This window comes from Yinghuangia aomiensis, assembly GCF_039542225.1.
Lineage (GTDB): Bacteria > Actinomycetota > Actinomycetes > Streptomycetales > Streptomycetaceae > Yinghuangia > Yinghuangia aomiensis.
The window spans coordinates 173015-230385 of sequence record NZ_BAABHS010000001.1; the positions used below are offsets into that span (position 1 = coordinate 173015).

Here is a 57371-nt window from a genome sequence, read left to right on the forward strand (position 1 = left end):
CCGCCGACACCAAGGCGGAGATGAAGAAGGTCCTCGCGGAGATCCAGGACGGCTCCTTCGCCGCCACCTGGATGGCCGAGTACAAGGCCGGCCTGCCGAAGTACAAGGAGTACGTGAAGGCCGACTCCGAGCACAAGCTCGAGGTCACCGGAAAGCAGCTCCGCAAGATGATGAGCTGGGTCAACGACGAGCGCTGAACCGTGCTCTGACGGACCGTCGACAGCGCCCCCGGCCCAACGGGCCGGGGGCGCTGCGTCGTTCGGCCTGGACACGCCCTGGTTCGATATCCGCGGAACGGCCCGATCCCGTCCCGGTTCGGTGATGTTGTGGCCGGTCGCCGCACGGCGCGGGTGCGCTTGCGGAACAATCGGAGTCGGTGGACCGGTGCCGTGGGACACCCGAAGGCGCGATGCTGGTGGGATCGTTGCGACGGCGCACCGGATCGCAGTTCCGGACCGACCTCGTGGAGCGTGAGGCAGATGAGGGGCAGAGGGGACTCCATCCGCCGGGAGGGGGCCGTGCCGGCCCGCGGCGGTTTGCTGCCGTCCGGCGAACGCGCGCCGGGCGGCGACCCGGGCGCGCCCGGCGAGCTGCGGCCGCCCGCCGGATTCGAACGCACGTTGCGGCAGGACGAGTTGCGCGCCGACCGGGCCGACGCCCCGGGCGCGGACGACGCCGCCGCGGACGACATGTACGGCGACCTGTACCTCGACGTCGGCCCGGGCCTGCCGGACCCGCCGCCGGCCCCCGCCCGCCCCGCGCAGGCCGTGCCCGACGACCCGGCCCGGCCGGCGCGGCCCGGCGGCGCGGACACCACGGTCCCGTCGCTGCGCGCGCTGCCCGCGGACCCGCCCGTCGTGCCGCCGCCGCCCGGCCCGGACGCCGCGCCGCCCGCGCAGCGCGCCGCCACCGCGCGGCCCCAGCCCGTACCGCGGGCCGTACCCCAGCCCGTTTCCCCGCCCCCTGCCGCACCCGCCCCGGAGGTCGACGACGACGTGGAGGCAACCTCGCGCACCGACAGCGTCGCGCGCCGCCGCGAACAGGACGCCAAGCCCGCCGCCCCGGACGTCGAAGTCCAGGCGTCCGCCTGGTCCGCCGCGTCCCACCCCGGCCGCCGCCGCGCCGCCCGCCGCGAACGCCTGGGTCTCGGCCCGGAGTTGACCGCCCGCGACAACGACGACCGGTACGCCGCCACGGGCAGCGTCTTCGTCGTCGCCGACGGCCTCGGCGGCCACCCCTCCGGCTGGTACGCCGCCGACGTCGCCTGCCGCACCCTGGTCGCCGACCTCGCCGCCGCCGACCTGTCCGCGGGCTGGAGCGACCGGCTGCGCGCCGCGATCGCCCTCGCCGACCTGGCGGTGCGCCGGCACGGCCACGGCCAGACGTACGAAGGCATGCGCACCACCGTGGTCGCCGCGGTCGTCCAGGACGGCCGCCTGCACCTGGCCGGCTGCGGCGACAGCGTCTGCTGGCTCGTCCGCGGCGGTGCCGCGTTCCGGCTCACCGAGCAGGGCAACGCGGCCGACCTGGGCCGCCCGTGGCTGCTCACGTCGACCCCGCTGGGCGGCTCCCAGCAGCCCGACCCGGAACTCCAGCGCATCGAACTCCACCCGGGCGACCGGGTGGTGCTCGCCACCGACGGGGTGGGGCACCTGGCCGACGAGACCGTCGCGGACCTGATCCACGGCGACCCGTTCCACGCCGCCACGACCCTCACCGTCACCGCCGTGCAGAGCGGCGACGACGACGCCACCGCGGTGGTCATCGAATGCGAAGCGCTGCCGACTCCCCAGTCGGTCGCGCCCCGTCCCCGGCCCCAGGAGGGACCCGAGGATTCCCCGGCAGGCGGGTAGGCCTTACGGTCGACTCGCGACCATGGTGCACCAGGAGGAACCCCCCACAAGGGGACAGAGACCGGACGGATGGCGATGCTCGAACTGATCCTCACTGCGGCGACGTCGGACGACGCTGACCTGCGCGACCAGGAACTACCGCGGTCCCGCACGGTGAAGATGCCCAGTGAGCCGGGCCAGCGGCTCGCCGTGGGCCGCGATCCGTCGCGCTGCCGCCTGGACACCCCCAAGGACTGGCGCTTCGTCTCGCGCACGCACCTGGAGTTCGTGTTCACCGACGAGAAACGGTGGACCGTCGAATGGATCCAGGGCTCGCACACCCGGCCGGTCGCCCTCGTGCAGATCGACCGCGAAGGCGTGTCGGAGCCCGTGCCGTACGGGGCCACCCTCCCGCTCGGCGCCCAGCGCTCCGGCCGCATCGTCATCAGCGACCTGGCGCGCAGACGCCGCGTCGTCGTCGAATGGCGGCTGTCCCTGCCGCAGCTGGCCGGTGACGAACCCACCGAAGGCGACATCGGCGTCCCGGAGACCCAGGACGTCGCGCCCTACGTGCTGCAGAACCGTTTGTCGGACACCGAGATCGAGGTCCTGACCGCGATGTCCTGCGACTGGATCCACGGCCGCCAGGTCAAACGCGCCAAATCCACCCGCGAACTGTGCGACCTGCTGCACCTGTCCGCGGCCACCGTCGAACGGTGCAAGACGAAGCTGCGCCGCGAGTTCTACAGTTCGGGTCTGTGCCCCGAGCTGAACGAGCTGCTCGGCCCGAACTACCTGGACACCGTGCGCCACGTGCACGGCGGCTGGGACCTGATCGCGCAGACCGCGGTCACGCACGGCATAGCGGGGCGCGGCCCGTGTCCGTGCGGCGCACAATCGCCGCGGCGGTCGAGCGGCGCCTGACCGCACGGGACGCAGGGTTTCCGGGGGCAAGGTTTTCGGGAGGGGAAGAACCGGTGCTCGAACTCAACATGGCCTCGACGTCGGGCGCCGACGACGCGGCGACCGTGGCGATGCTGATGGCCAGCGCGCCCACCGATCCGGGCGCCCGGATGTCGGTCGGCCGCGACGCGTCGCGCTGCCACCTGGTGACGCCCGCGGACTGGCTGTTCGTGTCGCGGGTGCACCTGGAGTTCGCCTGCGACACCGCGGGCGCGTGGTGGGTCACCTGGGTCCGCGGGTCGCAGGACGCGCCGGTGTCCGAGGTGTGGCTGGAGAACGGCGAGCGTGTCGCGCTGCCGTACGGCGGCAGCCACCGGCTGAACAGCCGCGGCTCGGGCGAGGTCGTGATCGCCGACCGCGGCGGGCAGCGGCGCGTCACGGTGGGCTGGTTCGTCGCTCCGTAACGGGCGGTCCGCAGGCTCGGCGCGCCGTGCGGCGGCGATCTTGCCCCGTCCAGCTTCCGGACTCCGGCAATCCGCGCACAAGTCCGGCACTAGAATCGGCAGCGCGTCAGACCCACCCGCCTCCGCGCGCAGCGTCGCCGTGCGCCGAGGAGCGCCGTCATCGCTGCCGAGGAAAAGCAAAGGATCGCAGTGAGCAAGCCCGTCGTCCTCATCGCTGAAGAACTGTCGCCGGCCACGGTCGACGCACTCGGTCCGGACTTCGAGATCCGGCACTGCGACGGCGCGAACCGCGCCGAGCTGCTGCCCGCGATCGCCGACGTCGACGCGATCCTCGTGCGCAGCGCCACCAAAGTCGACGCCGAGGCGATCGCCGCCGCCGGCCGCCTCAAGGTGGTCGCCCGCGCCGGCGTCGGCCTCGACAACGTCGACGTGCCCGCCGCCACCAAGGCCGGCGTCATGGTCGTCAACGCGCCGACCTCGAACATCGTCACCGCCGCCGAACTCGCGTGCGGCCTGATCGTCGCCGTCGCGCGGAACATCCCGCAGGCGAGCGCCGCGCTCAAGAACGGCGAGTGGAAGCGCAGCAAGTACACCGGTGTGGAACTCGCCGAGAAGACCCTCGGCGTGGTCGGCTTCGGCCGCATCGGCGTGCTCGTCGCGCAGCGCATGTCGGCGTTCGGCATGAACGTCATCGCGTACGACCCCTACGTGCAGCCCGCCCGCGCCGCCCAGGTCGGCGTGCGGATCCTGCCGCTGGACGAGGTCCTCGCGCAGGCCGACTTCCTCACCGTGCACCTGCCCAAGACGCCGGAGACCCTCGGCCTCATCGGCGATGAGGCGCTGCACAAGGTCAAGCCGACCGTCCGCATCGTCAACGCCGCCCGCGGCGGCATCGTCGACGAGCAGGCGCTCGCCGCCGCGCTCAAGGAAGGCCGCGTCGCGGGCGCCGGCCTGGACGTGTTCAGCAAGGAGCCGTGCACGGACAGCCCGCTGTTCGAGTTCGACAACGTGGTCGTCACCCCGCACCTCGGCGCGAGCACCGACGAGGCGCAGGAGAAGGCGGGCATCGCGGTCGCCAAGTCGGTGCGCCTCGCGCTGGCCGGCGAGCTGGTGCCGGACGCGGTCAACGTGCAGGGCGGCGAGATCGCCCCGGACGTCCGCCCGGGCCTGCCGCTCGCCGAGAAGCTCGGCCGCATCTTCACCGCGCTGGCCGGCGGTGTCGCGCAGCGCCTGGACGTCGAGGTCCGCGGCGAGATCACCCAGTACGACGTCAAGGTCCTGGAACTGGCGGCGCTCAAGGGCGTGTTCTCCGACGTCGTCGAAGAGGCCGTGTCCTACGTCAACGCGCCGCTGCTCGCCCAGGAGCGCGGCGTCGAGGTCAGCCTGGTCACCAGCTCGGAGAGCCCGGACCACCGCAACCTGGTCACGGTGCGCGGCACGCTCAACGACGGCACCGCGATCTCGGTGTCCGGCACCCTGGCCGGCCCGAAGCGCATCGAGAAGGTCGTCGAGGTGCACGGCTTCGACGTCGACCTGCAGCTCACCGAGCACATGGTGTTCCTGCGCTACGGCGACCGCCCGGGCGTGGTCGGCATCATCGGCAAGCTGCTCGGCGACGCCGGCGTCAACATCGCGGGCATGCAGGTCAGCCGGGACGCCAAGGGCGGCCGCGCGCTGGTCGCGCTGACCGTCGACTCGGCGGTGCCGGCCGACGTGCTCAACGGCATCGCCGCGGAGATCGGCGCCGACATCGTGCGCCCGGTCAACCTGGTCGACTGACGCACGGCACACCCGCAGGTTCCGCACGGCCCCGGAGGCATCCGCCTCCGGGGCCGTGCGCGTGTTCGGGCGACTCCGCTGGAGTAGTCGGCGTCTCGGATAGTAGGAACTCCGAGTAAATTGCGGACAGCACCCCACCCGGTCGCTTACCGTACAACTACTAGAACGTCCTACCTTGCCGAAACTCCCGGTTTGGGTGGGATCTTCAGGACATCACGCCCACGAGGCCGGTCCACGTTCTGGGTGTTCTCACGACCCGTGACCCCGCCTGATCCGCGCCGGGGACGCGTCGTTCCGCCCGCTCTCGCCTCGTGGAGTGCACCATGGATGAAACTGCCCGCAAGAACGCCGCCCAGGCCCTGCAGCGCGCCCTCGACCGCCGCGACAACGGCGGCGACATGGCCGGAGAGCGCCGCTAGAACCGCGACGGCCCGTCATCCCTCGGGGAGGGCGACGGGCCGCGGAGTGCTCGGGCGGATCAGCGGTGCAGCGCACCGCCGAGGAATTCCGCCCACGCGTCGACAGGGAACCCCAGCCGTGGACCGGCGGGGTTCTTGGAGTCGCGGACGCGCATGCCTTGAGGCTGTACGGCGACCTCGACGCACTCCCCACCGGTATCGCCGCTGTAGCTGCTCTTGCGCCATACGCCAGTCGATGCCTCGCTCATGAAGCCTCCAGCATCCCTTCGATCAGGGCCAAGGTCTCACGCGGCGTCATCGCCGCCGCCCGAAGGCTGCCATATTTGGCGGCAAGTGCCCTGACCTCACGGGGGTCGCTGATAATCCGGCTGACGTGCTGCACCTCGACATAGGCGATCTGGGTGCGCTCCGGCGGAGTGAGCAGGGTGAACGGGCCGCTCATTCCGGCGTGCCCGGTGCTGTTGTTCGGCATCACCTGCAACTCGACGTTTCGCAGCTCGGCGATCTCCAGCAGCCGAGCGAGCTGCCGCTTCTGCACCGTGCGTCCGCCAAAAGGCTGCCGCAGCACCCACTCGTGCACTACCGCCGTGATAATCGTCGGGGGGCGCCGCTTCAGGATCTCTTGACGCGCGAGACGCGCAGCCACGCGCTCGTCGATCTCCTCGGGCTCCAGCAGCGGTTGGCTGCTCTCGAAGATCTCGCGTGCGTAGGCCTCGGTTTGCATGAGCCCCGGGATGGCCATCGTGCTGTAGAAGTGCAGCTCGACCGCTTGCGCCTCCAGTCGCGCGTAATCCCGGAACCACGCCGGATGCCGCACCTTCACCCGGGCCTTCGCCCGCGCGACGTCCTCCGTCGTCGCCTTCAGTACCCCGTCCGCGTCCAGCAGCTCGTCCGCGCTGTTCAGGAACTGTTCCTGCGGGATCCGTCTCCCCAGCTCCAGCGACGTGATCTGGTCCTCGCCGTAGCCGATCCGGCTGCCGAACTCCCGGCGCGACCAGCCCTTCCGCTCGCGCAGCACCCGCACTTGGCGGCCCAGCGCCCGGAAGAAGTCCGAGGCCGCGTCCCCGCCCTCGTGGGCCGCGTCCACGTCGGGGCGGCCGCCCGCCACGTCGAGGCCGTAGGAATCCGTCATCTCGAACCCCCGATGACAGCGGTCCGTGCCTATGTGAAAGCAGACCGTACTGATGCCGTTCCGGACACTTTACGGCCGCCGCGTCGGACCTACCGGGGCGAGCGCGATTTCTTCACAACCCGGCTACTAGCCGACTCGACGCTGGTCAGTCGAACCAGGGGATGACTCCGCTTACCCGACCGCCGCTCCGGCGTCAGCGTGGTCAGGTGGTTGTCCAGGGCAAGCGGCCCAGGCTGCTCGCCGCGGACGAAGACGGCCGTCGAGGCGTATGCGACTTCGACGCACCCGTTGGCGTGCTCACTCGCTGTTGCCTGGACCGCCGACTTCACCCTCTTCATAAGTGAACTCGTCACCAACTCGGTGACTCACGCCGCCGACGTCTACCTCACCTGCGGGATCCGCGCTGCGGACAATGGGCGGCTGTACTTGCGGGTCGACGACCACGACGCTGTTCTCCCTCTCCCGTGCCGCTCCGATGCATGCGAGGAGTCAGGCCGCGGCCTGCTCATCGTCGCTGTGCTCATCGGCGAGTGGGGCGTCGACCTGACTGGACCCGGCAAGTCCACATGGGCCCGCTACCCGAAGTGGCACCGGCTTTGTCGCCCGGCTCAGTTCAGCCAGGGGATGCCGCGGACCGCCGTGACGGTTAGATGACGACAGCGGATGCGCTCGTCAAGCCAGTCGGCGGTGGTCGGCGACCCGAGCACCCGCAGCAGCCGTTGGCTCTGCCGCAGGCCGGTCCCGGAGCGCCGCTTGGGGGCCAGGGTGATCAAGTGGTTGTCCACCGCCAGAGGTTCGTCGCCTAGAACCAGCACGCCGGCGCTACGTGGTTGCCCGGCGACGCCCTGCCCCGGCCGCGAGGTGCGGCGCATGACGACGAACGGCGGAGTGAGCAGCCGTCCTTTGTAGCGCCGGGTGTTCGCGGGCAGCCCCATCGCGTCGCCGGCCGGGATGTGGCGTGCGGTCAGATAGGGCACCCGTGGGCCCTCGTGCGGATCGCGGAAGTCCACGACCGGGCCGACGGACACGTCGAAGCGGTCGCCGATGGTGGTGAGGTGTCCGACAGGGTTGTCCGGGCCGGTCCACGGCGGGGGAGGGGCGGTCCGGGCAGGAGCTTGGCGGGTGCCGGTGAGCAGAAACACGTCAATGTCGGTGTGCTCGTCGAACTGGCCGTGCGGGCGGACCTCGTGGACGGACATGAGCGCCGCCAGCCGGTCCCGCCAGGCCCGGTAGCGGCTGCCGCTGCGCAGCACGTCCGGAAGGATCGCCGTCATGCGGCCGCCGCGCGGCAGCGCTTCGGCGGCTGCGGCGGTGAACAGCGCGGCGAGTGAGGTCTTGCCCGTCGACCAGGTGCAGTCGGCTGGTGCGGGGGCTGGCCCGAACGGGGGGTTCAGGAGAATGTGCGGTAGGGGCCTCCTGGCCTGGCGCGCTTGGCCGAGTTCGCTCAGGGCGGCGAGGCCGTCCTGCTGCCGCAGCCCCGGGAAGGCGCGCTCCGTCTGCGCCGCAGTCAGCCGTCCGGGGGTACCCGCATCGTGGTGGCGCCGCAGCACGAGCAGCAGCAACCGCAGCCGGGCCGCTTCGACAAACGGCTCTTGCAGGTCGGTGCCGGCCAGCTTGGTGCTCCAGCGGCGCAGCGTCTGAGGGGGGCTGCCGGCGAGCGGCAGACGTACGGCGGCGGACAGCAGGAGGTCGCCGGCTCCGCAGGCCGGGTCCAGGTAGCCGCCGGCCGGGCCACCGCTGTTGTCGAGATCCTGTCCGAGCAGGTCGGTGAATTCGGCGCGTACCGGACCCGACGTGAAAAAGGAGCCGATCGCCCGGCGTGTCGGACGGTCGACCAGGCGCCGCACGGCTGCTGCCGCTTCGCCGTTGAGGGCATGGTCGATGTCGCCTTCGATACGGGACCAGCGGTCGGCTGCTGCGTCGCCAACCAGCTGTGTGAGGCTCCGCACGTACGCCGCATAGCCCGTGGTCTGCACTTTCGGTCCCATCCGCCCGAGCCTTCCGAGAAGGCGATCTTCGTGGCTGACATTCTGCAGCACGAGGGCAGCGCGGTGACAGTGCAACGTGCGAAGTCGCGGGTGGGGGCCTGGAATACGGTCAACGCCGACCCCTGGGGCTATCCGCCCAGCGCCTCGCCGTCACGGGCGGCGGGGACGGCGGTCACGATCGCTGGTCGGCACAGCGGCGCCGCCACGTGCTGGTCGACGAACGACGCGTGCGCGGGCAGCGGGGGATCGATGACCAGGCCGTCGGCGCCGCTGGTGATGGCGAGGCTGCCAGCGCAGCAGCGTCCCCGCTCCCGTCCCGCAGCCGGGCCGATGGACAGGTGGCCGGCGGGCAGCGGCTCAAGGCGAGTGTGGCAGTGCCGGGAAACCTGGGTGCAGGCGATATGGGCGTCCGGAGCGGCGCGTCGCACTGCGGCCACCACGTCGGGATGCGGGTTGCTCGCACGTCCGCCGCCCTGGATGGAGAACACGATGAGTTTCGGGGCCACCAGTTGCGTCATGCGGTATGCGAACTCGCCGGGGTTGGCACGCCCTGGGCGGCCTCCGTGATGCGGGAAGACCAGGACCGGGGCGGTCAGATCGGCGTCGCGGCGTTCCAGTTCGGCCAAGGCGATGGCGTCGATGTCCGCGGTGAGCAGAGCCGCTGGCACGTCGTCCAGATGCACCTTGACGACGACGGACACAGTGTTGGCGGTGAGGGTTCCGGCCGTCGGGTGCCGACCGGTGGGACCTGTGCCGGCCATCACGACATCCGGGTGGACGCATTCGAGCCACGCCCGACCGTTGTGCAGCCGCCGCTTCATGCCGGAGTGGATGTTCTGCTGGTCGTCGAGTCCGCCGGTGCGCAGCCGGAACTCGACCGCACGCAGCATGCGCTGCCACGTCTCGGACCGCTTGTGGCCGTCGGCCGTGTACCAGATGGTGCCGATAGTCCGGGCGTCGTCGAGGAGCAGTCTGGCGGCGCCGCCCGCGTGGTCCTTGTCGGAGTGCGAGATCACCAGGTGTTCGATGCGCGTGCAACCGAGCCGTCGGAGCTCCTCGTTGACCAGGTCGCCGGGAGCCACATCCACCACTGAGCACACCGTGCCGTCCCAGACCACGGCGCTGTTGCCGTGGCCGACGTCCAGAAGCCGCACACCGAGGCCGTCGAGTGGGACGCGTGCGCCACTGGGAGAGGTCGTCACAGCTGGAACTCCGCAGGCATGTCCGGGGCAACGACGATGTCGGTGTAGTAGAGGTCGTCGGCTCGCGTGGCGTAGCAGTTGACTTTGGCCTCCAGCCAGCGACCGCGGAGCTCGTGCGGGCGTAACCCGGTGGCTTCGAGGACCGGGTCGAGTGGCATGTACACGCTCTTCGTAAGGTGCCAGCCCACGACGACGACGCGGGCCTGTCGTGGGCCGGGGCCGTCGAAGACGTCGAGGACCTCGATTGGAGTCGTGAACCGGCGTCGCTCCTCACGGAATTCACCCCGTAGTTCGCGGACGGTGTACTCCAAGGCCGGCACGATCTCCTCGGTGAGGTCCGGCTTGTCTACCACCACGGGAATGCCAGCGCGCCATCGGCTGATTGCACCGGTTTCGTCGGTATTGCGGTGGCTGGTCACCAGGACTGCGGGGAGAGGGCGGCCGGGCCGTGAGTTCGCCCGGCTCACAAGCTCCGCTCCGGCGAATCCGAACCAGGCACTGCTGTTGAGGACGTGGTCGCAAACCAAGGCGTCGAACTCGGCGCATTCGGTGGCGAGGAACTCGTCCACACCGACGCCGCGTTCGTTACGGCTAAGCGCGGTCGCGTCGAATTCGGCGTCCTCCAGCGCACATACCGCGGCTTCGGCGTCGTACTCGTCGTCGTCGAGGACGAGTACGCGCGCACCAGGCGCCAAGGTCGCCAGGGCCAAGTCTGATCCCCCGATCAGTGTCCGGCTGCCGCTTTGGAAGCGGGCAGCTCGATCACGATACTCGCTCCGCCCAACTCTCCGTTCTCTTTCGCCTCATGGCGGCCGCGCAAGTCCGCGACGATGTCCCGGACGATGGTCAGGCCGAGGCCGGTGCCGTTGTCGCGTGTGGTACGGCCGGGCTGCCAGATCTCGTGCGGTTTGAGGCCCGTGATGCCGGGGCCGCTGTCGTCCACGGCCAGGACCACCGTGGATTCGTTGCTCTGGGTGGAGATGCGGATGACGCGCGCACGTTGCTCGGAGGGGACCTGGGTCAGGGTGTGCGCTGCGTTCGCGAGCAGGTTCGAGACGATGGACTCCAGGTCGGCGATCGTGGTCCTTACGGTAGACGGCCGCGAATCCAAGTGCAGTTGCACTTCGATGTTGCGCAGATCTAGGTAGCGCTTGAACAGCTTCGCGGTCTCTTCGCAGGCGCTGTCGACGTCGACGTCCTCCGGGCGGCGCTTGCGTTTCGCCAGAAGATCGAGCGGCAGCCGGGCAAAGGTATGGACGGTGTCAGCGCTGCTGATCGAGGTTTCGAGTGGCCCCTCGAACTTGGTGACGAAGAGGGTTTCGTCGACTGCTTTCCGCAGCCGGGTCCGGACGGACTTGAGCAGGGTGGTGATGCGTGCGGCGGGCTGCATGGACTCGTGCGCGAACACTGCCGTGCTGGTCCCCACCGTCGCCAGAGTCCGGTACAGCAGCAGGTCCTCGCGCAGCGCCTCGATCTCCTCCTGCTTGCTGGCCACCACTTCGCGTGCCGCGAGCTTGATCCGTGCGACGTCCGAGGGCAGTGCGTCGCTCTCGAACAACGTCGGAGTGTGCTGCCCGGCGGCTTCTAGGGCCTGGTTCAGCTCGTCTTCGGCCGCCGCGGCGCGGTCCCGGGTCTTGCGTACCCGGCCGACGCGACGGGCCTCCCGCTTGTCCATGCGCATCTGGGCGGCCCAGTCCAGCGCGCAGCGGGCGAACGCCTGCAGCTCGAGGAAGGGGGTGTTGTCGGCGAAGCCGCTGCGATCGGTTTTGGGCAGTAGCAGGTCCTCCGGGTCGTCGACCCACAGGCAGCCGAAGGAGTTGTTGGTGGACGGCCGGACCTCGGGGCTCGCGGCGCGGCGCAGGTTGATGCCCAGCCAGTCGTCTCCACGGTCGCCGTACGGCTGTACCCGGAGTCCCCGGTGGAATAGATGCACTCCACCCAGTTCCCGCAGCCAATCGCGCAAGCCCGGAGTGTCCTGCTGGACGTGCCGGAGCTCTGCGGACGCGCCGGGGTTGAGGTTGAACATCCACACTTCCAGTCGTGCCGCAGGAGCGTGGAACTGCGTCACCGGCTGCCGCCATCGGGTGCGGGCCGTACGGTCGACCGCGACATCCCCGTGTTCTCCGGTGAACTCTCCCTCACCGGCCCAGTTGTGCAGGACCGCGCGGGCTTGGCCGTCGGCGTCCAGCTCGGCGACCAAGCGGTACTCGACGAAGGAAGTGAACTTCTCCCAAGGCCGCAGGACGTTGCGTTCCAGGGCCGCATATCCGGGGGCGTCGCACGTGACGACGAAGTCCCCCTGCGGATTGGGGGGTCCGCACAGCAGGACGAGCCCTCGGGCGAGGCGCTCTGCGTGCGCCTCGCCGAATCCATCCCGCAGGTCGCGCACCACGATCCGCGTTCCCGGCGGTTCCGCGGTCTGCCGTCGCCGGATGTCATGGGTGATGTCCTCTACGGCATGGGCGCTGTCGATGCGGTCCCAGTCGATGTCGAGGGTGTACTCGGTGCCCGGTTCCGAGGCAGGCCGGGTCTGCACGCACACCCGGCGCCCAAGGCGCAGCGCGGCGATCCGGCCGAGGCCCTTCTCGCCGACCTTCCGCCGTCCGGACTTGGAGTACCGATTGGTGCCGCTGGTCTTGCCGGAGCTGCCGATCAGCAGGAAGCCAGAGGCCAGTTGATCGACCGTCATCCCCTCGCCGTTGTCCGAGACCTCCATGCTGCCGCCGGGTTCGGCGGCATCGGACAGGGTGATGCGGCAGTGCCGTGCGTCGGCGTCGTAGGCGTTGCGTACCAACTCCATGATCCCGTAATCGGGATGCTGGACCAGTTCCTCGCCGATGCGCCGGAGTACATGCGGTGAGAAGCGCAGCGGATGTCCCATGGAACGCCTCCTTCCCCGCGCGCTTCCCGGTGCGAGCCGCGCCTGCGGAACAGGGATGGCGGCGGCTCGCGGCCGACCGGCGGCCGACTGGGCGCGGTCCAGGAATTGCAGCACATACCGACGTCGCTCCGCATCGGCCGCGCCTGCTACTCGGGGATGCTGCATGCCAGGGGGAGTTCACCGCCCGGCCCGGCGTGCGAGTACGGCGTCCCCTCGGCGACAGCAAGCGTCGCTGCCGCGAAGTTGTGAGAGGAGCCGGTAGGTTCCAGGACGAACCGCACCCAGTCGGGGACCAACTTCCGAGCTGTGTCCGTTCCGGGCCGGGGACCCATCCGGGCCGGGGACCCAGTCGTCCATGCTGCTGAGACACCGCGCCACGCGATGCGGTGACGCCATGAACAGGCCCCATGCCAGTCTTCGATGAGCCGGCGTGCCCCAGCGAGCCTGCCTCGTTGGGTGACGCAGCACCCCCAGCACCTGTGGGGCGCGCCAATCCACGAATGCGCGGATCGTGGCCTCAACGTCGGGCTCATATCGTCCCGCCGCATGCTGCAGGGCGACCCCAGGCTTGGCCAGGACAGCCTTAAGGTCGGACAGGCGGCGATGTTGCCGACTGAGGTTGCCGAGAACCGCGGCGGATTCGTCACCGAGCATGAAATCGATCGGCAGGCTTGTCGGGCAGGACGGCGACATCCACGACCGCCTCATGGTGCGCGCAGGTCGACGCCGAGCAGCAGGACGTGATGCCCGGTCACGCTGGCACGCGACTTCCCGGAGCGGACCGCGGCCGGGTACGGGCACTCCACCAGCAGGCCGACCCGGCTGCCGTATACGTCACAAAGCATCGCCGTTTCCAGGCAGCGACATATTGGGTCTGACCCAGCAGTTTGCGGACCCGGCGGTGCGGTTCGCCGGTCGTCGCGCCTTCCAGGGCACGAAGCAGGCGCTATGATGCCGGCTCGGCCGCCGTGACCAGCCCGCCGAGCCAGCCGGCGAAGCCGCGTTGGTGGCCGGGGGAGTCAGAATGCCGAGCATCCCGTGCCCACGACAAGGACGACCATTCCGCCTCCGTCGGCGCCCCCAGGGCCCTACGCAGCGAGGTGATGTCGGCGAAAGCTCCGGAGTATGTGCGGTTCGCCTCCTTGGCGGACGTCCACCAGGCACCGGAGCTGCTCTTACGCTTGCGTAGTACGGGCGATATACCCGCACAGTGGCGACCGCGAGCCCGGACGTCCAGATGGCGGACTTGCCGTGTCAGAAGCTGGGACCGGGAGTAAGGTCCGATTCATGTCTGCTAGCGCCAACAGCATCCGTCTCGCAGTGGTCCCCGGCGACGGGATCGGCCAGGAGGTCGTCGCCGAAGGACTCAAGGTCCTCGCCGCGGCCCTGCCGGCCGACGTCGCCCTGGAGACCGCCGAGTACGACCTCGGGGCCCGGCTGTACCACCGCACCGGGGAGACGCTGCCGGACAGCGTCCTCGACGAGCTGCGCGGCAAGGACGCCATTCTCCTCGGCGCCATCGGCGACCCGTCGGTGCCGTCCGGTGTGCTCGAGCGCGGGCTGCTGCTGAAGCTCCGCTTCGCGTTCGACCACCACGTGAACCTGCGCCCGGCGAAGCTCGGCCCCGGCGTCGCGTCGCCGCTCGGCCCGGACGCGCAGATCGACTTCGTCGTGGTCCGCGAAGGCACCGAAGGCCCGTACGTCGGCAACGGCGGCACGCTCCGCACCGGCACCCCGCACGAGGTCGCCACCGAGGTCAGCCTCAACACCGCGTTCGGCATCGAGCGCGTGGTCCGCGACGCCTTCGCCCGCGCCCAGGCGCGCCCGCGCAAGAAGCTCACGCTGGTCCACAAGAACAACGTCCTGGTGCACGCCGGCCACCTGTGGAGCCGCGTCTTCAACCAGGTCGCCGCCGAGTTCCCGGACGTCACCACCGACTACCTGCACGTGGACGCGGCGACCATCTTCATGGTCACGCAGCCCGAGCGCTTCGACGTGATCGTCACCGACAACCTGTTCGGCGACATCCTCACCGACCTCGCCGCCGCCATCGCGGGCGGCATCGGGCTGGCCGCGAGCGGCAACATCAACCCGTCCGGCGAGTTCCCGTCGATGTTCGAGCCGGTGCACGGCTCCGCGCCGGACATCGCCGGCCAGGGCAAGGCCGACCCGACCGCGACGATCCTCTCGGTCGCCATGCTGCTGGAGCACCTCGGCCACACCGACGCGGCCCGCGCCGTCGAGGCCGCCGTGGACGCCGACCTGGCCGAGCGCTCGTCGTCCGGCACCCGCTCCACCAGCGAGATCGGCGACGCGATCGCCAAGCGAGTAGCCGGCTGAGCAGCCGGTCGTAGGACACCCGCCGACACGGGACCGTCGGCGCGCGCCCGGAAGCCCCCGGCCGCTCAGTGAGCACCCCCGGCTTCTTCCGCCGTATCGGCACCGCCCCCGCCCGCCCCGGGGGCGGCGCCGCGACGGCCGCCCGCGCCTGTCCCGCCCCGGCGAACGTGCGTTAACGTCTGATCCGAGACGCGGCACCCCGGCCGAGGGCCAGGGGAGAAGCCGGGTATCCCGTAAGTGAAAGGCGCGCGCGGCCGCTCCGCGGCCGTGCGCCCGCACCACTCCGCGGTCCCGAGACTCGATGCCCCCTGTCAATCCCTCGGTGAAGGACACTGGTAGACATGACGACCCCCGCGACGATCGACCTCAAGCCGACCGCCACCCCGCTCTCCGACGACGAGCGCGCCGCCCGCATGGCGAACCCCGGCTTCGGCCGGATCTTCACCGAGCACATGGTGACGATCCGCTGGAGCGCCGGGCGCGGTTGGTACGACGCCCAGCTCGTGCCGTACGCGTCGCTGGAGATCGACCCGGCGAACATGACGCTGCACTACGCGCAGTCCATCTTCGAAGGGCTCAAGGCCTACCGTCAGCCCGACGGCGGCGTCGCGACCTTCCGCCCGCAGGCCAACGCCCAGCGCTTCCAGGCGTCCGCGCGCCGCCTCGCGATGCCCGAGCTGCCCGAGGAGCTTTTCGTCGCGGCCGTCGACGCGCTCGTCCGCCAGGACCAGGCGTGGGTGCCCGGTGCCGAGGAGCAGAGCCTCTACCTGCGCCCGTTCATGTTCGCCACCGAGGTCGGCCTCGGCGTGCGCCCGTCGAACGAGTTCCTCTTCATGGTCATCGCCTCCCCGGCCGGCGCCTACTTCGCCAACGGCGTCAAGCCGGTCTCGGTCTGGCTGTCCAAGGAGTACGTGCGCGCCGCCCCCGGCGGCACCGGCGCCGCCAAGTGCGCCGGCAACTACGCCGCCTCCCTCGTCGCCCAGGCCCAGGCCGCCGAGCAGGGCTGCGACCAGGTCGTCTGGCTGGACGCCACCGAGCGCCGCTGGATCGAGGAAATGGGCGGCATGAACCTGTACTTCGTGAAGGGCAGCGGCAAGGACGCGACCATCGTCACGCCGTCCCTCACGGGTTCGCTGCTCCCCGGCATCACCCGCGACTCGCTGCTGCAGCTCGCCGCCGACCGCGGCTACGCCGTCGAGGAAGGCCGCCTCTCGGTCGAGGACTGGCAGCAGGGCAACGCCGACGGCACCATCACCGAGGTCTTCGCGTGCGGCACCGCCGCGGTCATCACCCCGGTCGGCTCGGTCAAGTCCGCCGGCGCCGAATGGACCGTCGGCGACGGCGGCGCCGGGCCGATCACGATGGAGCTGCGCAAGGCCCTCCTCGACATCCAAACGGGTGCCGAAGCCGACACGCACGGGTGGCAGCACAAGATCGTCTGATCCCCGCCCCGGCAGGGATCCGCGCTGGTCACACCGGGCGGGAGCAACTGCTCCCGTCCGGTTGCCGCGGGTAGGCGGGACGCCCGAATGGTGAGACCTGGATACCGGCGTGCGGATCGTGTGGCAGACTGCCCAACGTGCATCAGTGGCTCATTATTAGCCGCAGCGTGCCGGCACCGGGCTGAACCCCCACCCAGGGGCAGCGTTTCCAGCCCACCGCCCGCACGCAGACCTCTCGCGACCGCGAGGGGTCTTTTGTTTTGGCCGGACACCCCCCGGCCGGCAGCGCGCGCGGGCCACGCCGCGGCCGCGGCACCCGTACCCGGGAACCCGCGGCCGGCCGGCGGCACACCGCAGCACCGGCAACCCCGCTCCACCCGGCACCGCACGCCATTCGGACCGCCACCCGACGTAACCTGAAATCTCAGGAGCCCACGGACATGACCGACGACAGTTTCCACGTCTTCGACACCACCCTGCGCGACGGCTCGCAGCGTGAGGGCATCAACCTCACCGTGGCCGACAAGCTCATCATCGCGCGGTACCTGGACGAGTTCGGCGTCGGCTTCATCGAGGGCGGCTGGCCGGGCGCCGTGCCCCGCGACACCGAGTTCTTCGAGCGCGCCAAGACCGAGCTCGACCTGCAGAACGCCCAGCTCGTGGCGTTCGGCGCGACCCGCAAGGCGGGCACCACCGCGGCCGCCGACCCGCAGGTGCAGGCGCTCCTCGACTCCGGCGCCCCGGTGGTGTGCCTGGTCGCCAAGTCGCACGACAAGCACGTCGACCTCGCGCTCCGCACCACCCTCGACGAGAACCTCGCGATGGTCCGCGACACCGTCACCCACCTCTGTGCCCAGGGCCGCCGGGTGTTCGTCGACTGCGAGCACTTCTTCGACGGCTACAAGGGCAACCCCGAGTACGCCACCCAGGTCGTCCGCACCGCGCACGAAGCCGGCGCCGACGTCGTCGTGCTGTGCGACACCAACGGCGGCATGCTGCCGAGCCAGGTCCAGTGGATCGTGGCCCGGGTCAAGGCCGAGACGGGCGCCCGCCTGGGCATGCACGCGCAGGACGACACCGGCTGCGCGGTCGCGAACTCGCTCGCCGCGGTCGAAGGCGGCGCCACGCACGTCCAGTGCACCGCGAACGGCTACGGCGAACGGGTCGGCAACGCCAACCTGTTCCCGATCGTCGCCGCGCTGGAGCTGAAGAAGGGCATGCAGGTGCTGCCCGAGGGCCGCCTGCGCGAGATGACCCGCATCTCGCACGCCATCGCCGAGGTGGTCAACCTCGCGCCGTCGACCCACCTGCCGTACGTGGGCATCTCCGCGTTCGCGCACAAGGCCGGCCTGCACGCGTCCGCCATCAAGGTCGACCCGGACCTGTACCAGCACATCGACCCGGCGCTCGTCGGCAACGACATGCGCATGCTGGTGTCCGACATGGCCGGCCGCGCGTCGATCGAGCTGAAAGGCAAGGAACTCGGCTACGACCTCTCCGGCGACCGCGAGCTGGTCGGCCGGGTCGTCGACCAGGTCAAGGCGCGCGAGGCCAACGGCTACACCTACGAGGCCGCCGACGCGTCGTTCGAACTCCTGCTGCGCGACGAGGTGATGGGCAAGCGCGAGCGCTTCTTCACCCTGGAGTCGTGGCGCGCGATCAGCGAACTGCGCGGTGGCGGCGGGCAGGTCAACGAGGCGACGGTGAAGCTGCACGCCAAGGGCGAGCGGATCGTCGCGACGGGGGAGGGCAACGGCCCCGTCAACGCCCTCGACCGCGCGCTGCGGCTCGCGCTGGAGCGGATCTTCCCCGAGCTGGCCTCGTTCGAACTGGTCGACTACAAGGTCCGGTTGCTGGAAGGCCGGCACGGCACCGACGCCATCACCCGGGTCCTCGTGGAGACCAGCGACGGCAAGACCGAGTGGAGCACGGTCGGCGTCGCGGAGAACGTCATCGGCGCCTCGTGGGCGGCCCTGGAGGACGCGTACACGTACGGTCTCCTCAAGGCCGGACTGACGCCCTCCACCGAAGCCTGACAGCCCGTCCAGAGCCGCGCAGCGCCCGCTGCGCGGCTCTCGGCTGCGCGCGGCGAATCGGCCCGTCGGCCCGTGAATGCAAAAATCCCCCACCGGACCGGTGAGGGATTGCTCTGGTAGCCCCGACGGGATTCGAACCCGCGCTACCGCCTTGAGAGGGCGGCGTGCTAGGCCGCTACACAACGGGGCCCTAGCCCGAAGCGGCCCTGGGACCGCTCCGGTTCGCGTAGCCCCGACGGGATTCGAACCCGCGCTACCGCCTTGAGAGGGCGGCGTGCTAGGCCGCTACACAACGGGGCCGCTACGCACATAACACACTCAGATAAACAACACTGTCGACCGTTTTCACGATCTCCAGCTGTGTCTTCCTTGCGGAGACACAGCTGGGGTACCAGGACTCGAACCTAGACTAACGGAGCCAGAATCCGTCGGGCTGCCAATTACCCCATACCCCAAAGCACGACCCCCTGTTTGGGGGGATCTCGCCGGTGTTCCGTTCGCCTCGGCGGCGGAACGAGTAGAACTTTACCCGATCAGGCGGTCGCCACCAAAACGGGTTCCGGAGCCGGGTGCGCACCGCCGCGGACGGCGGTGCGCACACCCGGCGGACCGGGCTTCCGGACCCTGCTCCGGGGCCGCCGGAGGCGGCTTTCCGGGGCGTCCGGAGGAGTGTCAGGCGCGGGTCGCGTCCAGCGCCGAGCGGAGCCGCTCCAGCGTGGTGTCGCGGCCCAGCAGTTCCATCGACTCGAACAGCGGCGGCGACACGCGGCGGCCGGTGACCGCGACGCGCAGCGGCGTGAACGCGTTCTTCGGCTTGATGCCGAGGCCCTCGACGAGCGCCTCGCGGAGCGCGGCCTGGATCGGGTCGGTCGCCCACTCGGCCTTCTCCAGCGCCGCGACGGACGCCTCGAGGACCGGCACGGCGTCCGCGGTGAGCACCTTGGCGGCGTCCGCCTCGTCGCGCGCGAAGTCCTCGGCGGAGACGAACAGGAAGCCGAGCATGCCGACGACCTCGCTCAGCACGACCATGCGCTCCTGGGTGAGCGGCGCGGCCTTGCCGAGGAGTTCGAGCTGCGCGGCGGTGGGCCGCGCGGGCAGCAGGCCGGCGCCCTGCAGGAACGGCACGAGCCGGTCGCGGAAGTCGTCCGGCGCCAGGTCGCGGATGTGCGCGGCGTTGACGGCTTCGCACTTCTTCAGGTCGAAGCGCGCCGGGTTGGCGTTCACGTCGGCGATGTCGAACGCGGCCACCATCTCTTCGACGGAGAAGTAGTCGCGGTCGGCCGCGAGCGACCAGCCCAGCAGCGACAGGTAGTTCAGCAGGCCCTCGGGGATGAACCCGCGCTCGCGGTACAGGTTGAGCGAGGACTGCGGGTCGCGCTTGGACAGCTTCTTGTTGCCCTCGCCCATGACGTAGGGCAGGTGGCCGAAGCGCGGCGTGGTCCCGTTGCCCACGCCGATCGCGGCGAGGGCTTCGTACAGCGCGACCTGACGCGGCGTCGAGGACAGCAGGTCCTCGCCGCGCAGCACGTGGGTGATCTCCATGAGCGCGTCGTCGACCGGGTTCACCAGCGTGTAGAGCGGCTTGCCGTTCGCGCGCACGATGCCGTAGTCCGGCACGTGCTCGGGCTCGAAGGAGAGTTCGCCGCGCACCAGGTCGGTGAAGGTGATGGTGCGGTCGGGCATCCGGAACCGCAGGATCGGCTCGCGGCCTTCCAGGCGGTACGCGTCGATCTCGGTCGCGGACAGGTCGCGGCAGTGGCCGTCGTAGCCGGACGGCTTGCCGGCCGCGCGGGCGGCCTCGCGGCGCTGCTCGAGTTCGTCGGCGGTGCAGAAGCACTCGTAGGCGTAGCCGCCCTCGTGCAGCCGCTTGGCGACGTCCGCGTAGATGTCCATGCGCTGCGACTGGCGGTACGGCTCGTGCGGGCCGCCGACCTCGGGGCCCTCGTCCCACGTGAAGCCGAGCCACTTGAGGGCTTCGAGGAGCTGCTCGTACGACTCCTCGGAGTCGCGCGCGGCGTCGGTGTCCTCGATACGGAAGACGAAGGTGCCGCCGTTGTGCCGGGCGAACGCCCAGTTGAACAACGCGGTCCGGACCAGGCCCACGTGCGGGTTGCCGGTCGGGGAGGGACAGAAACGGACGCGCACATCGGCGCCCTGGGGCTCGCTAGCCACGCTTGATCACCCTGTTGGTGAGAGTTCCGATGCCTTCGACGGTGACGGCGACTTCGTCGCCCACCTGGAGCGGGCCCACGCCCGCGGGGGTCCCGGTGAGGATCACGTCACCGGGGAGCAGCGTCATCGCGGCCGTCACGTGGACGATCAGGTCGGTGATGCTGCGGACCATCTCGGAGGTCCGGCCGGATTGCCGTGTTTCGCCGTTGACCGTGCAGGTCACGGCGAGGTTCGACGGGTCGAGCTCGGTCTCCACCCACGGTCCGAGCGGGCACGACGTGTCGAAGCCCTTGGCGCGGGCCCACTGGCCCTCGCTGCGCTGGAGGTCGCGGGCGGTGACGTCGTTGGCGCACGTGTAGCCGAACACGACCTCGGGGACGCGTTCGGCGGGCACGTCGCGGCACAGCCGGCCGATGACCACGGCGAGTTCGGCCTCGTGGTGGACCTCGGTGGAGATCTCCGGGTAGACGATCGGCGCGTCCGGGCCGACGACCGCGGTCGACGGCTTGAGGAAGACGATCGGCACCTCGGGGACCGTGCCGCCCATCTCGGCGGCGTGGTCGGCGTAGTTCTTGCCGATGCCGACGATCTTGCTGGGCAGCACGGGAGCGAGCAGCTGCACGTCGGCCAGGGGGAACGTCCGTCCGGTGAGCGAGATGCCGCCGTACGGGTGGCCGTCGAGTTCGGCGACCACCAGCTCGCCGGGTTGCTCGCGCGGGCTCCCCACCGCGCCGAAGGAGAAGGAGTCGCCGGTGGAGAACCTGACGATGCGCACGGGCCGCAACCTCGGTATGAGTCGGGGGCTGGTAGGTCGTCCCCAGGCTATCCCGGGCCGGCCGCGGGCCTCCGCCGCATTCCCGCCGCTGCCGCCCGTGCGGGTGTGCGCGGGGGGCGCGGGGGCGCGCTCAGTCCTGGAGCTCGACCAGGTTGGTGCGGCGCGGGTTGGCCGTCGGGCCGGCGGCCGGCGGCTGCACGGCGTCGTCGGCGGCGTCTTGGGGACGGACCGGCACGGTGTCGACCTGGGTACGGCGCGGGTTGGCGGTGTTGGTGCGGTGCGTGCTCAGGCCCATGGCGGAAAGATCCGTCCCTTCGATTTCGGCGGGTTCGGCGGAAGCCTCTGAATATCAAGGTTACTGTTGGTTACAGCAATCCGAGGCGGGCGAAAGCGATAGGGTAGCGGTCTGTGACCGCTTGCCTGCGATACGTGACGGAGTTCCTGGGTAAACCTGTGATTTTGACCTCCCGGTATTCGCGCCAAACCCGTGTCGATTTGTCCGAAAGCAGCCGGTAATAACGGGGCGGAATCGGACAAAGGTTTTGACTCGGCCACTTGTCCGGTGTCCGGATTTTTCCCGACCCCGCTATCTTGTTGCGGCCCTTGTGCTGTGCTGAAATGCGTGCGACCACGGGGGTGGTTCCCAAGCGCGGTCCCGTCCGGGATCTCCGCACACAAGCCTCGCCGATCCGGCGGGTCAACGACTGGTCACAAGAGGTTGCGAAGCTAGTGCAGGGACGTCGGAAGAGGCAGCAGGATTCCGCGGAAGCCCCGGCCGCTGCCGGGTCCGCAGACATGCGCCCGCCCCAAGAGCTAACCGCCAGTCGAGCCCCTGCGGCTCCTTCGCGGTTGAAGCTGCTTTTCTCCATCAAGAACTGGCGCATCCGCACGCGCATCACCGCGCTGCTGCTGCTGCCGGTCGTCGTCGCGGCCTTGCTCGGTGGCCTGCGCATCCAGTCTTCCGTGGACAAGACGCGTGAGATGGACGTCGTGCAGAAAGCCGGCGACGTCATCAACGAGTCCACGACGCTGGTCGCGGCACTGGAGGAGGAGCGCGACCAAAGCGCCCCGCTGATCATGGGCGGCGCAAGCGCCGAGACAAACCAGACGATCCAGGGTCTCTACAAGCAGACGAACGACCAGTACGACCGCCTGCAGGCGGCATTCGCCCGGCTGGACATGGACTCGCTGCCGCTGATCAAGGCGACGACCGCGACCATCCGCACCCAGATGGGCAACCTGGGCACGATCCGGAAGTCCGCGTACCAGAGCAGTACGCCGTTCATCACGATCCAGGACTACCAAAAGATCATCATCCAGCTGCTGGCCATCAACCAGCAGGCGCCGGAAATCACCCGCGACCCGGACCTGATCCAGGGCGCTCGCGCCCTGGGCCTGTTCGGCGAACTGAAGGCCTACGCCTCGGTGGAGCGCGCGATTCTGGCCGCGTACGGCGCCAAGCCGAACGAAGCCTTCGCGGACGCCCGCGAAGGCTTCCGCAGCATCATCCCGTCCGACGACGAGGCGGTCCGCAAGTTCAAGTCGATCGCCACGGACTCGTCGCGCAAGATGTACGACTCCGCGGCCGCCAGGGGCAAGGCCGGCGACGTCATGGCGTTGCTCGTCAACGTGAACGCCGCCATGAACCCGCCGAACCAGAACAGCAAGGGCATCGGCGCGACACCGGGCTTCTCCGCGGACAGCGCCTGGGCGCTGACCAACGGCAAGGTCACCGAGCTGATGAAGGTCGAGACGGTGATGGGCGACGAGCTGCTCACCCAGGCGGACAGCCTGCGTGACGACGCTCGCCAGGAAGCCCTCGTCAACACCGTGCTCGTCGTCGCGGCGCTGCTCATCACGATCATCCTCGGTGTGATCGTGGCGCGTTCGCTGGTCCGCTCGCTCAACACGCTGCGCCGCAGCGCGCTCGAGATCGCCGAACAGCGGCTGCCGGAAACGGTTCGCCGGCTGTCCGAGTCCGAGCCGGGCGACGTCGACCTCACGGTCGAACCGATCGGCGTCGCCACCCGCGACGAAGTCGGCCAGGTGGCCCGCGCCTTCGACGCGGTCCACGCCGAAGCGGTCCGCCTCGCGGCCGAACAGGCGCTCCTCCGCGGCAACGTCAACTCGATGTTCGTCAACCTGTCGCGCCGCAGCCAGAGCCTGATCCAGCGCCAGCTCGCGCTCATCTCCGACCTGGAGAACCGTGAGGCCGACCCGGACCAGCTCGCCAACCTGTTCAAGCTCGACCACCTCGCGACGCGTATGCGCCGCAACGGTGAAAACCTTCTGGTCCTCGCGGGTGAAGAGCCCGGCCGCCGGTGGACCCGCCCCGTCCCGCTGGTCGACGTGCTCCGTGCCGCGGCCTCCGAGGTGGAGCAGTACGAGCGCGTCGAACTCGGCGCGCTGCCGACCACCGACATCGCGGGCCGCGCGGTCAACGACCTCGTGCACCTGCTCGCCGAGCTGCTGGAGAACTCCACCACGTTCTCCAGCCCGCACACCAAGGTCCGCGTGACCGGCCACATCCTGCCGGACGGCCGCGCGCTGATCGAGATCCACGACAACGGCATCGGCCTCACCGGCGACGACCTGGCGGACGCGAACCAGCGCCTCGCCCGGCCGCCCGTGGTCGACGTCTCCATATCGCGGCGCATGGGCCTCTTCGTGGTCGGCCGCCTGTCGACCCGGCACGGCATCCGCGTCCAGCTGCGCCCCGGCGACGGCGGCGGCACCACCGCGCTGGTCATGCTCCCCATCGAGCTGATCCAGGGCGACCGCCCCGGCGGCACCTGGGACAAGAACGGCAACACCGGCGAGCGCCCCGCGGTGGAGAAGGGGTGGCAGCCCGACGCGCTCACCTCGTCGCAGGAAATGCCGGCGCTGCCCGCGTCGGCCGCGCCCGGCCCGCAGCGCCCCGGCCCGGAGGCCGGACGCAGCGAGCCGCCGCGCCTGCTGCCGCAGCGCGGTGGCACCGCCAACGGCCTGTCGGACACGTCCGCCATGCCGCAGGCGAACCCGGCGGCGCAGCCGTCGGGCTACGAGCCCGCGTCGATGTTCGGCGAGGGCCCGGCCACGCACGACACGCCGTTCCCCGGCACGCCGTTCACCCCCGCGGCCGACCCGGACAACCCGTTCGCCCCGGTGGCCCCGCAGGCGCCCCAGGCGCCTCAGCCGCCGCGTGCGGACGACCCGCGGACCGGCACCGCACAGTTCGCGTCCCCGTTCCGGGACGGCGAGCCGCTGCCGCAGCAGACGCAGCAGCAGCCCGCGTACGAACGCCCGCAGTACGACCGGACGCAGCAGCAGCCGGCCGTCGGGGACTTCGGCCAGGCGCCCGGCTACGGGCGCGGCGAGTACGACCAGCAGGCGTACCCGCAGCCCCAGTTCGACCAGGAGCCGGCCGAGCACAGCGGCAACGACCGGGCCGCCGGTCCGCCGCGCCGCGGTCCGGAGACCGGGGCCTACCCGGTGGCCGACCCGCAGCAGCAGCGCGCTTCCGCGTGGCAGACCCAGCAGACCCCGCAGGTCCAGCCGGGCCAGCCGGGTCAGCCGGGTCAGCAGGGGCAGGACTACGAGGGCCTCGCCCCCGTGGCCCCGCCCGCGCAGATGCCCGCCTACGAGGCGCCCCAGCGGCGTCCCGAGGGGACCCGCGCCCAGGCGCAGCCGACGGCAGGCGACGCGCTTCCCGCGCTGCGCCAGCCGGCGATGCCGGCCCGCCGTGAAGGCGAGCCGCGTGCGCTGCACCGCGGTGGCGAGGGCCAGCCGGCGCCGGGCCGTCCGCAGCAGGACGCGCCCGACCAGCGCGGCATGTTCCGCGACGGCTCGGGGATGCCCGGGCAGCCGCAGGACGGCCGCCACGATGCGGGCCACGGCCTCGCGGGCCGGCCGGAGCCGGTCCGGGCGCCGGGCGTCCCGCAGCCGGTCCCGATGCCGCAGCCCCAGCGCGAACTGCCCGCGCAGGAGCCGGTCAACGCGCTGGAAGCCCCGGCCGTGCCGATGACGGTCGAGGACGAGCGGTCCCCGATCTTCGACACGCTCGAGTCGGACTGGTTCCACCGCCGCACCGGCCGCGGCGGCCGCATGCGCGCCGCCCAGGTGCGCAGTGCGGGCCGCGGCGGAGTCGACGAGCCGGTCGACGAGGGGACGGACGAGCTGCTGCCGCAGCGCGGCACGGACCCCGACGGCCGGCTCCCGCGCCGCTCGCACGCGGGCCCCGCCGCTCCGGCGGAGGCGCCCGGGCAGTCGGTGCCCCGCCAGGCGGCGCACGCAGCGCCGGCCGAGCAGGCACCGGAAGCGGTGCAGTCCGGCTGGTATTCGGCCGGAGACGAGGGTTTCCGGGCGGCCGAGGCCGTCCGCGAGCCCGCCTCGGGCGGAACGACGACGGCCGGTCTGCCGCGCCGTGTTCCGCGCGCGAACCTGGTGCCCGGCGGAGTGGACGGTGCCGCCCCCGCGGCGCGTCCGTCGACGCCGGCCGCACCGAGTGTCCCGGGTACGCCGGCCGGTCCGGCGCCCGTCCCGCCGCAGAGTGGTCCGGGACTTTCGCGCAACCCCGACGACGTGCGGGGTCGCCTGACAAACTTCCGCCGAGGCATTCAGCAGGGTCGCACTGCCGGGGCCGGGGGATCGGCCCCGCAGCCTCGTGACCAGAACAACCAGGAGCAGGCATGACTGAGTTGAGCCAGGCCGCGCAGAACCTGAACTGGCTGATCACGAATTTCGTGGACAACACCCCCGGGGTGTCCCACACGGTCGTGGTCTCCGCGGACGGCCTGCTGCTCGCCCTGTCCGAGGGCTTCCCGCGGGACCGAGCGGACCAGCTCGCCGCCGTGGCATCCGGCCTGACCAGCCTGACCCAGGGTGCGTCGCGCATCTTCGAGGGCGGGCACGTCACGCAGACGGTGGTCGAGATGGAACGGGGTTTCCTGTTCATCATGTCGATCTCCGACGGGTCCTCGCTGGCCGTACTGGCCTCGCCGGAGTGCGACATCGGCCTCATCGGCTACGAGATGGCCCTGCTGGTGGACCGCGCCGGCACGGTCCTCACTCCGGCTCTTCGCGCAGAACTCCAAGGTGCCCTGCCGCGATGACTCATCCGGAGATGTCCGATCACGGGGACCAGGAGTTCCACGAGACCCTGGTCCGCCCGTACGCCATGACGGGTGGACGGACCAGGCCGCGCTACCAGCTCGCGCTGGAAGCGCTGGTCACGACCACACCCCAGGTGGCGAACCCGCCTGGCCTGCTGCCCGAGCACCAGCGCATTTGTGATCTGTGCCGGCAGGTCAAGTCGGTCGCCGAGATTTCGGCCCTGATCTCCATCCCGCTCGGCGTGGCCCGCGTGCTCGTCGCGGACCTTGCCGAGGCCGGACTCGTGGTCATCCATCAGCCGGGGAACGACCAGGGGCAGCCGGACGTGTCGCTGCTCGAAAGGGTGCTCAGTGGACTTCGCAAGCTCTAGCCCGGGCGGCGTCCCGGCACCGCGGTCCTCCACGACCTCCGCCAAGATCGTCGTCGCGGGCGGCTTCGGCGTGGGCAAGACGACCCTGGTCGGGGCCGTCTCGGAGATCGCTCCGCTGCGTACGGAGGCCGTGATGACCTCCGCAAGCGCGGGAATCGACGACATCGCCGCGACCCCGGACAAGGCGACGACGACCGTCGCGATGGACTTCGGGCGTATCACCCTGGACGAGGATCTGATCCTCTACCTGTTCGGCACCCCGGGGCAGCACCGGTTCTGGTTCATGTGGGACGACCTGGTGCGCGGCGCGATCGGCGCGGTCGTGATCGTGGACACCCGCCGTCTGGCGGACTGCTTCCCCGCGATCGACTACTTCGAGAACAGCGGGCTGCCGTTCATCATCGCGCTCAACTGCTGGGACGGTCTGCAGACCCACCACGCGGACGATGTGCGCGAGGCCCTGCAGATCGGCCCCGAGACGCCGATCGTCAGCTGCGACGCACGGCGCCGCGAGTCGGCGAAGTCGACGCTGATCACGCTGGTCGAGCACGCGCTGATGGCGCGGCTGCGCTAGTCGGGCACCGCGGCTCTGCCGCGGGCGCCCGCGGAAAACGCGGCTGATCGGGCGGACTCCCCAGCAGGGGAGTCCGCCCGATCGGCTTTTCCGGGGGTGGTTTCCGGCCATCGGTGGTTGCGCGTGCGGCGGTCCGATCGCGTGGAAGTTTCACAGAACTGTGACAACGTCAGAGATCGCGGACCCCGGAACCCCCACGTCATGTCGGGCGTTGCTACTGTCGAGGCAGCAATTTCCGTTGCCCAATCGATATGCAACTGATCATGGTGTGGATCGACGGCGGACGAACCGAGATGGGGGTTCGGTGGACGACAACAGCTGGCGCGCAGCTCTGGCAGCGCGTGAGCCGGTGGTGGAAGGCACGACGAACTCGGGACTGCCGCGGCGGCTGCCGCAGGCGAACCTGGTCCCGGGGGCGGCGGCCGACGTCGTGGCGGCGGTGATGCCCGCGATTCCGCTGGGCCTGTCCCGAGATCCGCAGGACGTGCGCAACCGGCTCGACAGCTTCGTCTCGGGCCGCGAACAGGCCCGGTCCGGAGCGGAAGCGCCGCTTCCGCTCGTGCCGCCGAACCCGATGAAGGCGCCCAGCCCGCTGCCGACGGCGCCGCTGTCCGGCAAGCCCGCGGCGCCGGCCGCCAAGCCGGCGGCGAAGCCCGCCGCGCCCGCCGCCAAGCCCGCGCGCAAGTCCGAGCCGCCCGCCGCGGCGGCCTTCCCGCCGGTGCGCAAGCCGGCCGCGGACAAGTCCCGCAAGGGGCAGTCGCCGGCCCCCGGCCACCCGCCGCTGGACGCCGCGGGAGGCCCGGCGGACGACCCGTGGGGCGACGGATGGAAGACCTTCGACCCGGACGCGTGAGAGTCGACTTGACCACACCGTAACCGTGCCGTGATCCGGTGCGCGCCTCACTCGGGGCGCGCACCGGACGTGTTTCCGGAGGCCTGTACGGCGCCCCGGCGGACGCGTGCGCGACGCCGCGGGCGCGTCCGGATTTCGCTGCTCGACGCCGGTTCGGCGGTCACGGACGTACAGTCGACGGAGGCCGGGTCGACAGGGGAGCGAACCGGCCCGCCCCGCCGGATCAGACGTCGACCTGCGCCTTGCGCAGCGCGTCCGACAGCTTCGCCGCGGCCTCCATGACCGCCTGCGCGTGCAGCCGGCCCGGGTGCCGGGTGAGGCGCTCGATCGGACCGGACACCGACACGGCCGCCACGACGCGGTTGCTGGGGCCGCGCACCGCCGCGGAGACCGAGGCGACGCCCGGTTCGCGCTCGCCGATGCTCTGTGCCCAGCCGCGCCGCCGCACGCCGGACAGCGTGGTCGCGGTGAACCGGGCGCCCTGCAGCCCGCGGTGCAGCCGCTCGGGCTCCTCCCATGCGAGCAGGCACTGGGCCGCCGAACCGGCCTTCATCGGCAGCGTGCTGCCCACCGGCACGGTGTCCCGGAGCCCGGACAGCCGCTCGGCCGCCGCCACGCAGACGCGCATGTCGCCCTGCCGCCGGTAGAGCTGCGCGCTCTCCCCGGTGACGTCGCGCAGGTGCGCGAGCACCGGGTGCGCCGCGGCCAGCAGCCGGTCCTCGCCGGCCGCCGCGGCCAGCTCCGCCAGGCGCGGGCCGAGCACGAAGCGCCCCTGCATGTCCCGGGCGACGAGACGGTGGTGTTCCAACGCCACCGCGAGGCGGTGGGCGGTGGGTCGGGCCAGTCCGGTCGTGGCGACCAGCCCCGCCAGCGTCGCGGGACCGGCTTCGAGCGCGGCCAGCACGACAGCGGCCTTGTCGAGCACGCCGACTCCGCTAGAGTTGTCCATGCTCTGATATTGCCGTCTCGAATGACGAGACGCAAGTCCCTATCGGACGGGCATGATGGCAGAGTGCGAAACGCAGGGACTGTGCGCCGCGGGTGGGTGGCGCGGAAGCGGGCCGTGCGCACCGCCGCCGGAACGATCCGGGCCGGCGGGACGCCGCCGGACGCGGGTCCCGGCACACACGACACAGGAAAGTCGGCAACGACGCCGACCGGAGGGACAGCGATGGGACGGACACTCGCGGAGAAGGTCTGGGACGCACACGTCGTGCGTCGTGCTGAAGGTGAGCCCGACCTGCTCTACATCGACCTGCACCTGCTGCACGAGGTGACCAGCCCGCAGGCCTTCGACGGCCTGCGCCAGGCCGGCCGCCCGGTCCGCCGGACCGATCTCACGATCGCGACCGAGGACCACAACACCCCCACCCTCGACATCGACAAGCCCATCGCCGACCCGGTGTCGCGGGTCCAGCTGGAGACGCTGCGCCGCAACGCCGCGGAATTCGGGGTCCGGATCCACTCGCTCGGCGACGTCGAGCAGGGCGTCGTGCACGTCGTCGGCCCGCAGCTGGGCCTGACCCAGCCGGGCATGACCGTCGTCTGCGGCGACAGCCACACCTCCACGCACGGCGCGTTCGGCGCGCTGGCGTTCGGCATCGGCACCAGCCAGGTCGAGCACGTGCTGGCCACCCAGACGCTGCCCATGGCGCCGTTCAAGACGATGGCCGTCACGGTCAACGGCGAACTGCCCGCCGGGGTCACGGCCAAGGACCTGATCCTCGCGGTCATCGCGCAGATCGGCACCGGCGGCGGCCAGGGCTACGTCATCGAATACCGCGGCGAGGCCATCCGGAACCTGTCCGTGGAAGGCCGGATGACGGTCTGCAACATGTCGATCGAAGCGGGTGCGCGCGCCGGCATGATCGCGCCGGACGCGACGACGTTCGCCTACCTCAAGGGCCGCGACCACGCCCCGCAGGGCGCCGACTGGGACGCCGCGGTGGAGTACTGGACGTCGCTGAAGACCGACGACGACGCCGAATTCGACCACGAGGTCGTCATCGACGCGGCCGACCTGGCGCCGTTCGTCACCTGGGGGACCAACCCGGGCCAGGGCGCGCCGCTGTCCGCGAACGTGCCCCAGCCGGACTCGTTCGTCGACCCGTCCGAGCGCCAGGCCGCCGAAAAGGCCCTGGAGTACATGGGTCTCACCGCCGGCCAGCCGCTGCGCGACATCAAGGTCGACACGGTGTTCGTCGGCTCGTGCACGAACGGCCGTATGGAAGACCTGCGCGCGGTCGCCGACATCCTGCGCGGCCGCAAGGTCGCCGACGGCGTGCGCATGCTCGTCGTCCCCGGCTCGGTGCGCGTCTCGCTGGAAGCCGTCACCGAGGGCCTGGACAAGGTCTTCACCGAAGCGGGCGCCGAATGGCGTTACGCGGGCTGCTCGATGTGCCTGGGCATGAACCCGGACCAGCTCGCCCCCGGCGAGCGCAGCGCGTCCACGTCCAACCGCAACTTCGAGGGACGCCAGGGCAAGGGCGGCCGCACGCACCTGGTCTCGCCCCAGGTCGCCGCCGCCACCGCCGTCCTGGGCCGCCTGGCCGCCCCCGCCGACCTGACCGCTGCTGGAGTCTGATCCCCATGGAACCGTTCGTCACGCACACCGGTACGGCGATGCCGCTGCGCCGCAGCAACGTCGACACCGACCAGATCATCCCGGCGCACTGGCTCAAGAAGGTCACCAAGACCGGCTTCGAGGACGGGCTGTTCGAGGCCTGGCGCAAGGACCCCGAGTTCGTCTTCAACCGGCCGGAGCGCGCGGGCTCCACGGTGCTGGTCGCCGGACCCGACTTCGGCACCGGCTCGTCGCGCGAGCACGCCGTCTGGGCGCTGCAGAACTACGGCTTCAAGGCCGTCATCTCCTCGCGCTTCGCGGACATCTTCCGCGGCAACTCGCTGAAGGGCGGCCTGCTGACGGTCGTCCTCCCGCAGGAGACCGTGGACCGCCTGTGGGCGCTGACCGAGGCCGACCCGACCGTCGAGATCACCGTCGACCTCGACACGCGGCAGGTCCGGGCCGGGGCGGGAGACGACGCGGTGGCCGCCGACTTCGAGATCGACGACTACACCCGCTGGCGGCTTATGGAGGGCCTGGACGACATCGGCCTGACCCTGCGGCACGAGGCCGACGTCACCGCTTTCGAGGCGACCCGGCCGAGTTGGCTGCCCCGGACGCAGACCGTCTGACCCCTCCCGCGGGGCCCCGTCCGGGTCCCGCGGCGCGCGGATTCCGGCCAGGTCAGGGCCAACCCTGAGGCAGGCCAACTCCCTTGCGGAAGCGGCGGAGTGCACACGCACTCCGCCGCTTCGGGCTTTTCCGGCCGGGCGTAAGGAGGTTCCGCCGATCCGGCTCAACAGGCCCATTGTCGGATGAGCTGTCACAATCACGGTGTGGACCAACCCGCGCATCCCGACAGCCCCGACGAAGTCCGGCTATACGCCGAACTCGCCACCCGGTTGAAGGATGCCCATGCGCGGGTGCGTAAGCTCGACATACCGGACGGCGCGAAAGTGGCGCTGGTTCGCCGCCTCCTTGTCGTCACCGATGCCGCAAAACACGATCTGGCGGACGCCGCACGGCGTCTCACCAAGCTCATGGACGAGCTGGACGAGGAGTCCGCGCGGGCTGCGGACACCGCCGAGGTCTGTAATCCGTTGCGACACAAGGGTGATTCGTCCGTTCGGTAATTGCTTCAGCACAATTGGGCGCTTAGCGTGCCCAATGCCGGACTATCTGATACGGCATCGGTTTTCGAAGGGGAAGACGTGAACAAGGCTCAGCTTGTCGAGGCGGTCCAGGACCGACTGGGTGGCCGCGCGGCCGCCGCAGACGCGGTGGACGCGATCCTCGACGCCATCATCCGCGCGGTCGCGGGCGGAGACCGCGTGTCCATCACCGGGTTCGGCTCGTTCGAGAAGGTGGACCGGGCGGCCCGCTACGCGCGCAACCCGCAGACCGGCGAGCGCGTCCGGGTCAAGAAGACCGCGATCCCGCGCTTCCGCCCGGGCCAGGGCTTCAAGGACATCACCTCGGGCGCGAAGAAGCTCCCGAAGTCCGGCAGCGCGGCGGCCAAGGCCAGCCCGACCCCGCGTCCGGGCACCTCGGCGGCCAAGAAGACCGCCGCCAAGAAGTCGGCCGCGAAGAAGGCCACCACCGCCCGCAAGACCACCGCCGCGAAGACCACCGCGCCCGCGACCCGCAAGACCGCGGCCGCGAAGCCGGCGGCGAAGAAGGCGACCGTCGCCAAGAAGGCGGCCACCGCCAAGAAGACGGCGACGAAGGCCACGGCGGCCAAGAAGACCGCGGCGAAGTCCACGGCCAAGAAGACCGCCTCCAAGCGGGCGAAGTAAGCGACACACCGGCGGCTCTGCGCCAGTCCTGACCGCAGAACCCGCCGTCTCCGGACGGCACCCCGGCCGAACTTTCCCGAGCACGGCCGGAACCCGAACCGGACAGCAGCACCCCTGTCGACAGGCCGGGCCCTTCTTCCCATAGGGCCCGGCCTGTCGTCGTTGTGCGAGGGGTGCCGACGGGCAAGTCCGGGGCGGGGCCAGGGCCTCGGCTGGCGGGGCCGCGGGCCGCAGGCCGAGGGCTGGGGTGCGTGAGGGCTGCGGCGCGGTGCGGTTCGGCGTGGGGCAAGTCGGGGGCGGGTTGGGCCGGGTGGGTGTGGGGCTGGGGCCGTGAGGCAGGGGTCGATCGGGGGCACGTGAGGGCTGTGGCCCGGGCCAGGCGCGGCGGGGGCAAGTCCGAGGTGGGCTGGCCGCGCAGGTGTGGGGTGAGGCGCAGGAAAAGGCGCCGGCTTGGGGGAGGGACCGGGAGCCGGTGGACTTGGGCGAGGTCGTTGTTCGCAGCCGGTCCCGGCGCCGGCCACCCACGCGCCACCGGGCGACGCGGACTTCCCGCCCGCGCAGCGCTGCCGAGGGCGGCCGACGCAGGCTGCGTCTCTCCCGAGGTCGGGCCGGGGCGTTCGGTTGCCGTGAAGGGCAAGGGGGTTCGCGCAGCGTCCCGGGAAGCGCGGGGTGGATAGGCCGAACGGGTGGCTCCGGAGCGGTCAGTCGGTGGTCCGGGCGGGCGGGGTGCCTGCGGCTGGTGTTGGGTGGGGTACTGCTTGGCCCGGTGCCTGCAGGACCTGGCGTTGTCGCCGAACTGGTGGCGGTTGGGGAGCGGTTGGCGGGGCGCGTGGAGCGGCGCCGATCGCCAACGGGCTCTGGCGGGGCGGGAATGCGGCCGTCGCGGGGTTGCCGGCACCGTCGATCCGGCCGACGGCCCGCGGCGTGCCCGCCGGCCGGCCACGGCAGTCGGTTACGCCATCCGGGTGGTGAAAAGCCTTCCCTCGCCCGGAGTTCGCGGGCGAGGCTTGGCCTCCGGCAGCCTGTGCCCCTGCGCGGCAGTGCCGTTCGGCGTTACCCGGGTGGGCTAACGGGGTGCGCGGTGCGCCTGCGGTCGGTGGTTCCCGTGGGAGGCAAGCGACTTCCGGGGTTGGGCCGTTCGGCCCAGCGGCGGAGCCGGGTCAGACGAACGGGTCGGACATCGTGGCGATGGTCAGGAACACCGCGGCACGCTCGGCGCCTTCGCCCTCGACCTTGAGCCGCACGCGCTGCCCGGGCCGCAGCAGCCGCAACCCCGATGCGTCGAAGGCCGACGCCGGGTACGGCAACGGCGTCCCGTCGTCGAGCAGCACGGTCCCCGAACGGGTGGCGGGGTCGAAGGTGTGCACGGTTCCCTGCATACGCCCGAGCCTACGGCCCGGCAGACGACGCCCCGACCTTCCGGCCTTGAGAGCCGCCCCGCGCAACACCGAGCCGGCACCGCGACCCCGAGCCGTCCCGCACACGCTGTTGCCCCGCATGGCCCCCACCCACCGCCGACCGGCACCCCGCCGCCGCGTCACCCCCGCAACTCCCGCCCCATCCAGTCCGACCCGCACGCGGCCGACCCGCCTCACCCCCGCCGCAGCCCCACCGCCATGCCCCTCAGCACTCCCACCGTTCGCGGACCCACGCCCAACTCCGCCGCCGCGGCCAAGTCGTCGCCGGTGTCCACGTCGCGCCGTACCGAGTCCACGTCCGCGAGTGCGAGTTCGTAGGCGCCGGACGCGCGGTGGCGGGCCCGGGACGGGCCGCCGAAGGCCGGCGCCAGGGGAATCCCGGGAGCGGCCGCCAGCAGGGTGGTGCCGATTCCGGCCGCGTCGGGGAGGAAGGCCCGGGGGTGGCGGGAGGCTTCGCGGAGGACGCGGGCCAGTTCGGCGGAGCGCAGTGCGGGCAGGTCGGCGGACAGCGCGGCGACCCCGGATCGCGGCCAGCGCCCCGCGGCGGCCGTGGCGCCGTGTTCCAGGGCTCGGTTGAGGCCTCCCGGGGTGTCCGGGACGGTCTCGGCTCCTTCGGCCCGCACAGCGGCGCTCACGAGCGCGTCGTCCGTCACCACGAGGACGCCGTCGACTTCCGCGCACGCCAGGGCGGCGCGCACCGTGTCCGCGGCGAATGCGAGCGCGAGGCCGGTGCGGTGTTCGCCGGTCGCGGGCGCAAGCCGGGTCTTCGCGCGCGGCAGCGCCTTGACGGGCACGACGAGCCGCCATCGCATCTCCGCCTCACCCTCCCCAGCCATTCCGTACGGGTCCGGCGCAACGCCGATTTCCGACCGCTTTCCGTCCGTTTTCCGTCCCCTTGGACCGCATATATGCCCGGCCGGTGCCGAATGCCGTGCGAGAGCCTCGGATCTCGTCCGAACCGCCGCGCCGACCGGGCGCGGTCCTGACGACGAGGACCTTTCTCGACATCACGACGACCCGCACGGGAAACTACGGACGTCCGCCGGGGCCCGGGGGGTAATGCCCGGGGGAGATCACCCCATGGTGTTCCCTTGTACATAATCGGCATCCGGTCAGCCAGGGCGCCGGTTGTGTGAGCAGTGACACGGCGCACCACGACTCAGGAGGCTCGCAACAGATGGCCCGCAGAAGGATCGGCTTCTGGTACCGCGTCGTGGTCGTGGTGGTCAAACCCGTGCTCCTGTTGTTCACCAAGCGCGATTGGCGGGGGATGGAGCACATCCCGGCCGAAGGCGGCTTCGTGACCGCGGTCAACCACATCAGCTACGTCGACCCGCTCACGTACGCGCATTTCCAGTACGACTCCGGGCGTGAACCGCACTTCCTGGCCAAGGCCTCGCTCTTCAAGATCCCGGTCGTCGGCCGCATCATCACCGGCGCCGGCCAGATCCCGGTGTTCCGCGACTCCGCGGACGCCGCGCTGGCTTTCCGCGCCGCCGTGGCCGCCGTCGACAAGGGCGACTGCGTCGCGGTCTACCCCGAGGGCACGATCACCCGCGACAAGGCGCTGTGGCCGATGCAGGCCAAGACCGGTGCCGCGCGCATCGCGCTGACCACCGGTGCGCCGGTCATCCCGGTCGCCCAGTGGGGCGCACACGAACTGCTGCCGCCGTACGCAAAGCGCCCCAAGCTGTTCCCGCGCAAGACCATGAAGGTGATCGCCGGCCCGCCCGTCGACCTCGACGAGTTCCGCGGCCGCGAGTTGACCTCCGAGGTCCTCCGCGGCGCGACCGACAAGATCATGGACGCGGTCACCGAACTGCTCGCCCGGCTCCGCGAAGAGCCCGTCCCGCCGCGCGAGCAGCGCCGCAAGGGCAAGGCCGCCAAGCCGAAGACGGCAGAAGCCGAGGCCCCCGCAACCGAGGCGAGCAAGGCCGACGACCCGCAGGCCGAGAAGGTCGACGAGACCGAGAAGGTCGAGAAGGTCGAGAAGGTCGAGAAGGTCGACGAACCCAAGGCCGACGAACCCGAGACGGACACCACCAAAGCCGACGCGACCAAGGCCGCCGACACCGAAGGCGGCGCCGCGTGACGCGCGCTGCGGTGTTCGGCACCGGCTCCTGGGGGACCGCCTTCGCGATGATCATGGCGGACGCGGGCTGCGACGTGACGCTGTGGGGCCGCCGCCCGGACGTGGTCGACGCGATCAACTCCCGGCGCGAGAACCCCGACTACCTGCCCGGCGTACGTCTCCCCGACCTGGTGTCGGCCACGACCGACCCCGCGAAGGCCGCGGCCGGCGCCGACTTCGCGCTGTTCTCCGTCCCGGCCCAGGTCCTGCGGCAGAACCTCACCGCGTGGACGCCGCTGCTCGCCCCCGACGCCGTGCTCGTCAGCCTGATGAAGGGCATCGAACTCGGCACCGCCAAGCGGATGAGCGAGGTCATCGGCGAGGTGGCGGGCGTCGGCGCGGACCGCGTCGCGGTCGTCAGCGGACCCAACCTGGCCGCCGAGGTCGCCCGGCGGCTGCCCGCCGCGACGGTCGTGGCGTGTGCCGACGAAGACGTCGCGCGGCGCCTCCAGGCCGCGTGCATGACGCCGTACTTCCGCCCGTACACGAACACCGACGTGGTCGGCTGCGAACTCGGCGGCACCGTCAAGAACGTCATCGGCCTGGCCGCGGGCATCGCGGACGGCATGGAACTCGGCGACAACGCCAAGGCGTCGCTCATCACCCGCGGCCTCGCCGAGACGATGCGCCTGGGCGCCGCGATGGGCGCCGACCAGCACACGTTCGCCGGCCTCGCCGGACTGGGCGACCTGGTCGCCACCTGCTCGTCGACCCTGTCCCGGAACCACACGTTCGGCATGAACCTGGGCCGCGGCATGACCGTCGCGGAAGCCGGCGCGGCCGCCAAGCAGACCACCGAGGGCGTCAAGTCCTGCATCGCCGTGCAGGAACTCGCGCGGCGGCACCAGGTCGAGATGCCGATCGTCGACACCGTCGTGTCGATCGTGCGCGACGGCAAGGCGCCCTACGTGTGCATGCGGGAACTCATGTCGCGCAGCGCCAAGCCCGAACGGCCGGAACGCTACGAGGGCTGACGGCGCGTCGCCCCGGCCGGCCCAGCGGTCGTACAAATGTGGCAGTAAAGTTTTGGACACCATGAACGACGTGACCGCCACTTCCCGTGCCACCAAGCCCCGCGTCGCCGTCGTGTTCGGCGGCCGCAGCTCCGAACACGCCATCTCGTGCGTGACGGCGGGCAGCGTGCTGTCCGCGATCGACCGTGACAAGTACGACGTGCTGCCGCTCGGCATCACCCAGGACGGCCGCTGGGCGGTGGTCGCGGACGCCGCGGAACGCCTCGCGATCGGCACCGCCGGCAAGCTCCCGGACGTCACCGACGTGGCCGAGCCCGGCGGTTCCGTCGTGCTCGCCGCCGACCCGACGCAGCGCGACCTCGCCGTGCTGCACACCGGCGAGGTCACCGACGTGCTCGGTGCGGTCGACGTGGTGTTCCCGCTGCTGCACGGCCCCTACGGCGAAGACGGCACCATCCAGGGCCTCCTCGAACTCGCGGGCGTGCCCTACGTCGGCTCCGGCGTGCTCGCCAGCGCGGTCAGCATGGACAAGGAGTACATGAAGCGGGTGTTCGACGGCTTCGGCCTGCCCGTCGGCCCGTACGTCACCATCCGCCCCCGCGACTGGGAGCGGGACCCGGCCGCCGTCCGCGAATCCGTCGAGGCCCTCGGCTTTCCGGTGTTCGTCAAGCCGGCCCGCGCCGGGTCGAGCATGGGCATCACCAAGGTGCACGACCTCGACACCCTCGACGAGGCCATCGAGACCGCGCGCAAGCACGACCCCAAGGTCATCGTCGAAGGCATGCTGCACGGCCGCGAGATCGAATGCGGCGTGCTGGAAGGCCCGGACGGCCCGGCGGCCAGCCTCCCCGCGGAGATCCGGGTGCGCGGCGACCACGAGTTCTACGACTTCGAGGCGAAATACCTCGACGACGTCACCGAGACCGACGTGCCCGCCGACCTGACCGAGGCCGAGATCGCCGAGGTGCGGCGGCTCGCCGTCGCCGCGTTCGACGCGCTCAGCTGCGAAGGCATCGCCCGCGTCGACTTCTTCCTGCTGGACGACGGCCGCTGGGTCATCAACGAGGTCAACACGATGCCCGGCTTCACACCGGTGTCGATGTACCCGCAGATGTGGAAGGCCACCGGCGTCGAATACCCGGAGCTGGTCGACCGCCTCATCGGTGCGGCCCTCGCCCGGTCGAACTCGCTGCTGCGCTGACCGGCCCGGCCGCGGGACCGGCGGTTCCGGAGCCTCAGGAATCGTCGCCCATGGTGGCCGGCACGGCCGCCTTCACCGCGTCCGCGAACGCGGTGAGGGGGCCGGTCGGCTGGCCGTACGACGCGGGCACCGTCACCTCGACGTTGACCTCGCGGTACAGCGTCGTGAACCGGGTCCCCTTGCCCTGGCCGAGGAACGTGAACGTCCAGTTCACCCCGTTCACGCCCGCGACGTTCTGCCCCGGGTCGTAGTTCGGGTTGTCCGGCCGCAGCGACACCGGCTTGGGCACCCCGCAGCGCAGCACCACGGCCGGGTCGCCCCACGCCGCGGTCAGGTCCGATTCGGGGGACGTGGCCCGCGCCTTCGCGCCCAGCACGTCGGACGGCAGCCGGGCGCTCAGCGCGCGGCACACCGTCTCGACCGAGTCCCGGACGGCGCCCGCCGGCGGCTGCGGCACCGCGACCGACACGGCACCGTCGCCCGCGGTCAGCACCATCGCCGTGAGCGAACCCGCGGTCAGCAGTGCCGCGGCACCGATGGGCAGTCCGTACCGCAGTGCGGCCCGCGGCTCGCGGCGGCGCGGCGCGGCCCCGGCGGCGGACCCGGAACGGCGGGCCGCAGTCCCGCTGTCGGTGCGGTCGGCGCTCGCGGCGCCGGCGGCGCTGTCGTTGGTCGCGGTTTTCGGCACGTCGACGATGGTAGGCACAGCACCGCGGCCGCCCCGGCACCGGGTGGGCGCGGGACGGCCGCGGGCAAAGGGGCGGACGGAGGCCCGCACGGCCCCCGGGATCAGCTCAGATTCACCACCGGGCAGGTCAGCGTGCGGGTGATGCCGTCCACGCGCTGGACCTGGGCGACGACCAGCCGCCCGAGTTCGTCGACGTCGGAGGCCTGCGCGCGCACGATCACGTCGTACGGCCCGGTCACGTCCTCCGCCGAGGTGATGCCTTGCAGCCCGGCGATCTGCCGGGCCACCGCCGCCGCCCGCCCGACCTCGGTCTGGATCAGGATGTATGCCTGTACCACCACGGCCTCCCGGCGCGCCAGGATTGAGGGGATCTTCTCGGAGCCACGACACCGTACCGCGCGGAGCGGTGCGGTCGAATGCCACCATTGTCGACCGCGGCGCCGTGTGCGACCACAGCGCCGAAGGAGCGGCACCCGCACCAACACGCCGCCGCACCCCCGCGGTGCGACGGCACCGTCGGCACCCCCGCCGGCGGCCCATCACGACGACGGAATCCTCCCGATTCCGATCGATTTCCGTAGAGGACGGGTCCATAGATGAGCGGGACGCTCGGTGATCTCGGCGAGTTCGGTCTCATCGGGGCGCTGACCGAGCGCGTGCCCCCCGGCAAGCACGTGCCGCTCGGCCCCGGCGACGACGCCGCCGTGGTGGCCGCACCCGACGGGCGTGTCGTGGCGACCACCGACCTGCTCGTCGAGGGACGGCACTTCCGCCGCGACTGGTCGACCGCCTACGACGTCGGCCGCAAAGCCGCCGCGCAGAACCTCGCCGACGTCGCCGCGATGGGCGCCCAGCCCACCGCCCTGCTCATCGGCCTGGTCGGCCCCGCCGAACTCCCGGTCGCGTGGGCGCTCGAACTGTACGACGGGCTCCGCGACGAATGCGCCGTCGTCGACGCGGGCGTGGCCGGCGGCGACGTCGTCCGCGGCCCGGCCGTGATGATCTCCGTGACCGCGCTCGGCGACCTGCAGGGCCGTGCCCCGGTCACCCGCGCCGGGGCCCGGCCCGGCGACCTGGTCGCGGTGGCCGGCTGGCTCGGCTGGTCCGCCGCCGGGCTCGCCATACTCGGCCACGGCCACCGCAACCCGCGGGCGTTCGTCGAAGCCCACCGGCGCCCCGAACCGCCGTACGACGCCGGCCCGGCCGCCGCCCGGCTCGGCGCCACCGCGATGCTCGACGTCAGCGACGGACTGATCGCCGACCTCGGACACCTGGCGCGCGCGTCGCAGGTCCGCGTCGACCTGGTCGGCGACCTGTTCGACGTCCCCGCGCAGATGCGCGACGTCGCCCGCGCGATGGGCGTCGACCCGCTGAACTGGGTGCTGACCGGGGGAGAAGACCACGCTTTGGTGGCGACGTTCCCGTCCGGCACCGCACTCAGCGCACGCTGGCGGGTCATCGGCCGCGTCCACCCCGGCGACGGCGTCACGGTCGACGGCGCCGAATGGGCGGGCACCGGGGGATGGGACCACTTCGGCGGCTGAACCGGCCGCGCCGACGGGTTCGCGGGCGACGGGTCGGCCCCGGCCCGCAGCCCGCCGACCTGGGGTTCTACGCTGATCGCATGGTGCAGATTCCCGCCCGCGTGCTCACGATCGCCGGATCCGACTCCGGCGGCGGCGCCGGCATCCAGGCCGACCTCAAGACCATGCTCGCCCTCGGCGTCCACGGCATGAGCGTCGTCGCCGCGGTCACCGCGCAGAACTCACTGGGCGTGCAGGGCTACTGGGAACTGCCCGCGGAGGCGGTCGCCGCGCAATTCCGCAGCGTCGTCGACGACATCGGCGTCCAGGCGGTCAAGACCGGCATGCTCGCGTCGCCCGTCCTCGTGGAGACCGTCGCCGGACTCCTCGCGCCGCTGCGCGCACCCGTCGTCGTCGACCCGGTGTCGGTGTCCAAGCACGGCGACCCGCTGCTCGCCGAGGAGGCCCTCGACGCGGTCCGCACCAAGCTCCTCCCGACCGCGACGGTCGTCACCCCGAACCTGTTCGAGGTGCGCCAGCTCACCGGCGTCGAGGTCCGCGGCCCGCAGGACATGCGCGCCGCCGCGGAAGCCGTCCTCGCGTACGGGCCGTCATGGGTGCTGGTCAAGGGCGGCCACCTCGAAGGCGAAGCCGCCGACCTGCTGTTCGACGGCACCCGCGAGCACTGGTTCCGCAGCGAGCGCTACGACAACCGGCACACCCACGGCACCGGCTGCACCCTCGCCAGCGCCATCGCCTCGCACCTCGCGCTCGGCCGCGACGTGCCGCGCGCCGTCGCGGCCGCCAAGGACTACGTCACCGGCGCCATCCGGCAGGGCTTCCCGCTCGGCGCCGGCATCGGCCCGGTCGACCACGGGTGGCGCTTCCGCGGCTGACCCGCGCCGCGGGCGTGGTCGCGCAGAACCGGACCACGCCCGGAAGCACCTCCGGGGAAACACGCGGTAGGAGCGCGGTCCACGCGCGACACGTCCCCGGAAAACACCGACGGCCGGACCACCCGAAGGTGGCCCGGCCGTGGAAAACCGGTGTTAGCGGGTGACCTTGCCCGCCTTGATGCACGAGGTGCAGGCGTTCAGGCGCTTCGGCGTGCCGCCCACAACCGCGCGGACCGTCTGGATGTTCGGGTTCCAGCGACGGCGGGTGCGGCGGTGCGAGTGCGAGATGTTGTTGCCGAAACCCGGCCCCTTGCCGCAGACGTCGCAGTTGGCAGCCACGGGAGACACTCCAAAGACGATTAAGGATTGCGCGTACGTTCACGTGCCGGCAGGTGCCAGGCAACCGAGGAAGAGTAACCGACGAGCGGGTGGGGATGCCAATCCGCGTGCGGACGCAGAAATACGCCGCACTCGTCACGCTTCACCATCAGACTAGCGCATCGCCCACCGCCCCCTCCGGCGGGTCGGCGACCACCGCGGCGCCCCGCTCACTGCCGCATCCCGCCCGCGGTCCGGCAGATACGCTGCACACGCCGCGAGCGACGGGCGGACGCGGGCCGGGAACGAGGAGATGACCGAGGTGGGCGTGCTGGGAGAGCTGGACGCTCCGGCGGTCCGCCGCTGGTGCCGGGCCGGGCTGCACCAGCTCGGCCGCGCCCGCGAGGAGATCGACGCACTCAACGTCTATCCGGTCCCGGACGGCGACACCGGCACCAACCTCTTCCTCACCCTGGAAGCCGCGAGCGCCGAAGTCGAGGAACTCTTCGGCGACCACCGCCCGGACGCCGCCGCGCCCGGCCTCCCGGAGACCATCCGCGCACTCGCGCACGGCGCGCTCATGGGCGCCCGCGGCAACTCCGGCGTCATCCTCAGCCAGCTCCTGCGCGGCATGGCCGACCAGGTCGAGGCCGAATACCGCGCCGCCGTCGCCGACGACACCCCGCGCGCGAGCGGCGCCGTCCTCGGTAGCGCCCTCCGCCGCGCCGCCGACGAGGCCTACGAAGCCGTCGCCCGGCCCGTCGAAGGCACCATGCTCACCGTCGCCCGTGCCGCCGCGGAAGGCGCCGAACGCGCCTCCGCCGCCGCGGGCGACATCACCGCCGTCGTCCGCGGCGCCGCCGAAGCCGCCCGCGCCGCCCTCGTCCGCACCCCCGAACAACTCGACGTGCTGCGCCGGGCCGGCGTCGTCGACGCGGGCGGACGCGGCCTGTGCGTCCTGTTCGACGCCCTGGTGTCCGTGGTCACCGGCGAACGCCCGCCGCGCAGCCCGCACGTCCCCGTCCCGCTGCGCCCGGAGACCGACACGGTGCTGTGCGCGGACACCGAGCCCGCGCCCGGCTTCGAGGTCATCTACCTGCTCGACGCTCCCGACGACGCCGTTCCCGCGCTGCGCGACCGGCTCGACCGGCTCGGCGACTCCCTCGTCGTGGTCGGCGGCGAAGGCCTGTGGAACGTCCATGTGCACGTCGACGATGCGGGCGCCGCCGTCGAGGCCGGCATCGAAGCGGGCCGCCCGCACCGCATCCGCATCACCCACCTCGCGGTGTCCCCGGCCGTCGTCGGACACCAGCACATGCTCGCCGTCACCGGACGCGCCATTGTCGCCGTCGTGCAGGGCGAAGGCCTCGCGACGCTGTTCACCCAGGCCGGCGCGCACGTCGTGGAGGCCGGGCCGGGACGGGCGCCGTCCACCGGCACCCTCGTCGACGCCATCCGCGCCACCGCCGCCCGCGAAGTCGTCCTGCTGCCCAACGACCCCGACGGGCACGCCGTCGCCGCGGTCGCGGCCGAGCAGGCGGCATATGCGTACGGCATCCGCGTCCAGGTCGTGCCCACCAAGGCCGCCGTGCAGGGCATCGCCGCGCTCGCCGTCCACGAACCCGGCCGCCGCTTCGACCAGGACGTCGTCGGCATGACCTCCGCGGCCGGCGCCACCCGCTACGGCGCCCTCACCACCGCCACCCGGGAAGCCTGGACCATGGCCGGCGTCTGCCAGGCCGGCGACATCCTCGGCATCATCGACGGCGACATCGCCGTCATCGGCCGCGACCTGGCCGCCACCGCCCGCACCGTCCTCGACCGGATGCTGGCCGGCGGCGGCGAGCTCGTCACCCTCGTCACCGGCGCCCACCTCGACCCGCGGCTCGCCGACACCCTCCTCGTCGGCGCCCGGCAGGGGCGCCCGGAGGTCGACGCGGTCGTGTACGACGGCGGCCAGTCGGTGTACCCGCTGCTCATCGGGGTCGAATAGCTTTCCGCCGGCTTTCCGCGGCGTCCCCCGACCGAGCGGCCCCGCCGCGCCTTGCCCGCGGCTGTCCGGGCCGCCCGGTAACGTCGCGAGCACCCCTCCGTCGTCCGCCAGGGAGCCTCCGCCGCCATGTCCCGCCTCGATGAACCGCTGGCCAAACTGGTCGGGGACCGGACCGCGAAGGTGCTCGCCAAGTCCCTCGACCTCGCCACCCTCGGCGACCTGCTGCGGCACTACCCGCGCCGGTACGCGGAACGAGGCCGCCTGACCGAGCTGTCGCGCCTGGAAGTCGACGAGCACATCACCGTCATGGCGGAGATCGCCAAGGTCACCAACCGCCAGTTCCGGAACCGCCGCGGCAACCTCCTCGAAGTCGTCGTCACCGACGGCCGCGGACAGCTCAAACTCACCTTCTTCAACCAGGCCTGGCGCGAACGCGAACTCCGCCCCGGGCTCCGCGGCCTCTTCGCGGGCAAGGTCGCCCGCTTCCGCGACGAGTTCCAACTCAACCAGCCCGACTACCAGTTGATGAACGCCGAGGAGGACGACGGCACCGCGGAACTCTTCGCCGGAGCCCTCATCCCGGTCTACCCGGCCGCCGCGTCGATGCCGTCCTGGAAGATCGCCCAGTGCGTCCGCGTCGCCCTCGACACCCTCGGCGAGGTCGGCGACCCGCTCCCGCCCGAACTGCTCGCCAAACGCGGCATGCCCGGCCTGCGCCAAGCCCTCGACTGGATCCACAAGCCGAACACCTGGGCCGAAGTCGAAGCCGCCCGCGACCGCCTCAAGTGGGACGAAGCCTTCGTCCTCCAAATCGCCCTCGCCCAACGCCGCCAGGCCGCCCGCACCCAGACCGCCGTCCCCCGCACCGCCCGCCCCGGCGGCATCCTCGACGCCTTCGACGCTCGCCTCCCCTTCACCCTCACCGAGGGCCAGGTAGAGGTAGGCGAACAACTGGAGGCCGACCTCGCCGCCGAACACCCCATGCACCGGCTCCTGCAGGGAGAGGTGGGAGCCGGCAAGACGCTCATCGCCCTGCGGGCCATGCTCACCGTCGTCGACGCCGGAGGGCAGGCCGCGATGCTGGCGCCCACCGAAGTGCTGGCGCAGCAGCACCACCGGTCGATCGTGGAGATGCTCGGGCCGTTGGCCGAAGGGCCCGGGGTGCTGGGCGGGTCCGAGGCGGGGACCAAGATCGCGCTGCTCACCGGGTCGATGGGGACACCCGCGCGGCGGCAGACGCTGCTGGACCTGGTGACCGGCGAAGCCGGGATCGTCATCGGGACGCACGCGCTCATCGAGGACAAGGTGAAGTTCCACGACCTCGGGCTGGTCGTCGTCGACGAGCAGCACCGGTTCGGGGTCGAGCAGCGCGACGCACTGCGGGGCAAGGCGGAACGCCCGCCGCACCTGCTGGTCATGACGGCGACGCCGATTCCGCGCACCGTCGCGATGACGGTGTTCGGCGACCTGGAGACCTCGGTACTCGCGCAGCTGCCCTCCGGGCGGTCGCCGATCGCGACGCACGTGGTGCCCGCGGTGGAGAAGCCGAACTTCTTCGACCGGGCGTGGGAGCGGGTCCGCGAGGAAGTGGGCAAGGGGCACCAGGCCTACGTGGTCTGCCCGCGCATCGGGGACGACCTCGACGACCCCAAGGCGAAGAAGAAGGCCGCGAAGGCCAAGAAGAAGGCCGCCGACGACCTGCCGCCCGAGGCATACCTCGACGACCCGGACGACATCGGCGCCGACGGCGACGACGGGGGAGCGGCCGAGAAGCGGCCCCCGCTCGCGGTGCTCGACGTCGCCAAGGCCCTGGAGACCGGGCCGCTCAAGGGCCTCCGCGTCGGCATCCTGCACGGCCGCCTCACGCCCGACGCCAAGGACGACATCATGCGGCGGTTCTCCGCCGGCGAAGTCGACGTGCTCGTCGCCACGACCGTCATCGAGGTCGGCGTCAACGTCCCCAACGCCACCGTCATGGTGATCATGGACGCGGAACGCTTCGGCGTCTCCCAGCTCCACCAGCTCCGCGGCCGCGTCGGCCGCGGCAGCGCCCCCGGACTGTGCCTCCTCGTCACCGACATGCCGAGCGCCACCAGCGCCCGCGAACGCCTCGACGCGGTCGCCGCGACCCTCGACGGCTTCGAACTGTCCCGCATCGACCTGGAGCAGCGGCGCGAAGGCGACGTCCTCGGCGACGCCCAGTCCGGCAGCCGCTCCTCGCTGCGGATGCTGGCCGTCGTCCGCGACGAGGACGTCATCGTCGCGGCCCGCGAGGAAGCCGCCGAGATCATCGCCGCCGACCCGCAGCTCACCCGGCACCCGGAACTCCGCAGCGCCCTCGGCAGCCTGTTGGACGAGGAACGGGCGGAGTACCTGGACAAGGGGTGAGCGAAAGCAGGGCGTGAGCGCAGGGAAGGCGTGAGCGCAGGCAAGGCGGGGCCGCCGCCGGAGCCGCGGGTACCCGGCCGCGCCGTCCAAGCACGCACCCTCGTCCGCCGTCCGGCGGCGCGACCGCGGCGCGCTAGCGTTGTCCGCATGTTCTCCGCGACCCCCGCCCCGAAGGCCTGCCGATGACGCGCGTGATCGGCGGCGCCGCCGGCGGGCGGCGGCTGTCCGTGCCGCCGGGCGACGGCACCCGCCCCACGTCCGACCGGGCCCGCGAAGGGCTGTTCTCCACGCTCGTGTCGCTGCGCCGGACCTTCCACGGGGCCCGGGTCCTCGACCTGTTCGCCGGATCCGGCGCCGTCGGCCTGGAGGCGCTGTCCCGCGGCGCCGCGCACACCCTGCTCGTCGAAGCCGACCCGGCGGCGGCCAAAGCGGTCCGCGCGAACATCGCCGCCGTCAAGCTGCCCGGCGCCGAACTGCGCGCGGCCCGCACCGAGCGGATGGCGGCCGAACCGGCCCCCGGGGAGCCGTACGACATCGTCTTCCTCGACCCGCCCTACGCCCTCCCCGCCGCCGACGTGGCCGGCCTGCTGACCGAACTCGCCGCGCACGGCTGGCTCGCCGACGACGCCCTCGCCGTCGTGGAGCGCGCCACCCGCGACGCGGCGTTCGCCTGGCCCGCCGGATTCGCCGAGATCAGATCCCGCCGCTACGGCGAAGCGACGCTCTGGTACGGTCGCGCCGCGCGCGCCTAACCGCGCCCGCGGCACCTGCGGCACCAGCGATCGAGGGGAAGTAACCCGTGCGCCGAGTCGTCTGTCCCGGGTCATTCGACCCGGTCACCAACGGGCATCTGGACATCATCGGCCGCGCGTCGACGCTGTACGACGAGGTCTACGTCGCGATCGGCTTCAACCGCAACAAGCGTTCGGGCCTGTTCACCATCGAAGAGCGCATCGAGATGCTCGAAGAGGTCACCGCCCAGTACGGCAACGTCAAGGTCGAGGCGTTCGAAGGCCTCCTGGTCGACTTCTGCCGGACGCACGGCATCCCCGCCATCATCAAGGGCCTTCGCGCGGTCACCGACTTCGACTACGAGTTGCAGATGGCCCAGATGAACTACGGTCTTACCGAGGTCGAGACGCTGTTCGTGGCGACCAACCCGCTGTACAGCTTCCTGTCGTCCAGCCTCATCAAAGAGGTGGCGACGTACGGCGGCGATGTCTCCGGGCTCGTCCCGCCCACCGTGCTCCGGCGACTTACCGATCGGTTGGCCGACAACTAGCCGACCCCGGACACGGTTTCTGCTCGTACGCTGTGGTGTCGGACCGGCACCAGGAGAGAGAGCAACGCCCGTGGACGTGCAGCCCAAGCTCGACGAGCTGATTGCGCTGGTCGAGAGCGCCCGTTCGATGCCGATGTCGGCGTCGTGTGTGGTCAACCGGGCCGAGGTCATCGCCCGCCTCGACGAGGTGAAGAGTCTCCTGCCGGCGGAAATGGACCAGGCCCGGCGCATCCTCAGCGACCGTGACGCGGTCTTGGAGGAGAGCCGCCGGGAAGCCGAGCGCCTGGTCGCCGGCGCGCAGGAGGAACGCGGCGCGCTGATCGCCGACACCGACGTGGCCCGCGAGGCCTACGCCGAGGCCGAGCGGATCCTCACCGCCGCCCGCCTGGAAGCCGAGCGCATCCGCGGCGAAGCGGACGACTACGTCGACCAGAAGCTCGCCAACTTCGAGGTCGTGCTCACCAAGACGCTGTCCGCCGTCGGCCGCGGCCGCGACAAGATGCGCGGCCGCAAGGCGATCGACGACCTCGGCGAGTACCTGAAGGCCCAGGACGAGGCCGAGGGCACCGGCGAGCACCGGGTCGGCAGCCTCGCCGCGCGCCTCGACGGCGGCGACGACGCCCCGTTCCTCGGCCAGGCGCCGCCGCAGCCCCAGCAGGCGCCCCAGGCCCCGTCGCTGCCCGCCCAGCAGGGCTTCCCCGAGCCGCAGCCGCAGTACGCGCAGACCGGCGGCCCCCAGCAGGGCGGCTACTACGAGAGCGGCGCCTACCCCGCGGTGCAGTCCGGCTACGAGCAGGGCGGCTACGAGTCCGGCGGCTACGAGGTCCCGCAGTACCAGCAGCCGCAGTACCCGGGCGGCCAGCCCGGCGCCGTCCCCCAGCAGGGCGGGCACGTCCAGCAGCGGTACGATGCGGCACTCGACGAGACCAGTTTCTTCGACACCAGCCTCATCGACGTGCGCCAGTTCCAGCAGGACGGCCGCCAAGGCGGCTGACCGCCGGACCCCGCTTGACCCGTTTGGGGGGGTGGGCGGCACGTGCGATAGGCTTGTGGACCGGCCCTGCTCGGGATGCCAGTTGTGGCGACCCCGGGGCCGGCAATCATGACCGCCGCACCTCCTTCGTTCCCGGGGGAGGTGGACTCGCATGAGGCAGGACGCTCTGGACCGCTTGGACCCCCGCAACCCGCTCGTCGTGGACACACGCGAGCTGGGCCGTCGGCCTGGGTCGATGCGCAAGTCGTCCCGCGAAGTGCCGGCGCCGGCGGACATGAAGATCGAGGTGATCGGCGTCCCCGAGGGCTCTCCGGTCGAGCTGGACTTCCGGCTCGAATCGGTGATCGACGGGGTGCTGATCACGGGCGTGGCCGAGATGGACTTGGCCGGTGAGTGCGTCCGGTGCCTGGACCCCGTGGAGCAGCAGCTCCGCGTGGACTTCCAGGAGCTGTACGTCTACCCGGACGAGGACGCCGAGGAAGACGCCCCCCGGCTCTCCGGCGACATGTTCGACCTGGAGCCGGTGCTGCGTGACGCGGTGGTGCTCGCACTGCCGCTCACCCCGGTGTGCAACGACGACTGCGCCGGGCTGTGCCTCGAATGCGGGGCGCGGCTCGACGACAACCCCGGTCACGCGCACGAATCCGCCGACCCCCGGTGGGCGGCTTTGCAGGGCCTCTTCGACGGATCGACCGCCGAAGCCGACGACACTGGCGCGTCTCGCGCCGATGAGAACCAGGAGAAGTAGCCGTGGCTGTTCCGAAGCGGAAGATGTCGCGCAGCAACACCCGCCACCGCCGCAGCCAGTGGAAGGCCGTCGCCCCCAACCTGGTGACCTGCGAGAGCTGCCGTCAGCCGAAGCTGGCCCACATTGCCTGCCCGACCTGCGGCACCTACAACCGCCGCCAGGTCCTCGAGGTCTGAACCCCGGGCAGGTCATCCCGGTGACGGATTCGATCGCGCAGTACGCGGATCTGGAAGGGCGGCTCGGCTGGACAGTCGACGCCGCCCTTCTGGAGCGCGCGCTCACACACCGTTCGTACGCGTACGAACACGGTGGCCTTCCCACCAACGAGCGCCTGGAATTCCTGGGCGACTCGGTGCTCGGGCTTGTCGTCACCGACACGCTGTACCGTGCGCACCCCGAGCTGCCCGAAGGACAGCTCGCCAAGTTGCGTGCTGCCGTGGTCAATTCGCGCGCCCTCGCGGGCGTCGGACGCAAGCTCGACCTGGGCCGGTTCATCCGCCTGGGCCGTGGCGAGCAGGGCACCGGGGGACGCGACAAGTCCTCGATCCTCGCCGACACGCTCGAAGCGATCATCGGCGCGGTCTACCTCGACCAGGGCCTGGACGCCGCGTCCGAACTCGTGCACCGGCTGTTCGACCCGCTGATCGAAGCGTCCGCGGGTCTCGGCGCGGGCCTGGACTGGAAGACCAGCCTCCAGGAACTCACCGCCGCGACCGGCATCGGCGTCCCCGAGTACGTGGTCTCCGAGACCGGACCCGACCACGAGAAGACCTTCACCGCGCTCGCCCGCGTCGGCGGCGTGGACTACGGCACCGGCGTGGGCCGCAGCAAGAAGGAAGCCGAACAGCAGGCCGCGGAGAGCGCCTGGCGTGCCATCCGCGCGCAGTTCGGCGACGGTTCGGCACCCGTCGACGGAGCACCCGCCGCACCCGCCAAGACCGGCGGCAAGGCACGGGCGAAGTCCGCGGAACCCAAGCCGTCCGACACGGGATCGTCCACCGGTACGCCGGTGACTTCCTGACATGCCCGAGCTGCCCGAGGTCGAGGTCGTACGCCGCGGTCTCGACCGGTGGATCGTCGGCCGGACCATCGCGCGCGTGGAGGTCACCCACCCGCGCGCGGTGCGCCGCCATGCCGCGGGCTCCGCGGACTTCACCGCCGTGCTGGTGGGCAGCCGGGTCTCCGGCGCCCTCCGGCGCGGCAAGTACCTGTGGCTGCCGCTGACCGCACCCGGTGCGGACACCCCGTCGGACGCGCTGCTCGCCCACCTCGGCATGAGCGGCCAACTGCTCGTGCAGGAACCCGACGCGCCGCGCGAGAAGCACCTGCACATCCGCTTCACCTTCACCGACGGCGGCCGCGAGCTCCGCTTCGTCGACCAGCGCACCTTCGGCGGCATGGCCGTCGAGCACAACGCCGCGCAGCTGCCGCCGTCCATCGCGCACATCGCCCGCGACGTCCTCGACCCGCGCTTCGACGACACGGCCTTCCACACCGCACTGCGCCGCCGCGACTCGGAACTCAAGCGCGCCCTGCTCGACCAGTCGTTGGTCAGCGGCATCGGCAACATCTACGCGGACGAGGCGCTGTGGCGCTCGAAGCTGCACGGCGCGCGCTCCACCGCCACGATCACCAGGCCGCAGACCGCGCTGCTGCTCGCGTCGGTGCGGGCGGTGATGACGGACGCGCTGGCGGTCGGCGGGACGTCGTTCGACAGCCTCTACGTGAACGTGAACGGCGAGAGCGGGTACTTCTCGCGGTCGTTGGACGCCTACGGGCGCGAAGGCGAACCCTGCAACCGGTGCGCGACGCCGATCCGGCGGATCTCGTTCATGAACCGGTCGAGCTACTTCTGCCCGAACTGCCAGCGGAGCCCGCGACGGCCCCGGCCGGCAGTTTCGGTGTGAGGCCGCGGCCGGCCGCCTAGCGCCCGAAGTCCTGCGTCCACCACGGCCCCTCGCCGCCCATCCGCACACCCACGCCCAACTTGGTGAGCGAGCAGTCCAGGATGTTCGCCCGGTGCCCGGGGCTGTTCATCCACGCCTCCATCACCGCGGCCGGCGTCTTCTGGCCACGGGCTATGTTCTCCGCCCCCAGGTAGCCGATCCCGGCCGTCTTCGCGCGGTCCCACGGGGTCTTGCCTTCGGGGGTGTCGTGCGAGAAGTAGCCGCGGTCGGCCATGTCCCCGCTGTGCGCGCGGGCCAGGTTGCGGAGCGCGGTGTCGTCCTTGACCGGGCCGCAGCCGGCCTTGGCGCGTTCGGTGTTCACCAGCGAGAGGACCTGGTCCTCGTACGACTTGGCGTCCGTCCCCGTGGACACGCCGCTCGTCGCGGGCGACCGCGGCGTGGGCGCCGACGACGTGGCCGGGCGCGCGGTGGTCGCGGACGGGGAAGCCGACGGCGGCGCCGAAGAACTCTGCACCGCGGTCGCCGACGCGGTCGTCGGGCCGCCGCCACTGGCCGGACCCGTCGCGGACGCCGGCAACGCGGACTGCACGCCCGTGCCCGGACCCCCGCCCGCCGCCTGCACGTCCGCCGGTGCCGCCGGGCCGCTCGGTCCCGGCGCGCTCGGGCCTCCGCCCGCGGCCGAAGACGAGCCGCCGGTGCCGGACCCGCCGACGCCGTACCGGAAACCGACCGCGCCGAGAACCACGGCGAGCAGCAGCGCGGCGACGGCAATCGGCCCGAACCGGCGCCGCCGCTTGCGGTGTCCGCGCCGCGCGCGGTGGTCGGAGGACGAAGCACGGGTTGCCGATCGGCTGTGCCGGGCCACATGACTCCCTTCGCCGGCGGTGGCAGGTCCGTCCGAAGTCCCGGGCATACGCGGGGATCTGCAGACGGCCATACCGAGCCTGCGCCTTATGGTCGGCGAACCGGCCCTGCGAGGTGGGCCGTTCGGACGTATCCGCCCGCCGCCAGTCACTCGTTCGAGTGAGCCTGCGGGGTGACTCTAGAGCACCGGAGCGGCCGCGTGGGGCGCGCACGCGCGGGACGTCCCCCGTTCGAAGGGGGCGTTGCCCGTGATGCCCGAGATGCGGATGAGGTGAATGGGAAGCCTGTGGCCTGCGCGATTCATGATCATCCACGATAGTGTGGCGACGTCCGGGGCGCCCGAGGTGATCGGCGGCCGGGTAAAAAACGGCTCGTTCGCGGGCTTGAAAAAAGACTCGCGCGCGCGTCGCGAGTCTCTCATAACTTCTTGACTGGCAAGAGAATTGATGATCTCGTACAGCCAGACGACAACCGGCCCGTCCGCGTGAGTATTACCGCCGACCGGGTGACGGTTCAGTTATCGCGCCGTGATCATATTGACCTGCTGCGCTTTTGGTGCGACGCTGGAAGCCCGCGCACCCTATCAGGAGCCACGTGGCCGGGTGCGTAATTGCGACCCGCAGATGCCGGTCGGTTACTCAGCGTGGAGGACCCTCTAATGGCGAAGGCGCTTCTCGGCTACGTCGGCGGCCCCGACCCGCGACTGATCTCCGAGATGCGGCGGTTGCAGCAGCGTGTCCGTGACCTGGAAACGGAACTGGTCCGAGTCCGGGCCGAGAACGACGCGCTGTACGCCGCTGCGGACGATCGGTTCGACGTAGTGGAGGTCGAGCCCGCGCTCTCTCGGGCGTGAGTTCGATCCGATAACCCTAGGGACGCTTCGGCGTCCCTTTGTCGTTTCCGGAAGTCCGTGCCGTGTTGTGCCGTGCCGGGTTCCCGTGCTCTTCGACCTTACCCCCGCGTCCCCCGGTCCATCCCCTGAATTCCCCCGGTTCCCCCTCGTCTCCCGTCGTGGTGACGTGATACCCCGTCACTTCCCAGGTCACACCCCTTCCGACACGCCGTCGGGTTCGCGGTTCTGCCGGGTCGTGCCCGACCTGTCCGGGTACGCTGCGGCGGGTGCACCTCAAGAGCCTCACCCTCCGCGGATTCAAGAGCTTCGCGTCCGCGACGACGCTGCGGTTCGAGCCCGGCATCACGTGCGTCGTCGGGCCGAACGGCTCCGGCAAGTCCAACGTCGTCGACGCGTTGTCGTGGGTCATGGGCGAGCAGGGCGCCAAGTCGCTGCGCGGCGGCAAGATGGAGGACGTCATCTTCGCGGGCACCGCGGGACGTCCCCCGCTCGGCCGCGCCGAGGTCAGCCTCACCATCGACAACACCGACGGCGCGCTGCCCATCGACTACACCGAAGTCACCATCACGCGGACGATGTTCCGCAACGGCGGCTCCGAGTACCAGATCAACGGCACCACCTGCCGGCTGCTCGACATCCAGGAGCTGCTGTCCGACTCGGGCATCGGCCGCGAGATGCACGTCATCGTCGGCCAAGGCCAGCTCGACTCGGTGCTCCAGGCCGACCCGATGGGGCGCCGCGCGTTCATCGAGGAAGCCGCCGGCGTCCTCAAGCACCGCAAGCGCAAGGAAAAGGCGCTGCGCAAGCTCGACGCGATGCAGGCCAACCTCACCCGGGTCGCCGACCTCACCAACGAACTGCGCCGCCAGCTCAAGCCGCTCGGCCGCCAGGCGCAGGTCGCCCGCCGGGCCGCGGCGATCCAGGCGGACCTGCGCGACGCCCGGCTGCGGCTGCTCGCCGACGACCTGGTGACGCTGCGCAAGAACCTCGACGAGGAGATCGCCGACGAGGCCGCGCTGCGCGAACGGCGTACCGTCGCGGAACGCGAACTCGGCGAAGTCCAGGCCCGCGAAGCCGCGCTCGAAGAAGAGGTCAAGGCGCTCACGCCGCGGCTCGCCCGCGCCCAGGAGACCTGGTACGAACTCTCCTCGCTGGCCGAGCGCGTGCGCGGTACGGCGGGACTCGCCCAGCAGCGCGTCAAGCACGCCACCGCGCAGCCCGCCGAGGAACGCCGCGGCCGCGACCCCGAGGAGATGGAGCGCGAGGCCGCCCGCATCCGCGAGACCGAGGCGGAGCTGAAGGAAGCCCTCGAAGAGGCGATGGTGCAGCTCGCCGAAACCACCGAGCGGCGCGGCGAACTCGAACGCGCCCTCGGTGAAGAGGAGAAGCGCCTCAAGGCCGCGGCGCGGGCGATCGCCGACCGGCGCGAAGGCCTGGCCCGGCTCGCCGGACAGGTCAACGCCGCCCGCACCCGGGTGGCCGGTGCCGAGGCGGAGATCGGGCGGCTCACCGAATCCCTCACCGGCGCCCAGGCCCGGGCCGCCGCCGCGCAGCAGGAGTTCGACGCGCTGCAAGCCGAAGTCGGCGGGGGAGACGACGGCGAAGACGGCGGCGCCGTCGAAGGCCGGCTCGAGGAAGCCCGCGCGATGCTGGCCGATGCCGAGGACGCCCTGGCCGCGGCCCGCGACGCGGAGAAGGAAGCCGAACGCGAACGCGCCGCGGTCACCGCCCGCAAGGAAGCCCTCGAACTCGGGCTCAACCGCAAGGACGGCGCGGGCGCACTGCTCGCCGCGGGCGACCGGCTGTCCGGCGTGCTCGGCACCGTCGCCGCGATGGTCACCGTGCAGCACGGCGCCGAGACCGCGGTCGCCGCAGCGCTCGGCGCGGCCTCCGACGCCGTCGCGGTGGACGGCGTCGACACCGCCGCCGACGCGCTGCGGCTGCTCCGCAAAGACGACGCGGGGCGCGCCGGCCTGCTCGTCGGCGGCGCGGACGACGGCGACGGGACGGCGGGCTGGCCGGGCCTGCCCGCGTCCGCGACGTACGCGGTGCGGCTGCTCACCGCGCCGCCGGAGATCGCCTGCGCGGTGCACCGGCTGCTCGACAAGGTCGCCGTGGTGGACGACCTCGAAGCCGCCGCCGCACTGGTCGCCGCGGTTCCCGGGGTTCGTGCCGTCACCCGCGAGGGGGACCTGCTGGGTGCGGACTTCGCGCACGGCGGCTCCGCGTCCGCGGCCAGCCTGCTCGAAGTGCAGGCCGCCGTTGACGAGGCCGCGGCCCGGCTGGACGCGCTCGTGGACCGCTGCGCGACGGCCAAGGACGGCCTCGCCGCGGCGACCGCGGCCCGCAAGGATGCGGCCGCCGCCGTCGAACAGCTCACCGCCGAACGCCGCGAGATCGAGAAGGCCCGGTCGGCGGCCGCCAAGGAACTCGGCAGGCTCGGCGGCCAAGCCCGCGCCGCGGCGGGCGAAGCCGAACGGCTCGCCGGGGCGGTCGCCAAGGCCGAAGCCGCCAAGGAACAGGACGCGCTCGCCTTCGAAGAGCTGTCCGCACGCCTCGAAACCGCCGAGGAGATGCCGGACGACGAGGAGCCCGACTCGGGCACCCGCGACCGGCTCGCCGCCGAGGCCACCGCGTCGCGGCAGGCCGAGATGGAGGCCCGGCTTTCCGTACGCACCCACGAAGAACAGGTCAAAGCGCTGTCCGGGCGCGCCGACTCGCTCGACCGCGGCGCGCGCATGGAACGCGAAGCGCGCTCGCGGGCCGCGGAACGCCGCGAACGCATGGCCGTCGAAGCCCGGGTCGCGGGCGCGGTACTGGCCGGGACCCAGACCCTGCTGCGCTTCGCGGAAGCCTCGCTCGCCCGCGCCGAAGCCGAACGCTCGGCCGCGGAACGCGCCCGCGCCGCCCGTGAACAGGACCTCGCGCGGGAACGCAGCCGGGTCCGCGAACTCGCCGCGGAACTGGAGAAGCTCACCGACTCGGTGCACCGCGACGAGATGCTGCGCACCGAAAAGCGGCTGCGGATCGAGCAGTTGGAAGCCAAGGCGCTCGAAGAACACGGCATGGACGCGGCCGGGCTCGTCGGCGAGTACGGGCCGGACACCCTGGTGCCGCCGACCCCGCCCGCGGAAGGCGAGGTCCGGGATCCGGAGTCGAAGGAGGCGCAGCCGCGGCCGTATGTGCGGGCCGAGCAGGAGAAGCGGCTGGCGGCGGCGGAGAAGGCGTACGTCCAGCTCGGCAAGATCAACCCGCTGGCGCTCGAGGAGTTCGCGGCGCTGGAGGAACGCCACAAGTTCCTGACCGAGCAGCTCGAAGACCTCAAGAACACCCGGCGCGACCTGCTGACCGTGGTCAAGGAGGTCGACGAGCGGGTCGAGCAGGTGTTCACGTCGGCGTACCACGACACCGCACGCGAGTTCGAAGGCGTGTTCTCGCGGCTGTTCCCGGGCGGCGAAGGCCGCCTGGTGCTGACCGACCCCGACGACATGCTCTCCACCGGTGTCGAGGTCGAGGCGAGGCCGCCGGGGAAGAAGGTCAAGCGGCTGTCGCTGCTGTCCGGCGGCGAGCGGTCGCTGACCGCGGTCGCGCTGCTGGTCGCCATCTTCAAGGCGCGGCCGAGCCCGTTCTACGTCATGGACGAGGTGGAAGCCGCGCTGGACGACACCAACCTCCAGCGGCTCATCCGGATCTTCTCCGAACTGCGGGAGAGTTCGCAGCTGATCGTGATCACCCACCAGAAGCGCACGATGGAGGTCGCCGACGCGCTGTACGGCGTCTCCATGCGCGGTGACGGCGTGACCACGGTGATCAGCCAGCGGCTGATCAAGGACGAGGAGTCGGGCGACGGTGCCGAGGCGGTGCCGGCGGCGGTGCCGGAGCCTGCGGCCGCGGGCTGAGCGGCGGTCGGCTTCGCGGGCTGCGGGCTTCCGGTCTTGGGCTTCCGGCTTCGGGCTTCCGGCTTCGGACGGTGGAAAACGCGAGGGCGGCCGGTGTGAATCCGGCCGCCCTCGCGTTCTGTCCGTGCGCCTCGTCAGGCTGCCGCCCGCCCGGTCACTCCGGGTGGTTGTGCGGCATGACCTTGTCGTTGAACAGCTGCAGGCTCGCCCAGCCGGCCTCGATCGGCAGGCCGCCGCACAGCGGGTGCAGGATCAGAGCGTCGGTCAGACCGCCGGTGCGGCCGATCTCGATGCACTCCTCCGGCGTGAGGCAGGTGTAGATGCCCTCCTTGCGGAGGTCGTCGACGGTGTGCGCGTGCGACTCGACGGCCGACTCGATGTCGGCGGTCTGCCAGCTCGAGTAGGTCTCCGCCTCGTGCAGGAAGTACTTGCCGTACTCCGCCCACGCCTTGTCGGGGTCCTCGGTGCAGTAGATCATCTTCGTGGAGGCCGGCGGCATGACCGCGAAGCCGCCCTCGAAGCCCTGCTCGGCCGCGAGTTCGTAGTAGTACGACTCCAGCTCGGGGATGTTCGCCGCGGCGTAGAACGGCAGCTTCAGGCGCACGGCGCGGCGCACGGAGGCCTTGGCGGTGCCGCCGACCATGACCATCGGGTGCGGGTCGGTGAACGGGCGCGGGGTGAC

Annotated in this window: 52 protein-coding genes and 3 tRNA genes (2 of these 55 running past the window's edge); 34 read left to right on the top strand and 21 right to left on the bottom strand. The window is 71.6% G+C overall.

Translation table 11 applies throughout. From position 1 onward, the window contains the following. The 5 genes from ilvC to serA form a co-directional block, all read left to right on the top strand. Positions 1-197: the 3' portion of a ketol-acid reductoisomerase gene (gene ilvC, locus ABEA93_RS00690; protein ID WP_345673220.1), read on the top strand. 802 nt of this gene lie to the left of the window's left edge; 197 of the gene's 999 nt are visible here — the last part of the coding sequence; its start codon lies off the left edge, out of view; the stop codon is at positions 195-197. Positions 198-518: 321 nt separating this feature from the next. Continuing rightward, positions 519-1853: a PP2C family protein-serine/threonine phosphatase gene (locus tag ABEA93_RS00695; protein ID WP_345673221.1), complete on the top strand. Its 1335-nt coding sequence runs from the start codon at positions 519-521 to the stop codon at positions 1851-1853. Positions 1854-1922: 69 nt separating this feature from the next. Then, positions 1923-2756, top strand: coding sequence for a hypothetical protein (locus tag ABEA93_RS00700; protein ID WP_345673222.1), 834 nt, complete (start codon positions 1923-1925; stop codon positions 2754-2756). 53 nt (positions 2757-2809) lie between these two features. Then, complete coding sequence (locus ABEA93_RS00705) at positions 2810-3199, top strand: FHA domain-containing protein (protein ID WP_345673223.1); 390 nt, start codon at positions 2810-2812, stop codon at positions 3197-3199. 189 nt (positions 3200-3388) lie between these two features. After that, complete coding sequence (gene serA, locus ABEA93_RS00710; protein WP_345673224.1) at positions 3389-4978, top strand: phosphoglycerate dehydrogenase; 1590 nt, start codon at positions 3389-3391, stop codon at positions 4976-4978. Positions 4979-5456: 478 nt separating this feature from the next. Here serA and ABEA93_RS00715 read toward each other — a convergent pair whose 3' ends face one another. From ABEA93_RS00715 to ABEA93_RS00745, 7 genes are all read right to left on the bottom strand, one after another. Then, a complete protein-coding gene (locus tag ABEA93_RS00715) occupies positions 5457-5645 on the bottom strand; it encodes a DUF397 domain-containing protein (RefSeq protein ID WP_345673225.1) in 189 nt (62 codons plus the stop codon). After that, the gene (locus ABEA93_RS00720; RefSeq protein WP_345673226.1) at positions 5642-6529 is read right to left on the bottom strand and encodes a helix-turn-helix domain-containing protein; all 888 of its coding nucleotides are present in this window, start codon (positions 6527-6529) and stop codon (positions 5642-5644) included. Before ABEA93_RS00720 ends, ABEA93_RS00715 begins: the two co-directional genes overlap by 4 nt. A 608-nt stretch (positions 6530-7137) precedes the next feature. Then, positions 7138-8517 carry a hypothetical protein gene (locus tag ABEA93_RS00725; protein WP_345673227.1) on the bottom strand — a complete coding sequence of 460 codons (1380 nt, stop codon included), beginning with the start codon at positions 8515-8517 and terminating at the stop codon, positions 7138-7140. A gap of 128 nt (positions 8518-8645) precedes the next feature. After that, positions 8646-9719 carry a ComEC/Rec2 family competence protein gene (locus ABEA93_RS00730; RefSeq protein WP_345673228.1) on the bottom strand — a complete coding sequence of 358 codons (1074 nt, stop codon included), beginning with the start codon at positions 9717-9719 and terminating at the stop codon, positions 8646-8648. Further along, positions 9716-10429: a response regulator gene (locus ABEA93_RS00735; RefSeq protein ID WP_345673229.1), complete on the bottom strand. Its 714-nt coding sequence runs from the start codon at positions 10427-10429 to the stop codon at positions 9716-9718. The genes ABEA93_RS00730 and ABEA93_RS00735 overlap by 4 nt, the downstream gene beginning before the upstream one ends. 14 nt (positions 10430-10443) lie before the next feature. Then, positions 10444-12600 carry a sensor histidine kinase gene (locus ABEA93_RS00740; RefSeq protein ID WP_345673230.1) on the bottom strand — a complete coding sequence of 719 codons (2157 nt, stop codon included), beginning with the start codon at positions 12598-12600 and terminating at the stop codon, positions 10444-10446. A 704-nt stretch (positions 12601-13304) separates the two neighbouring features. Continuing rightward, positions 13305-13445 (bottom strand): hypothetical protein, encoded by a 141-nt coding sequence (locus ABEA93_RS00745; RefSeq protein WP_345673231.1) that lies wholly within the window; start codon positions 13443-13445, stop codon positions 13305-13307. A gap of 442 nt (positions 13446-13887) precedes the next feature. Between ABEA93_RS00745 and ABEA93_RS00750 the strand changes: the two genes are divergently transcribed. The 3 genes from ABEA93_RS00750 (at position 13888) to cimA (ending at position 18418) form a co-directional block, all read left to right on the top strand. Then, complete coding sequence (locus ABEA93_RS00750; RefSeq protein WP_345673232.1) at positions 13888-14940, top strand: 3-isopropylmalate dehydrogenase; 1053 nt, start codon at positions 13888-13890, stop codon at positions 14938-14940. A 341-nt stretch (positions 14941-15281) separates the two neighbouring features. After that, on the top strand, positions 15282-16382 hold the full coding sequence (locus ABEA93_RS00755; RefSeq protein WP_345673233.1) for a branched-chain amino acid aminotransferase: 1101 nt from the start codon (positions 15282-15284) through the stop codon (positions 16380-16382). Between the two features lie 440 nt (positions 16383-16822). Beyond that, positions 16823-18418: a citramalate synthase gene (cimA, locus tag ABEA93_RS00760; RefSeq protein ID WP_345673235.1), complete on the top strand. Its 1596-nt coding sequence runs from the start codon at positions 16823-16825 to the stop codon at positions 18416-18418. A gap of 114 nt (positions 18419-18532) precedes the next feature. On the opposite strand, the gene ABEA93_RS00765 is transcribed toward cimA, so the two are convergent. The 6 genes from ABEA93_RS00765 to ABEA93_RS00790 form a co-directional block, all read right to left on the bottom strand. After that, positions 18533-18608 (bottom strand) — tRNA-Glu (locus tag ABEA93_RS00765). A 37-nt stretch (positions 18609-18645) separates the two neighbouring features. Next, positions 18646-18718, bottom strand: a tRNA-Glu gene (locus ABEA93_RS00770). 83 nt (positions 18719-18801) lie between these two features. Next, positions 18802-18873, bottom strand: a tRNA-Gln gene (locus tag ABEA93_RS00775). Positions 18874-19090: 217 nt separating this feature from the next. Next, complete coding sequence (gene gltX / locus ABEA93_RS00780) at positions 19091-20590, bottom strand: glutamate--tRNA ligase (RefSeq protein ID WP_345673236.1); 1500 nt, start codon at positions 20588-20590, stop codon at positions 19091-19093. After that, positions 20583-21365, bottom strand: a complete 783-nt coding sequence (locus ABEA93_RS00785) for a fumarylacetoacetate hydrolase family protein (RefSeq protein ID WP_345673237.1) — start codon at positions 21363-21365, stop codon at positions 20583-20585. The genes gltX and ABEA93_RS00785 overlap by 8 nt, the downstream gene beginning before the upstream one ends. Positions 21366-21495: 130 nt before the next feature. Further along, a complete protein-coding gene (locus ABEA93_RS00790; protein ID WP_345673238.1) occupies positions 21496-21660 on the bottom strand; it encodes a hypothetical protein in 165 nt (54 codons plus the stop codon). Positions 21661-22214: 554 nt separating this feature from the next. Between ABEA93_RS00790 and ABEA93_RS00795 the strand changes: the two genes are divergently transcribed. The 5 genes from ABEA93_RS00795 to ABEA93_RS00815 all read left to right on the top strand — a co-directional run bounded on the left by ABEA93_RS00795 (position 22215) and on the right by ABEA93_RS00815 (position 28253). Then, complete coding sequence (locus ABEA93_RS00795) at positions 22215-26036, top strand: sensor histidine kinase (RefSeq protein ID WP_345673239.1); 3822 nt, start codon at positions 22215-22217, stop codon at positions 26034-26036. Continuing rightward, a complete protein-coding gene (locus tag ABEA93_RS00800; protein WP_231778306.1) occupies positions 26033-26455 on the top strand; it encodes a roadblock/LC7 domain-containing protein in 423 nt (140 codons plus the stop codon). Before ABEA93_RS00795 ends, ABEA93_RS00800 begins: the two co-directional genes overlap by 4 nt. Beyond that, positions 26347-26826, top strand: a complete 480-nt coding sequence (locus ABEA93_RS00805; protein ID WP_423532527.1) for a DUF742 domain-containing protein — start codon at positions 26347-26349, stop codon at positions 26824-26826. Before ABEA93_RS00800 ends, ABEA93_RS00805 begins: the two co-directional genes overlap by 109 nt. Beyond that, positions 26807-27400 (top strand): GTP-binding protein, encoded by a 594-nt coding sequence (locus tag ABEA93_RS00810; protein ID WP_345673240.1) that lies wholly within the window; start codon positions 26807-26809, stop codon positions 27398-27400. The genes ABEA93_RS00805 and ABEA93_RS00810 overlap by 20 nt, the downstream gene beginning before the upstream one ends. Positions 27401-27704: 304 nt before the next feature. Beyond that, positions 27705-28253 (top strand): hypothetical protein, encoded by a 549-nt coding sequence (locus ABEA93_RS00815; RefSeq protein WP_345673241.1) that lies wholly within the window; start codon positions 27705-27707, stop codon positions 28251-28253. 223 nt (positions 28254-28476) lie between these two features. Here ABEA93_RS00815 and ABEA93_RS00820 read toward each other — a convergent pair whose 3' ends face one another. Next, positions 28477-29202, bottom strand: a complete 726-nt coding sequence (locus ABEA93_RS00820; RefSeq protein WP_231778302.1) for an IclR family transcriptional regulator — start codon at positions 29200-29202, stop codon at positions 28477-28479. 222 nt (positions 29203-29424) lie between these two features. Here ABEA93_RS00820 and leuC point away from each other — a divergent pair, with 222 nt between their 5' ends. The 4 genes from leuC (at position 29425) to ABEA93_RS00840 (ending at position 32612) form a co-directional block, all read left to right on the top strand. Continuing rightward, positions 29425-30837 carry a 3-isopropylmalate dehydratase large subunit gene (gene leuC / locus ABEA93_RS00825; RefSeq protein WP_345673242.1) on the top strand — a complete coding sequence of 471 codons (1413 nt, stop codon included), beginning with the start codon at positions 29425-29427 and terminating at the stop codon, positions 30835-30837. 5 nt (positions 30838-30842) lie between these two features. Continuing rightward, positions 30843-31448, top strand: a complete 606-nt coding sequence (gene leuD / locus ABEA93_RS00830) for a 3-isopropylmalate dehydratase small subunit (RefSeq protein ID WP_345673243.1) — start codon at positions 30843-30845, stop codon at positions 31446-31448. Between the two features lie 183 nt (positions 31449-31631). Next, positions 31632-31949: an SCO5555 family protein gene (locus ABEA93_RS00835; RefSeq protein WP_345673244.1), complete on the top strand. Its 318-nt coding sequence runs from the start codon at positions 31632-31634 to the stop codon at positions 31947-31949. A gap of 78 nt (positions 31950-32027) precedes the next feature. Continuing rightward, on the top strand, positions 32028-32612 hold the full coding sequence (locus tag ABEA93_RS00840; RefSeq protein ID WP_345673245.1) for an HU family DNA-binding protein: 585 nt from the start codon (positions 32028-32030) through the stop codon (positions 32610-32612). Positions 32613-33772: 1160 nt separating this feature from the next. Here the strand turns inward: ABEA93_RS00840 and ABEA93_RS00845 are convergent. Both ABEA93_RS00845 and cofC read right to left on the bottom strand, forming a co-directional pair. After that, positions 33773-33991 (bottom strand): cold-shock protein, encoded by a 219-nt coding sequence (locus tag ABEA93_RS00845; RefSeq protein WP_345673246.1) that lies wholly within the window; start codon positions 33989-33991, stop codon positions 33773-33775. Between the two features lie 212 nt (positions 33992-34203). Continuing rightward, complete coding sequence (cofC, locus tag ABEA93_RS00850; RefSeq protein WP_345673247.1) at positions 34204-34842, bottom strand: 2-phospho-L-lactate guanylyltransferase; 639 nt, start codon at positions 34840-34842, stop codon at positions 34204-34206. Between the two features lie 365 nt (positions 34843-35207). Between cofC and ABEA93_RS00855 the strand changes: the two genes are divergently transcribed. The 3 genes from ABEA93_RS00855 (at position 35208) to ABEA93_RS00865 (ending at position 38336) form a co-directional block, all read left to right on the top strand. Continuing rightward, positions 35208-36122 (top strand): lysophospholipid acyltransferase family protein, encoded by a 915-nt coding sequence (locus ABEA93_RS00855; RefSeq protein WP_345673248.1) that lies wholly within the window; start codon positions 35208-35210, stop codon positions 36120-36122. Then, on the top strand, positions 36119-37135 hold the full coding sequence (locus tag ABEA93_RS00860) for an NAD(P)H-dependent glycerol-3-phosphate dehydrogenase (RefSeq protein ID WP_345673249.1): 1017 nt from the start codon (positions 36119-36121) through the stop codon (positions 37133-37135). The genes ABEA93_RS00855 and ABEA93_RS00860 overlap by 4 nt, the downstream gene beginning before the upstream one ends. A gap of 61 nt (positions 37136-37196) precedes the next feature. After that, positions 37197-38336, top strand: a complete 1140-nt coding sequence (locus tag ABEA93_RS00865) for a D-alanine--D-alanine ligase family protein (protein WP_345673250.1) — start codon at positions 37197-37199, stop codon at positions 38334-38336. A gap of 34 nt (positions 38337-38370) precedes the next feature. Here ABEA93_RS00865 and ABEA93_RS00870 read toward each other — a convergent pair whose 3' ends face one another. After that, positions 38371-39024, bottom strand: coding sequence for a DUF3515 domain-containing protein (locus ABEA93_RS00870; RefSeq protein WP_345673251.1), 654 nt, complete (start codon positions 39022-39024; stop codon positions 38371-38373). Between the two features lie 101 nt (positions 39025-39125). Further along, entirely contained in the window at positions 39126-39362 is a 237-nt protein-coding gene (locus ABEA93_RS00875) for an Lrp/AsnC family transcriptional regulator (protein ID WP_345673536.1), read from the bottom strand. Positions 39363-39620: 258 nt separating this feature from the next. Between ABEA93_RS00875 and ABEA93_RS00880 the strand changes: the two genes are divergently transcribed. Then, complete coding sequence (locus ABEA93_RS00880; protein ID WP_345673252.1) at positions 39621-40568, top strand: thiamine-phosphate kinase; 948 nt, start codon at positions 39621-39623, stop codon at positions 40566-40568. Between the two features lie 80 nt (positions 40569-40648). Continuing rightward, positions 40649-41443 carry a bifunctional hydroxymethylpyrimidine kinase/phosphomethylpyrimidine kinase gene (gene thiD / locus ABEA93_RS00885; RefSeq protein ID WP_345673253.1) on the top strand — a complete coding sequence of 265 codons (795 nt, stop codon included), beginning with the start codon at positions 40649-40651 and terminating at the stop codon, positions 41441-41443. A gap of 153 nt (positions 41444-41596) precedes the next feature. Here the strand turns inward: thiD and rpmB are convergent, their stop codons facing one another. After that, positions 41597-41791, bottom strand: a complete 195-nt coding sequence (gene rpmB, locus ABEA93_RS00890; RefSeq protein WP_425584759.1) for a 50S ribosomal protein L28 — start codon at positions 41789-41791, stop codon at positions 41597-41599. Positions 41792-42074: 283 nt separating this feature from the next. Here rpmB and ABEA93_RS00895 point away from each other — a divergent pair, with 283 nt between their 5' ends. From ABEA93_RS00895 to mutM, 9 genes are all read left to right on the top strand, one after another. Beyond that, complete coding sequence (locus ABEA93_RS00895; protein WP_345673255.1) at positions 42075-43754, top strand: DAK2 domain-containing protein; 1680 nt, start codon at positions 42075-42077, stop codon at positions 43752-43754. Positions 43755-43880: 126 nt separating this feature from the next. After that, positions 43881-46142 (top strand): ATP-dependent DNA helicase RecG, encoded by a 2262-nt coding sequence (recG, locus tag ABEA93_RS00900; RefSeq protein ID WP_345673256.1) that lies wholly within the window; start codon positions 43881-43883, stop codon positions 46140-46142. A gap of 182 nt (positions 46143-46324) precedes the next feature. Continuing rightward, on the top strand, positions 46325-46894 hold the full coding sequence (rsmD, locus tag ABEA93_RS00905; RefSeq protein WP_345673257.1) for a 16S rRNA (guanine(966)-N(2))-methyltransferase RsmD: 570 nt from the start codon (positions 46325-46327) through the stop codon (positions 46892-46894). A gap of 47 nt (positions 46895-46941) precedes the next feature. After that, on the top strand, positions 46942-47424 hold the full coding sequence (coaD, locus tag ABEA93_RS00910) for a pantetheine-phosphate adenylyltransferase (RefSeq protein ID WP_345673258.1): 483 nt from the start codon (positions 46942-46944) through the stop codon (positions 47422-47424). 70 nt (positions 47425-47494) lie between these two features. Beyond that, on the top strand, positions 47495-48418 hold the full coding sequence (locus ABEA93_RS00915; protein WP_345673259.1) for an ATP synthase subunit B family protein: 924 nt from the start codon (positions 47495-47497) through the stop codon (positions 48416-48418). Between the two features lie 151 nt (positions 48419-48569). Continuing rightward, entirely contained in the window at positions 48570-49166 is a 597-nt protein-coding gene (locus tag ABEA93_RS00920) for a YceD family protein (RefSeq protein ID WP_345673260.1), read from the top strand. A gap of 2 nt (positions 49167-49168) precedes the next feature. Beyond that, on the top strand, positions 49169-49342 hold the full coding sequence (rpmF, locus tag ABEA93_RS00925; RefSeq protein WP_281472365.1) for a 50S ribosomal protein L32: 174 nt from the start codon (positions 49169-49171) through the stop codon (positions 49340-49342). Between the two features lie 20 nt (positions 49343-49362). After that, positions 49363-50187, top strand: coding sequence for a ribonuclease III (rnc, locus tag ABEA93_RS00930; protein WP_345673261.1), 825 nt, complete (start codon positions 49363-49365; stop codon positions 50185-50187). A 1-nt stretch (position 50188) separates the two neighbouring features. Further along, positions 50189-51073 carry a bifunctional DNA-formamidopyrimidine glycosylase/DNA-(apurinic or apyrimidinic site) lyase gene (mutM, locus tag ABEA93_RS00935; protein ID WP_345673262.1) on the top strand — a complete coding sequence of 295 codons (885 nt, stop codon included), beginning with the start codon at positions 50189-50191 and terminating at the stop codon, positions 51071-51073. Positions 51074-51089: 16 nt separating this feature from the next. Here the strand turns inward: mutM and ABEA93_RS00940 are convergent, their stop codons facing one another. Continuing rightward, positions 51090-51485 carry a CAP domain-containing protein gene (locus ABEA93_RS00940; RefSeq protein WP_345673263.1) on the bottom strand — a complete coding sequence of 132 codons (396 nt, stop codon included), beginning with the start codon at positions 51483-51485 and terminating at the stop codon, positions 51090-51092. On the opposite strand from ABEA93_RS00940, the gene ABEA93_RS00945 reads away from it, so the two are divergent. The 3 genes from ABEA93_RS00945 (at position 51478) to smc (ending at position 56689) form a co-directional block, all read left to right on the top strand. Then, entirely contained in the window at positions 51478-51942 is a 465-nt protein-coding gene (locus tag ABEA93_RS00945) for a hypothetical protein (RefSeq protein ID WP_345673264.1), read from the top strand. The two genes, ABEA93_RS00940 and ABEA93_RS00945, sit on opposite strands and share 8 nt — an antisense overlap. A gap of 653 nt (positions 51943-52595) precedes the next feature. Next, complete coding sequence (locus ABEA93_RS00950) at positions 52596-52790, top strand: hypothetical protein (protein ID WP_345673265.1); 195 nt, start codon at positions 52596-52598, stop codon at positions 52788-52790. 266 nt (positions 52791-53056) lie between these two features. Continuing rightward, positions 53057-56689 (top strand): chromosome segregation protein SMC, encoded by a 3633-nt coding sequence (smc, locus tag ABEA93_RS00955; RefSeq protein ID WP_345673266.1) that lies wholly within the window; start codon positions 53057-53059, stop codon positions 56687-56689. A 154-nt stretch (positions 56690-56843) separates the two neighbouring features. Here smc and ABEA93_RS00960 read toward each other — a convergent pair whose 3' ends face one another. Next, positions 56844-57371, bottom strand: partial view of an LLM class flavin-dependent oxidoreductase gene (locus ABEA93_RS00960; protein ID WP_345673267.1) — the 3' portion only. Its footprint extends 465 nt past the window's final position; only the last 528 of its 993 coding nucleotides appear in the window; the start codon falls outside the window, past its right edge — the gene reads right to left on this strand; it ends in the stop codon at positions 56844-56846.

What these genes read in the sequence shown, in the direction of transcription:
- leuD (WP_345673243.1), top strand. Translation starts at nt 30,843, where the DNA reads ATGGAACCGTTCGTCACGCACACCGGTACGGCGATGCCGCTGCGCCGC.
- ABEA93_RS00895 (WP_345673255.1), top strand. Translation starts at nt 42,075, where the DNA reads ATGACCGAGGTGGGCGTGCTGGGAGAGCTGGACGCTCCGGCGGTCCGC.
- ABEA93_RS00880 (WP_345673252.1), top strand. Translation starts at nt 39,621, where the DNA reads ATGAGCGGGACGCTCGGTGATCTCGGCGAGTTCGGTCTCATCGGGGCG.
- ABEA93_RS00740 (WP_345673230.1), bottom strand. Translation starts at nt 12,600, where the DNA reads ATGGGACATCCGCTGCGCTTCTCACCGCATGTACTCCGGCGCATCGGC.
- rsmD (WP_345673257.1), top strand. Translation starts at nt 46,325, where the DNA reads ATGACGCGCGTGATCGGCGGCGCCGCCGGCGGGCGGCGGCTGTCCGTG.
- ABEA93_RS00845 (WP_345673246.1), bottom strand. Translation starts at nt 33,991, where the DNA reads ATGCAGGGAACCGTGCACACCTTCGACCCCGCCACCCGTTCGGGGACC.
- ABEA93_RS00720 (WP_345673226.1), bottom strand. Translation starts at nt 6,529, where the DNA reads ATGACGGATTCCTACGGCCTCGACGTGGCGGGCGGCCGCCCCGACGTG.
- thiD (WP_345673253.1), top strand. Translation starts at nt 40,649, where the DNA reads ATGGTGCAGATTCCCGCCCGCGTGCTCACGATCGCCGGATCCGACTCC.
- ABEA93_RS00950 (WP_345673265.1), top strand. Translation starts at nt 52,596, where the DNA reads ATGGCGAAGGCGCTTCTCGGCTACGTCGGCGGCCCCGACCCGCGACTG.
- ABEA93_RS00800 (WP_231778306.1), top strand. Translation starts at nt 26,033, where the DNA reads ATGACTGAGTTGAGCCAGGCCGCGCAGAACCTGAACTGGCTGATCACG.
- ABEA93_RS00745 (WP_345673231.1), bottom strand. Translation starts at nt 13,445, where the DNA reads ATGCTTTGTGACGTATACGGCAGCCGGGTCGGCCTGCTGGTGGAGTGC.
- ABEA93_RS00820 (WP_231778302.1), bottom strand. Translation starts at nt 29,202, where the DNA reads ATGGACAACTCTAGCGGAGTCGGCGTGCTCGACAAGGCCGCTGTCGTG.
- ABEA93_RS00755 (WP_345673233.1), top strand. Translation starts at nt 15,282, where the DNA reads ATGACGACCCCCGCGACGATCGACCTCAAGCCGACCGCCACCCCGCTC.
- cofC (WP_345673247.1), bottom strand. Translation starts at nt 34,842, where the DNA reads ATGCGATGGCGGCTCGTCGTGCCCGTCAAGGCGCTGCCGCGCGCGAAG.
- leuC (WP_345673242.1), top strand. Translation starts at nt 29,425, where the DNA reads ATGGGACGGACACTCGCGGAGAAGGTCTGGGACGCACACGTCGTGCGT.
- mutM (WP_345673262.1), top strand. Translation starts at nt 50,189, where the DNA reads ATGCCCGAGCTGCCCGAGGTCGAGGTCGTACGCCGCGGTCTCGACCGG.
- ABEA93_RS00790 (WP_345673238.1), bottom strand. Translation starts at nt 21,660, where the DNA reads ATGGGCCTGAGCACGCACCGCACCAACACCGCCAACCCGCGCCGTACC.
- cimA (WP_345673235.1), top strand. Translation starts at nt 16,823, where the DNA reads ATGACCGACGACAGTTTCCACGTCTTCGACACCACCCTGCGCGACGGC.
- recG (WP_345673256.1), top strand. Translation starts at nt 43,881, where the DNA reads ATGTCCCGCCTCGATGAACCGCTGGCCAAACTGGTCGGGGACCGGACC.
- ABEA93_RS00725 (WP_345673227.1), bottom strand. Translation starts at nt 8,517, where the DNA reads ATGGGACCGAAAGTGCAGACCACGGGCTATGCGGCGTACGTGCGGAGC.
- ABEA93_RS00715 (WP_345673225.1), bottom strand. Translation starts at nt 5,645, where the DNA reads ATGAGCGAGGCATCGACTGGCGTATGGCGCAAGAGCAGCTACAGCGGC.
- ABEA93_RS00920 (WP_345673260.1), top strand. Translation starts at nt 48,570, where the DNA reads ATGAGGCAGGACGCTCTGGACCGCTTGGACCCCCGCAACCCGCTCGTC.
- ABEA93_RS00750 (WP_345673232.1), top strand. Translation starts at nt 13,888, where the DNA reads ATGTCTGCTAGCGCCAACAGCATCCGTCTCGCAGTGGTCCCCGGCGAC.
- ABEA93_RS00865 (WP_345673250.1), top strand. Translation starts at nt 37,197, where the DNA reads ATGAACGACGTGACCGCCACTTCCCGTGCCACCAAGCCCCGCGTCGCC.
- ABEA93_RS00855 (WP_345673248.1), top strand. Translation starts at nt 35,208, where the DNA reads ATGGCCCGCAGAAGGATCGGCTTCTGGTACCGCGTCGTGGTCGTGGTG.
- ABEA93_RS00700 (WP_345673222.1), top strand. Translation starts at nt 1,923, where the DNA reads ATGGCGATGCTCGAACTGATCCTCACTGCGGCGACGTCGGACGACGCT.
- ABEA93_RS00835 (WP_345673244.1), top strand. Translation starts at nt 31,632, where the DNA reads ATGAGCTGTCACAATCACGGTGTGGACCAACCCGCGCATCCCGACAGC.